This is a genomic window from Acidithiobacillus marinus (assembly GCF_002847505.1).
GTDB lineage: Bacteria > Pseudomonadota > Gammaproteobacteria > Acidithiobacillales > Acidithiobacillaceae > Acidithiobacillus > Acidithiobacillus marinus.
Map to the genome: position 1 here is coordinate 57,672 of NZ_MXAV01000013.1, position 55,675 is coordinate 113,346.

The 55,675-nt window shown below is 53.8% G+C and carries 59 protein-coding genes, 3 tRNA genes and 1 pseudogene (2 of these 63 only partly in view); 33 read left to right on the plus strand and 30 right to left on the minus strand.

Features of this window, described 5'->3' with window-relative positions; all coding sequences use genetic code 11:
* From gltB to pilM, 10 genes are all read right to left on the minus strand, one after another.
* Positions 1-768: the beginning of a glutamate synthase large subunit gene (gene gltB / locus B1757_RS04245; protein WP_101537138.1), read on the minus strand. It extends 3,660 nt beyond the left edge of the window; 768 of the gene's 4,428 nt are visible here — the first part of the coding sequence; it begins with the start codon at positions 766-768; the stop codon falls past the left edge of the window.
* Positions 769-884: 116 nt separating this feature from the next.
* A complete protein-coding gene (locus tag B1757_RS04250) occupies positions 885-2,051 on the minus strand; it encodes a deoxyguanosinetriphosphate triphosphohydrolase (protein ID WP_253253703.1) in 1,167 nt (388 codons plus the stop codon).
* Positions 2,041-2,883 (minus strand): FAD-dependent thymidylate synthase, encoded by an 843-nt coding sequence (gene thyX / locus B1757_RS04255; protein ID WP_101537139.1) that lies wholly within the window; start codon positions 2,881-2,883, stop codon positions 2,041-2,043. The genes B1757_RS04250 and thyX overlap by 11 nt, the downstream gene beginning before the upstream one ends.
* Positions 2,880-3,971: a 3-dehydroquinate synthase gene (gene aroB, locus B1757_RS04260; protein WP_101537140.1), complete on the minus strand. Its 1,092-nt coding sequence runs from the start codon at positions 3,969-3,971 to the stop codon at positions 2,880-2,882. Before aroB ends, thyX begins: the two co-directional genes overlap by 4 nt.
* A gap of 92 nt (positions 3,972-4,063) precedes the next feature.
* Entirely contained in the window at positions 4,064-4,585 is a 522-nt protein-coding gene (locus B1757_RS04265; protein ID WP_101537141.1) for a shikimate kinase, read from the minus strand.
* Positions 4,582-6,918 (minus strand): type IV pilus secretin PilQ, encoded by a 2,337-nt coding sequence (locus tag B1757_RS04270; RefSeq protein ID WP_101537142.1) that lies wholly within the window; start codon positions 6,916-6,918, stop codon positions 4,582-4,584. Before B1757_RS04270 ends, B1757_RS04265 begins: the two co-directional genes overlap by 4 nt.
* Before the next feature lie 44 nt (positions 6,919-6,962).
* Positions 6,963-7,574, minus strand: coding sequence for a pilus assembly protein PilP (locus B1757_RS04275; RefSeq protein WP_101537143.1), 612 nt, complete (start codon positions 7,572-7,574; stop codon positions 6,963-6,965).
* The gene (locus B1757_RS04280) at positions 7,571-8,221 is read right to left on the minus strand and encodes a type IV pilus inner membrane component PilO (protein WP_101537144.1); all 651 of its coding nucleotides are present in this window, start codon (positions 8,219-8,221) and stop codon (positions 7,571-7,573) included. The genes B1757_RS04275 and B1757_RS04280 overlap by 4 nt, the downstream gene beginning before the upstream one ends.
* A complete protein-coding gene (locus B1757_RS04285; protein WP_101537145.1) occupies positions 8,218-8,811 on the minus strand; it encodes a PilN domain-containing protein in 594 nt (197 codons plus the stop codon). Before B1757_RS04285 ends, B1757_RS04280 begins: the two co-directional genes overlap by 4 nt.
* Positions 8,808-9,872, minus strand: coding sequence for a type IV pilus assembly protein PilM (pilM, locus tag B1757_RS04290; protein ID WP_101537146.1), 1,065 nt, complete (start codon positions 9,870-9,872; stop codon positions 8,808-8,810). The genes B1757_RS04285 and pilM overlap by 4 nt, the downstream gene beginning before the upstream one ends.
* 205 nt (positions 9,873-10,077) lie before the next feature.
* On the opposite strand from pilM, the gene tadA reads away from it, so the two are divergent.
* From tadA to B1757_RS04340, 10 genes are all read left to right on the plus strand, one after another.
* Complete coding sequence (gene tadA, locus B1757_RS04295; protein WP_101537147.1) at positions 10,078-10,566, plus strand: tRNA adenosine(34) deaminase TadA; 489 nt, start codon at positions 10,078-10,080, stop codon at positions 10,564-10,566.
* A complete protein-coding gene (locus tag B1757_RS04300; RefSeq protein ID WP_101537148.1) occupies positions 10,563-10,991 on the plus strand; it encodes a secondary thiamine-phosphate synthase enzyme YjbQ in 429 nt (142 codons plus the stop codon). The genes tadA and B1757_RS04300 overlap by 4 nt, the downstream gene beginning before the upstream one ends.
* Positions 10,992-11,005: 14 nt before the next feature.
* Positions 11,006-11,431 (plus strand): protein kinase family protein, encoded by a 426-nt coding sequence (locus B1757_RS04305; protein WP_101537149.1) that lies wholly within the window; start codon positions 11,006-11,008, stop codon positions 11,429-11,431.
* A gap of 62 nt (positions 11,432-11,493) precedes the next feature.
* Entirely contained in the window at positions 11,494-13,035 is a 1,542-nt protein-coding gene (locus B1757_RS04310; protein WP_101537150.1) for an endonuclease MutS2, read from the plus strand.
* A 110-nt stretch (positions 13,036-13,145) separates the two neighbouring features.
* The gene (gene ilvB, locus B1757_RS04315; protein ID WP_101537151.1) at positions 13,146-14,891 is read left to right on the plus strand and encodes a biosynthetic-type acetolactate synthase large subunit; all 1,746 of its coding nucleotides are present in this window, start codon (positions 13,146-13,148) and stop codon (positions 14,889-14,891) included.
* Between the two features lie 2 nt (positions 14,892-14,893).
* The gene (gene ilvN, locus B1757_RS04320) at positions 14,894-15,379 is read left to right on the plus strand and encodes an acetolactate synthase small subunit (RefSeq protein WP_101537152.1); all 486 of its coding nucleotides are present in this window, start codon (positions 14,894-14,896) and stop codon (positions 15,377-15,379) included.
* Positions 15,380-15,423: 44 nt separating this feature from the next.
* The gene (gene ilvC, locus B1757_RS04325; protein WP_101537153.1) at positions 15,424-16,440 is read left to right on the plus strand and encodes a ketol-acid reductoisomerase; all 1,017 of its coding nucleotides are present in this window, start codon (positions 15,424-15,426) and stop codon (positions 16,438-16,440) included.
* Positions 16,441-16,549: 109 nt separating this feature from the next.
* The gene (locus B1757_RS04330) at positions 16,550-17,221 is read left to right on the plus strand and encodes a phosphatidylserine decarboxylase (protein WP_101537154.1); all 672 of its coding nucleotides are present in this window, start codon (positions 16,550-16,552) and stop codon (positions 17,219-17,221) included.
* Positions 17,218-17,970 (plus strand): CDP-diacylglycerol--serine O-phosphatidyltransferase, encoded by a 753-nt coding sequence (pssA, locus tag B1757_RS04335; RefSeq protein ID WP_101537155.1) that lies wholly within the window; start codon positions 17,218-17,220, stop codon positions 17,968-17,970. Before B1757_RS04330 ends, pssA begins: the two co-directional genes overlap by 4 nt.
* Before the next feature lie 23 nt (positions 17,971-17,993).
* Positions 17,994-19,214, plus strand: coding sequence for an O-antigen ligase family protein (locus B1757_RS04340; RefSeq protein ID WP_101537156.1), 1,221 nt, complete (start codon positions 17,994-17,996; stop codon positions 19,212-19,214).
* Here B1757_RS04340 and B1757_RS04345 read toward each other — a convergent pair.
* The 4 genes from B1757_RS04345 to B1757_RS04360 form a co-directional block, all read right to left on the minus strand.
* Positions 19,160-21,169: a hypothetical protein gene (locus B1757_RS04345; protein ID WP_101537157.1), complete on the minus strand. Its 2,010-nt coding sequence runs from the start codon at positions 21,167-21,169 to the stop codon at positions 19,160-19,162. The two genes, B1757_RS04340 and B1757_RS04345, sit on opposite strands and share 55 nt — an antisense overlap.
* A gap of 94 nt (positions 21,170-21,263) precedes the next feature.
* Positions 21,264-21,644 carry a DUF488 domain-containing protein gene (locus tag B1757_RS04350; protein WP_101537158.1) on the minus strand — a complete coding sequence of 127 codons (381 nt, stop codon included), beginning with the start codon at positions 21,642-21,644 and terminating at the stop codon, positions 21,264-21,266.
* An 81-nt stretch (positions 21,645-21,725) separates the two neighbouring features.
* Positions 21,726-22,319, minus strand: coding sequence for a uracil-DNA glycosylase family protein (locus tag B1757_RS04355; protein WP_101537159.1), 594 nt, complete (start codon positions 22,317-22,319; stop codon positions 21,726-21,728).
* Positions 22,320-22,487: 168 nt separating this feature from the next.
* Positions 22,488-22,564, minus strand: a tRNA-Arg gene (locus tag B1757_RS04360).
* Positions 22,565-22,689: 125 nt separating this feature from the next.
* On the opposite strand from B1757_RS04360, the gene uvrB reads away from it, so the two are divergent.
* Positions 22,690-24,717 (plus strand): excinuclease ABC subunit UvrB, encoded by a 2,028-nt coding sequence (uvrB, locus tag B1757_RS04365; protein WP_101537160.1) that lies wholly within the window; start codon positions 22,690-22,692, stop codon positions 24,715-24,717.
* Between the two features lie 25 nt (positions 24,718-24,742).
* Here the strand turns inward: uvrB and B1757_RS04370 are convergent, their stop codons facing one another.
* The 3 genes from B1757_RS04370 to B1757_RS04380 are packed head-to-tail and all read right to left on the minus strand — an operon-like array spanning position 24,743 to position 26,059.
* Entirely contained in the window at positions 24,743-25,228 is a 486-nt protein-coding gene (locus tag B1757_RS04370) for a VOC family protein (protein ID WP_253253704.1), read from the minus strand.
* A complete protein-coding gene (locus B1757_RS04375) occupies positions 25,225-25,719 on the minus strand; it encodes an arsenate reductase ArsC (RefSeq protein ID WP_101537161.1) in 495 nt (164 codons plus the stop codon). Before B1757_RS04375 ends, B1757_RS04370 begins: the two co-directional genes overlap by 4 nt.
* A gap of 22 nt (positions 25,720-25,741) precedes the next feature.
* Positions 25,742-26,059 carry an ArsR/SmtB family transcription factor gene (locus B1757_RS04380; RefSeq protein ID WP_101537162.1) on the minus strand — a complete coding sequence of 106 codons (318 nt, stop codon included), beginning with the start codon at positions 26,057-26,059 and terminating at the stop codon, positions 25,742-25,744.
* Positions 26,060-26,151: 92 nt separating this feature from the next.
* Between B1757_RS04380 and B1757_RS04385 the strand changes: the two genes are divergently transcribed.
* The 7 genes and pseudogenes from B1757_RS04385 to B1757_RS04415 all read left to right on the plus strand — a co-directional run bounded on the left by B1757_RS04385 (position 26,152) and on the right by B1757_RS04415 (position 33,348).
* Positions 26,152-27,459 carry an arsenic transporter gene (locus B1757_RS04385; RefSeq protein ID WP_101537163.1) on the plus strand — a complete coding sequence of 436 codons (1,308 nt, stop codon included), beginning with the start codon at positions 26,152-26,154 and terminating at the stop codon, positions 27,457-27,459.
* Positions 27,460-27,554: 95 nt separating this feature from the next.
* Positions 27,555-28,253, plus strand: a complete 699-nt coding sequence (locus B1757_RS04390; protein WP_101537164.1) for a cupin domain-containing protein — start codon at positions 27,555-27,557, stop codon at positions 28,251-28,253.
* Positions 28,250-29,293 (plus strand): NAD(P)-dependent alcohol dehydrogenase, encoded by a 1,044-nt coding sequence (locus B1757_RS04395; RefSeq protein ID WP_101537165.1) that lies wholly within the window; start codon positions 28,250-28,252, stop codon positions 29,291-29,293. The genes B1757_RS04390 and B1757_RS04395 overlap by 4 nt, the downstream gene beginning before the upstream one ends.
* A 153-nt stretch (positions 29,294-29,446) precedes the next feature.
* A complete protein-coding gene (gene pyrG, locus B1757_RS04400) occupies positions 29,447-31,078 on the plus strand; it encodes a CTP synthase (RefSeq protein WP_101537166.1) in 1,632 nt (543 codons plus the stop codon).
* On the plus strand, positions 31,075-31,920 hold the full coding sequence (gene kdsA / locus B1757_RS04405; protein WP_101537167.1) for a 3-deoxy-8-phosphooctulonate synthase: 846 nt from the start codon (positions 31,075-31,077) through the stop codon (positions 31,918-31,920). The genes pyrG and kdsA overlap by 4 nt, the downstream gene beginning before the upstream one ends.
* Positions 31,917-32,917 (plus strand): annotated as a pseudogene (gene eno / locus B1757_RS04410) (phosphopyruvate hydratase). Before kdsA ends, eno begins: the two are co-directional and overlap by 4 nt.
* Positions 32,918-32,979: 62 nt before the next feature.
* Positions 32,980-33,348 (plus strand): FtsB family cell division protein, encoded by a 369-nt coding sequence (locus B1757_RS04415; protein WP_101537168.1) that lies wholly within the window; start codon positions 32,980-32,982, stop codon positions 33,346-33,348.
* A 39-nt stretch (positions 33,349-33,387) separates the two neighbouring features.
* Here the strand turns inward: B1757_RS04415 and efp are convergent, their stop codons facing one another.
* On the minus strand, positions 33,388-33,948 hold the full coding sequence (gene efp, locus B1757_RS04420; RefSeq protein ID WP_101537169.1) for an elongation factor P: 561 nt from the start codon (positions 33,946-33,948) through the stop codon (positions 33,388-33,390).
* 90 nt (positions 33,949-34,038) lie between these two features.
* On the opposite strand from efp, the gene B1757_RS04425 reads away from it, so the two are divergent.
* The 7 genes from B1757_RS04425 (at position 34,039) to B1757_RS04455 (ending at position 39,589) form a co-directional block, all read left to right on the plus strand.
* Positions 34,039-34,356, plus strand: a complete 318-nt coding sequence (locus tag B1757_RS04425; RefSeq protein ID WP_101537170.1) for a gamma-butyrobetaine hydroxylase family protein — start codon at positions 34,039-34,041, stop codon at positions 34,354-34,356.
* A 14-nt stretch (positions 34,357-34,370) separates the two neighbouring features.
* Positions 34,371-36,233, plus strand: coding sequence for an excinuclease ABC subunit UvrC (gene uvrC, locus B1757_RS04430; protein WP_101537171.1), 1,863 nt, complete (start codon positions 34,371-34,373; stop codon positions 36,231-36,233).
* 15 nt (positions 36,234-36,248) lie between these two features.
* On the plus strand, positions 36,249-36,836 hold the full coding sequence (gene pgsA, locus B1757_RS04435) for a CDP-diacylglycerol--glycerol-3-phosphate 3-phosphatidyltransferase (protein WP_101537172.1): 588 nt from the start codon (positions 36,249-36,251) through the stop codon (positions 36,834-36,836).
* A gap of 21 nt (positions 36,837-36,857) precedes the next feature.
* Positions 36,858-36,932, plus strand: a tRNA-Gly gene (locus tag B1757_RS04440).
* A 39-nt stretch (positions 36,933-36,971) separates the two neighbouring features.
* Positions 36,972-37,045: transfer RNA gene (locus B1757_RS04445), tRNA-Cys, on the plus strand.
* Between the two features lie 241 nt (positions 37,046-37,286).
* Complete coding sequence (locus B1757_RS04450) at positions 37,287-38,903, plus strand: APC family permease (protein WP_101537173.1); 1,617 nt, start codon at positions 37,287-37,289, stop codon at positions 38,901-38,903.
* Positions 38,904-39,001: 98 nt separating this feature from the next.
* On the plus strand, positions 39,002-39,589 hold the full coding sequence (locus B1757_RS04455; protein WP_253253705.1) for a YidH family protein: 588 nt from the start codon (positions 39,002-39,004) through the stop codon (positions 39,587-39,589).
* Here B1757_RS04455 and B1757_RS04460 read toward each other — a convergent pair.
* Positions 39,566-39,928, minus strand: a complete 363-nt coding sequence (locus B1757_RS04460) for a hypothetical protein (RefSeq protein WP_216360817.1) — start codon at positions 39,926-39,928, stop codon at positions 39,566-39,568. The two genes, B1757_RS04455 and B1757_RS04460, sit on opposite strands and share 24 nt — an antisense overlap.
* Positions 39,929-40,116: 188 nt before the next feature.
* On the opposite strand from B1757_RS04460, the gene B1757_RS04465 reads away from it, so the two are divergent.
* From B1757_RS04465 to B1757_RS04490, 6 genes are all read left to right on the plus strand, one after another.
* Entirely contained in the window at positions 40,117-40,680 is a 564-nt protein-coding gene (locus tag B1757_RS04465) for a cytochrome b/b6 domain-containing protein (protein WP_253253706.1), read from the plus strand.
* Positions 40,681-40,840: 160 nt separating this feature from the next.
* Positions 40,841-41,377 (plus strand): carboxymuconolactone decarboxylase family protein, encoded by a 537-nt coding sequence (locus B1757_RS04470; protein WP_101537176.1) that lies wholly within the window; start codon positions 40,841-40,843, stop codon positions 41,375-41,377.
* 95 nt (positions 41,378-41,472) lie between these two features.
* A complete protein-coding gene (locus B1757_RS04475; protein ID WP_143484215.1) occupies positions 41,473-41,652 on the plus strand; it encodes a hypothetical protein in 180 nt (59 codons plus the stop codon).
* A complete protein-coding gene (locus tag B1757_RS04480; RefSeq protein ID WP_101537178.1) occupies positions 41,649-42,005 on the plus strand; it encodes an ArsR/SmtB family transcription factor in 357 nt (118 codons plus the stop codon). Before B1757_RS04475 ends, B1757_RS04480 begins: the two co-directional genes overlap by 4 nt.
* On the plus strand, positions 42,002-43,261 hold the full coding sequence (locus tag B1757_RS04485) for an MFS transporter (RefSeq protein WP_101537179.1): 1,260 nt from the start codon (positions 42,002-42,004) through the stop codon (positions 43,259-43,261). The genes B1757_RS04480 and B1757_RS04485 overlap by 4 nt, the downstream gene beginning before the upstream one ends.
* A gap of 268 nt (positions 43,262-43,529) precedes the next feature.
* Positions 43,530-44,219: a Crp/Fnr family transcriptional regulator gene (locus B1757_RS04490; RefSeq protein ID WP_101537225.1), complete on the plus strand. Its 690-nt coding sequence runs from the start codon at positions 43,530-43,532 to the stop codon at positions 44,217-44,219.
* A 5-nt stretch (positions 44,220-44,224) separates the two neighbouring features.
* Here B1757_RS04490 and B1757_RS04495 read toward each other — a convergent pair whose 3' ends face one another.
* From B1757_RS04495 to B1757_RS04530, 8 genes are all read right to left on the minus strand, one after another.
* Positions 44,225-44,671 (minus strand): biotin/lipoyl attachment domain-containing protein, encoded by a 447-nt coding sequence (locus B1757_RS04495; RefSeq protein ID WP_101537180.1) that lies wholly within the window; start codon positions 44,669-44,671, stop codon positions 44,225-44,227.
* Positions 44,668-45,129 (minus strand): hemerythrin domain-containing protein, encoded by a 462-nt coding sequence (locus B1757_RS04500; RefSeq protein ID WP_253253707.1) that lies wholly within the window; start codon positions 45,127-45,129, stop codon positions 44,668-44,670. The genes B1757_RS04495 and B1757_RS04500 overlap by 4 nt, the downstream gene beginning before the upstream one ends.
* A gap of 76 nt (positions 45,130-45,205) precedes the next feature.
* Positions 45,206-45,451 (minus strand): thioredoxin family protein, encoded by a 246-nt coding sequence (locus B1757_RS04505; RefSeq protein ID WP_101537182.1) that lies wholly within the window; start codon positions 45,449-45,451, stop codon positions 45,206-45,208.
* Positions 45,452-45,494: 43 nt separating this feature from the next.
* Entirely contained in the window at positions 45,495-46,478 is a 984-nt protein-coding gene (locus tag B1757_RS04510) for an FAD-binding oxidoreductase (RefSeq protein ID WP_101537183.1), read from the minus strand.
* Between the two features lie 87 nt (positions 46,479-46,565).
* Positions 46,566-47,027 (minus strand): globin domain-containing protein, encoded by a 462-nt coding sequence (locus B1757_RS04515; protein WP_101537184.1) that lies wholly within the window; start codon positions 47,025-47,027, stop codon positions 46,566-46,568.
* Between the two features lie 123 nt (positions 47,028-47,150).
* Positions 47,151-48,323, minus strand: coding sequence for an HlyD family secretion protein (locus B1757_RS04520; protein ID WP_101537185.1), 1,173 nt, complete (start codon positions 48,321-48,323; stop codon positions 47,151-47,153).
* The gene (locus B1757_RS04525) at positions 48,320-49,750 is read right to left on the minus strand and encodes an efflux transporter outer membrane subunit (protein WP_101537186.1); all 1,431 of its coding nucleotides are present in this window, start codon (positions 49,748-49,750) and stop codon (positions 48,320-48,322) included. The genes B1757_RS04520 and B1757_RS04525 overlap by 4 nt, the downstream gene beginning before the upstream one ends.
* Positions 49,750-51,291: a DHA2 family efflux MFS transporter permease subunit gene (locus B1757_RS04530; protein ID WP_253253708.1), complete on the minus strand. Its 1,542-nt coding sequence runs from the start codon at positions 51,289-51,291 to the stop codon at positions 49,750-49,752. The genes B1757_RS04525 and B1757_RS04530 overlap by 1 nt, the downstream gene beginning before the upstream one ends.
* Positions 51,292-51,400: 109 nt before the next feature.
* On the opposite strand from B1757_RS04530, the gene B1757_RS04535 reads away from it, so the two are divergent.
* Positions 51,401-52,312 carry a LysR substrate-binding domain-containing protein gene (locus B1757_RS04535; protein WP_101537187.1) on the plus strand — a complete coding sequence of 304 codons (912 nt, stop codon included), beginning with the start codon at positions 51,401-51,403 and terminating at the stop codon, positions 52,310-52,312.
* Positions 52,313-52,316: 4 nt separating this feature from the next.
* Positions 52,317-53,276 (plus strand): tRNA dihydrouridine(20/20a) synthase DusA, encoded by a 960-nt coding sequence (gene dusA / locus B1757_RS04540; protein ID WP_101537188.1) that lies wholly within the window; start codon positions 52,317-52,319, stop codon positions 53,274-53,276.
* A gap of 7 nt (positions 53,277-53,283) precedes the next feature.
* On the opposite strand, the gene B1757_RS04545 is transcribed toward dusA, so the two are convergent.
* The 3 genes from B1757_RS04545 to gnd all read right to left on the minus strand — a co-directional run.
* Entirely contained in the window at positions 53,284-53,586 is a 303-nt protein-coding gene (locus B1757_RS04545; protein ID WP_101537189.1) for an ArsR/SmtB family transcription factor, read from the minus strand.
* Between the two features lie 254 nt (positions 53,587-53,840).
* Positions 53,841-55,307, minus strand: coding sequence for a glucose-6-phosphate dehydrogenase (zwf, locus tag B1757_RS04550; protein ID WP_101537190.1), 1,467 nt, complete (start codon positions 55,305-55,307; stop codon positions 53,841-53,843).
* Positions 55,308-55,675: the 3' end of a phosphogluconate dehydrogenase (NAD(+)-dependent, decarboxylating) gene (gene gnd, locus B1757_RS04555; protein ID WP_101537191.1), read on the minus strand. Its footprint extends 553 nt past the window's final position; only the last 368 of its 921 coding nucleotides appear in the window; its start codon lies off the right edge, out of view — the gene reads right to left on this strand; its stop codon occupies positions 55,308-55,310. It lies immediately after the preceding gene.

Below are 55,675 nucleotides of genomic sequence, written 5' to 3' on the forward strand. Positions count from 1 at the left end.
GGCCTTGGCCCAGAGCCGGTTGCCCTGCACCGTATTGAGTTCGCCATTGTGGGCAAGCATCCGGAAAGGCTGGCAGAGGCGCCATTCCGGCCAGGTATTGGTGGAAAACCGCTGATGATAGGTAACCAGTGCCGAAGTAAAGCGGGTATCGCACAAGTCGGGATAAAACACCGGCAGATTTTCCGGCAGTACCAGGCCCTTGTAGCCGATGACCTGGGATGAGCAGGTGATGGCGAAAAAGTCCTTGTCGGCGACAAACTGCTTTTCCACCCGGCGGCGCAGGCGATAGAGCAGGCGTTCATGGGTGTCCACATCCTGCTCTGCGGGCAAGCCGATAAACACCTGCCAGACGGCGGGCAGACTGCTCAGGGCTTCTTCGCCGCAGGCGGAGGCATCAGTAGGAACCTCCCGCCAGCCGAGACTGCTCAGGCCGAGATCCCGGGCTTCATGGTCGAGAGTCGTGCGGATATTCCCGGCCAGCGTGGCATCCTGGGGCAGAAAAAACTGACCAACTCCGAAATGCGCCGACAGTTCAACGCCCATCTCCACTGCGATGCTCTGGAAGAAAGCCCGGGGCATTTGTACCAGCAAGCCGCAGCCGTCCCCGCTTTTGCCATCGGCTGCGACCGCACCGCGATGGGTCAGTCGTGCCAGAGAGGCAATGGCTGTGGCGACAATGGCATGGCTGGCCTGATTATCCATCTGGGCAATCAGCCCGAAGCCGCAGGAATCTCTTTCAAAGTCGGAGGAGTATAAGCTTTGCGTCATGTGGTCACCTGGTCTGTTCCGTCACCCTGTCGCCGAACTGCAAAGCAGGGCTAGATATTATAGCGGGCTTATGGACGAGGTCCAAGAGGGCGAGTTTTGAAATTTTGCGTCGGGCCTCAGGCTTCCCCGTGGGGGTCAAACAGGCGGTCATATTCGGCGATGGCGAAGCGGTCGGTCATGCCGGCAATATAATCCGCGACAATTCGCGCCCGGCTTTTTTCCTGCTGATCGCTGTTGTGAATGCGCGCCTGATATTTCAGGGGCAGCAGGCGGGGGTCTTCGCGCAGGGTATGGAAAAGGCGGCGCACCAGGCGCTTGGCTTTTTCCGCCTGACGATGCACCCGGGGATGCCGATACATGCGCTGAAACAGATAGCTTTTCAATGCTTTGATTTGCGCCGCGATTTCCGGGCTGTGGGCGGCCAGTGGCCGGGGACTGGCGCGCACTTCGGCAATGCTGGTGATTTTGCCGTTTTCAATGCGTCGGCGGGTTTCTGCCACCAGATCATTAATCAGTAAATTGATCAGGCGCCGCCCGGTTTCATGGCGCAGTATGGTTTTGCTGGCATCGGGATACCGGGACTGGACTTCGCCATAAATGTCCCCGTACAGCGGATTGCTGCAGAGTTCCTTCAAATCCAATAGTCCGGCGCGCAATCCATCGTCTATGTCATGATTATTGTAGGCAATTTCATCGGCAAGATTGGTGATTTGCGCTTCCAGGCTGGGCTGGGTACCGTTCAGGAAGCGTTCACCCACATCCCCGAGATCGGCGGCCTTGCTTCTGGCGCAATGTTTGAGGATGCCTTCCCGGGTCTCAAAGCTGAGATTCAGGCCGGGAAAATCGCCATAACGCACTTCGAGGCGATCCACAATGCGCAGAGACTGAATATTATGCTCGAAGCCACCGAGATCATGCATACATTCCTGCAGGGCATCCTGACCGGCATGACCGAAGGGGGTGTGACCCAGATCATGGGCCAGGGCGATGGCTTCCACTAGATCTTCATCCAGCCCCAGTTGCCGGGCAATGGCGCGGCCCACCTGGGCTACTTCCAGGGTGTGGGTGAGACGGGTGCGATACAGGTCGCCTTCATGATTGACGAATACCTGGGTTTTGTATTCGAGGCGGCGAAAGGCGCTGGAGTGAATGACCCGGTCACGGTCACGCTGGAATGGGCTGCGGCTTTCCGGCGGGTCTTCAGGGTACTTACGGCCGAGGCTGCTCTCGGCATGGGCTGCGTAAGACGCGAGTCTGTCTGGAAAGGAAAGTTTATCCGGCAAGACCAGGATGCTCCTGTGCAGCAGCTTCGTTCCCTGATTCGTCGATGACCCGCTGCATAGTCTCCGCCAGAAGCGGCAGGCGGGCGGCAAACAGGGCATAGGCCGCGTCCGCATATTCGCGAATTTCATACTGGGCGTCTTTTTTGCGCCGCAGCTTGAAAAAGTTCATGAGGCTGCGGAAGTTGACTGTCCAGTACACGTCGGAATAGGCGGCTACCGGCATGACATTGCGCAGGAGTTCCCGGGCCCGGCCCCGGTAGGGATCACGCCCCCCTTCCTTGGGGGCCAGTTCGCCGGACTCCCGGGCCTGATCAATGCGCGCACAGGCAGCACTGTACTGGTTTTCGTACCACTGGAACAGTTGCCCCATCAGGGCTTCATATTCCGCCAGCGCCGCCTCGTCGAGGACCGCATAACCGTCTACCGTCCGTGCTGCGGCATCGGGAATGTAGGCGACGGAGATGGGCTTGCGGTAACGCATGGAAAACTCATTCCAGCTGGAAACCCGATGTTTGACCCACTGCCGCAACACAAAAATGGGGGCGATAAAGCGAAAGCGGAAATAAATGGTTTCAAAGGGAGTGCCATGCTGATCGCGGAGTAATTGATAAAGGAGATTGCGATCACGTTCACTGAAATCATGGCCACTCTTGAGGCGCTGGTTGGTGGTGCTGATGCGGGCGGTGTTGATGATGGTGGCTTCATCACCCCAGCTTTCCTCCAGTTCGATAAAGCCAAAATTACCAATACGGCGGGTGCCTTCAGGGTTGAGGGCCATGCGCTGGGCCATTTCTGCCTGTATTTCTGCGGTAGCCTTGTTGATTTCATTCATGCGCTGCGCTCCATAAAAGCCTGCAGGGTCTGGGTGATGGCGGCGGGGGGAACATCTCCGGTAATCAGGGCGCTGCCGATACTGTTGAGCAGGATAAAACGGATTTGCCCGGCTTCGGCTTTTTTGTCCACTTTCATGAAGTCCAGATAGGTGGAAATCTCCAGTCGGGGAGCAAGGGTGGGGAGCCCTGCCGCCTTGATGAGTTTGTAGATCCGGTTTTGTTCGCTTTCCCGGAGCAGATCCAGACGGCGGGACAAATCGGCGGCCATGACCATGCCGATGGCGACAGCTTCACCGTGCAGATAGTGACCATAACCGCTGGCCGCTTCAATGGCATGACCAAAGGTGTGACCAAAATTGAGGATGGCGCGCAGACCGCCTTCCAGCTCGTCCCGGGCGACGACTTCCGCTTTGTCCTTGCAGGAGGTTTTGATGATTTTTTCCAGGGCTTCACTGTCCCGGGCGAGGACGGAATCAAGATGATCTTCCAGCCAGGAGAAAAAACTCAGGTCATTGATCAGGCCGTATTTGATGACTTCAGCCAGTCCCGAGCGGAATTCCCGTTCCGGCAGGCTGTCGAGGGTGTCCGTATCGGCGATGACGCAGCGCGGTTGATAAAAGGCGCCGATCATGTTTTTGCCGAGGGGGTGGTTGACCCCGGTTTTGCCGCCCACAGAAGAATCCACCATGGCCAGCAAAGTGGTGGGAATCTGGATGCAGGCCACTCCCCGTTGATAAACAGCGGCGGCAAAACCGGTAATGTCGCCGACCACACCGCCGCCCAGAGCGAAAAGGGTACAATCGCGGCCGTATCCGGCTTTGAGCAGTTCACCGGTGATGCTCTGAACATGGTCAAGAGTTTTGCTCTCTTCGCCAGCGGGCAGGGTGATGACCAGAGCATCCTTGTGCAGGGATTTCAGGGTGTTTTGCAGAGCCTTCAGGTAGAGCGGACCCACATTCGTATCGGTCACAATGGCCACTGGTCCCTTGCCAATCGCCGGTGCTAAGAGGCTGGGATCGCCGAGAATGCCGCTACCCATATGGATGGCGTAACTGCGTTGACCAAGTTTTACACGAAGACTTTGCATATGTTCCAGGCTCTTGAAGTCGAATTTATCTTACGCATTGTTGATTTTCTGGAGCGTGCAGGCAAGAGTGAAAATAAAGCGACAGTCTTTTCCTAGGCGGGGTGGGTCTGTAAATGTCTTAAAATCCGCCGCAGTACCTGATCGGACCGCAAGCCATCTCCACTGACCCGCCAGTGCGCTGTTTGCTGATAAATGTGATTTCTTTGTCGGGCGATCTGCTCCAGACGGGTTTCTAGGTCAGTATTTTGCAGCAGGGGACGATTACGGTCGTGACGGACCCTTTTCAATTGCTCCGCTACACTAATGTCGAGATAAATGACGCGACCCATCTGGCGCAGATGACCGCGATTGCGGGGGTCGAGCACTGCTCCGCCACCAGTGGCCAGTACCATGGGGTTTGCCTGTTCTTGCAGGTCGGCAATCACTTTGGCTTCGCGCTCGCGGAAGCCGGCCTCGCCTTCTATTTCAAAAATGGTGGGAATATCTACCCCGGTATGATTGACGATGAGCTGGTCACTATCCACATAGGGAATATGTAAACGGGCGGCCAGCAGCCGCCCGATAGTCGATTTGCCCGAGCCCATGGGCCCGATGAGGACTATCGTTCTGGTCATTGTCCGAGGTTGCTGTTACCACTCGCACCGGCCAGATCATCCTGAACATCACCACCGATGACTTTCGGCGTGATGAAAACCAGCAGTTCAGTCTTGGCGACGCTATCCACATTACTCTTGAACAGCCAGCCCAACAGCGGAATATCTTTCAACAGGGGAATCCCGGTCTGATTGTGGTTGGTGGTATCGGTATAAATACCGCCAATGACCACAGTCTGACCATCGTTGACCAAGAGTTTGGTTTTGACTTCCTGGGTCTGAATGGGAATACCCGAAGGCAAGGCATCCGCATAGTTGGGCTGATTGTTTTGCGCCGTTACATCCAGAGTGATTTTGCCATTGGGGGAAATATGCGGCGTGACATCCAGGCTCAACTCCGCTTTCTTGAAAGATACCGAGGTGGTGCCACTGCTGGTGGATTGTTGATAGGGAATTTCCTGACCCTGGGAGATGACCGCCTTTTCATTGTCTTCGGTTAGTACTTTCGGGCTGGATATGATCTTGGCCCGGTTGTCCACCTGCAGGGCCTGGAGTTGCAGGCTCAGAATCCGGTTACCGGCTGCCGTGCCCAGGGCAAAGCCCAACGAGGCGGGCGTAGCGCTGGCCAGTGCCGTTCCGGCATTGGAAGCGGCGAGGTTGGCCAGAGCGGGGACAGTGAAACCGGTACCCGTTGTAGAGCTGCCGCCGCTGCTGCCGGAAATGGGATAAGACCCACCCTGAGTTGCCGTAGTACCAGTCGCGCCGGTGCCGGAAAGGTTAACTACGCCGCCAGCACCATTGGAAGTATAGGTGCCCCCCCAATTGACACCCAGAGAATGGGCGGCGCTGGTGGTGATCTGGACAATGCGCGCCTCGATCAGCACCTGTGGTACCGGCTTGTCGATTTTGGCGATCAGTTTTTTGATGTTATCGATATCACGGGGAGTATCCCGGACCAGCAGGCTGTTGGTACGGTTCACGACGGCCACGCTGCCACGAGGTCCCAACAGGGAATTGCCAATGATGCTGGATTTGGGCAGTCCCAGAGCACTGGCCAGGGATTGTTGCTGATAGGCGCTCATCTGATCATCAGAAGAGCCGGAACTGTTATGGTCAAAACCTTGCAGCAGTGCCGCGATGCTGGAAGCTCTGGCGTATTTAATCTGTATCAGTTGGGTTTCCAGGGGCTCCAGCTTGCGCTTGCTGGCATCCGCCTTGAGTTCGGCCTCTTCCTGGCTGGTGATTTGACTGGCCGGGGCCACCCAGAGGATGTTGCCGATATGTTTGACCGCCAGTCCCTGGGATTCCAGAATGACCTTGAAAGCCTGCTCCCAGGGTTCGTTTTTGAGGCGAATGGACAGACTGCCCGTGACATTGTTGGAAACCACAATATTCTGGTGGGTAAAGTCGGCAATGACCTGCAGGGCATCACGCACGCTGATGTTCTGGAAATCCATGCTCAACCGTGCACCGGCATTGGGATTTTGCGCCGCAGTGGCCGTCTTGGGGTGGACATCAATCAGGGTATGCTGACCGAGCTGATAAGCCGAATATTCATAGGGACCGTGAATGGCGAATACCATACGGGTATTGCGTCCGATGGGGTAACTGTCCACATACTGCACGGGGGTGCCAAACTGAGTCACCCCGAAACGGTGAGTATAGCTGGCGGGCAGAGTGGTATTTTTGAGTTCCACGACCAGGCGGCCATCTTCCCGGGTGACATTCATTTCCGGCTGCGGGCCGGCAATGGATAAATCGAGAATGCCACCACCCTGTTTGCCACGTTTGAAATTCAAGCCGTTGACGGTGGTGCCATAGGTCATGACCGGAGTTGATGCAGCCGGCTTTGCGGGATTGGTTACGGCTGTCGAACTTGTCGTCGTTGGGCTGGCTGATGGGCGCGAAACCGCAGAAAGCTTGCTTTTGTTGTCGACCAGGGCCAGACGGTAACCGCCCATGGTGGGTTCCATCATGATTGCCTGGGGCGATTTGAGCAGCAAGTCGAGGCGGGCATTTTGTCCCTGGTTTTCAGTCAGCACATTTTCGACAGCCCCGTTGGGCATTACGGTGCCTACTGAGGAGAGGAAATGCGTATTGTTAAAAACAATTTGCACCCGATATCCGCCATTGAGCGTGTTGACATCATAGACGGGGCGGGAGTCACTATGGATGATGAAAGCCGTGCCGTGCTGGTCCGAACTGGGAGTGATGCTGCTGATCAGACTTTCCGCCCAGGCTGCACCTGAACTCAAGCACAACGCAGCAGCCAGAATGGCGCTGGTCGCTGGCCGCAGAGAGGGCATGAAGGGACGGCTACTGAGATGAAGGCGGGCATTCTTGGCTGTGCGCATCTTTTTACAATCCTCTGTATTCTTCGGGTTCAGGCTCGTCATGTTTAGTTACCGCTCTGCATGTGCAAGATGGTTTGCTCTTTCTTGTAGCCCCCAAATGCGTTGGGGAGATACTGCTCTATAGTGACAGATTGTTTGGTCTGAGAGTCATCAATGCCGGTAATGCGCCCGTCATGGGTACCGATGTAACTGCCGATGCTGGCGCGATAGACCTTGTTGTCAGGCGTCTGAATGATCGCCCATAACTGGCCGTTGGCCGAGCGCATGATACCGGTCACCTGCATACTGGAGAGTGCATATTTCTCCAACGGCTGAACTGGGCCATGAGATGCCGGACGCGGTCCGTGATTGCTTTCAGCCGCAGCCTCCTTACGCAACAGGATTTCGGAAAAACTGGTAAAGGGGTCACGATTGGCCAGATTGTTGTAAACCGTGGGCTGATACGCCGGAGTTTTGGGCAAGGGCGTAATATGGTCGTTGGTTTTGGGTCCATTGGCGACGAAAGCGCGCAGATGGCTCAAATCATCACTTTGGGAACAGCCTGCCAGGACCGCGAGGCTGGCACTGATGGCCAGAACATTGAGGACTTTACGCCAAATACTGATGCTGTTGCGGGCGGCAGTCGGTTTACCGAAACTCACTGCGTTCGTTCTCATGGCTTGCTCCCGTCCTGGGCTGAGCCGGTCTTGTCACCACTATCCAGATAGCGGTAGGTGGTGGCCGTACATTGCATGACCAGTTGCTGGGCAGCCAGGGCTTTGGCTGCCAGTGTGCTACCGGTTTCGGGAACCCGGGAGATATCGATGCCACTGATGGTGACAATGCGCGGCATCGCGGCCACAGCAGCTGCGAAACGGCCGATATCGTTGTAGGTGCCCACGACTTTGAGCTTGACGGGAATTTCGGCGTAAAAGTTTTTGTTGATTTCACCGGTAGGTTGAAACAATTCAAAATCCAGGCCGCGACTACGTCCCGCCAGGGTGACATCATCCAGCAGGGAAGGGATTTGGGTCCGGTTGGGAAGCTGTTCCAGAAACTTCTGAAAGCGGACATTCATTTCCTTGATTTGCGCCTGATAGGCCGGTAGAGATGCGGCCAGCAATTGTTTCTGCCGAATCTGGATTTTCAAACTTTCTTCCTGGGTTTGTAGGGCGTCGTACTTGTCATTTTCGGGAGAAATGAATTCAAACCAGACGACAATGCCGAGAATCACGATAATAATGGCAATGGCGATCAGCTTGGTTTTCAGGGGCCAGCGGAGGATGTCTTCCACCTGGAGATTACGTATTTCGTCGAAAGTCACGGCTGGACCTCCTGTTTGCCCGGGGTCTGGGCACTTTTATCGGCGGCGGTGGGTTTGCGGATGGTCATTTGCAAGGTGAATTGTCCGACGTCCTCACTGCCCAGCTTGGATTTGCTGATGATGTTCAACTGGGGATTGGTGAAGATTTTGGAGGCCTGAATATTGCGCATGAAGGCTGCCACCTGGTCGTTATCTTGACTATAGCCATTCACCGTCAGGGCATCACCGGATTGCTGGAGATGGGTCAGGAAAACGCCATCCGGTGTTTCTGCAGCCAGGGCGTTAAATACCTGAACGACCATATCCCGCTTGGCCTGAAGATCGGTAATGATGCCTTCCCGGGCCAGTAGTTCGTCGCGTTTTTTGCGCAGGTCGGCAATGGAGGCAATCTGGGTATTCAGTTGATTGGTAACGCCCTGCAGATAATCGACTTTCGCTTGCTCTGTGTCCACGCGGGCGCTGAAAATGCTGTAAATCCCGTAGTAGAAAGCAGCAGCAAGAAGCAGGATGCCTATGAGGGCGGCACCCAGCACCTGACTACGCTGGGCGCGGCGGGCTTCGCGATAGGGTAGTAAGTTGATGCGAATCATGCCAAAACCCTCCGCAGGGCCAAGCCGCAGGCAACCGCCAGGGACGAACGGTCAGCATCCATGAAACGCCGGCTGATTTGCGGGGATAATTCCATGCCGGTAAAGGGGTCGGGTACAAAAACCGGATAACTGACCAGTTGCCGCAATTGATCGGCCAGTTGTGGGATTTTCGCGCCGACGCCAAACAAATGCACGGTGGCTGTAGGTACATCGGGCATGCTGGCCTGAAAAAAATCCAGGGAACGGAACAGCTCCTGAGCCATGTTACGGGCAAAAGGCTGGAGCACATCTTTTTCATATTCCGGGGGCAGGCCGCCAAAGCGCTCCATGCGCTGGGCGTCATTACTATCGAGATTGTAGCGGCGTTGAATTTCTTCGAGGAGGCGTCCCAGGCCAAAATTATGCTCTCTGGAGTACACCGGATGTCCATCCTGAAACACATAAATGTTGGTGGTGATGCTGCCGATTTCGACCAGCACGATTCCCTTGCCACTCAGGCTCTTATCCGGAGCTTTGGTGCTGGCCAGATGTTCATGCAGGAGCCACAAGGCAAAGGGTTTGACGTCCACAATGTGGGGTTTGAGTCCGGCTTCTTCAATGACTGCCGCGCTGTCTTCGACGGCTTCTTTTTTGCTGACCACGAGCAGAACGTGATTATAACCTTTGCGGCTATCGTCCGGACCTAAAATGGAAAAATCAAAGTTCACGGCGTCGATACTATAAGGAATATATTGGCTCCCTTCGTAACGAATCTGGTCTTCAATGCCCACTTCATCAAGATCGGCGGGCAGCGAGATGACTTTGACGATGGCAGAGTTGGCAGGAAGCGCTGTAGCCACGGCTTTGCTGCGAATGCGCGAGCGTTCGAGAATGTTGCGTAGAGCCCGGGAAACCGATTCGCTATCCACAATATCCCGATCACTGACAGCGCCTGGAGGCAAGGTTTCGGAATCAGCATGCTCCACCCGGATTTTCCCGCGACTTTGGGCGAGGGAAACGAGTTTTACCGCATCTGTACTGATATCCAGGCCCAGCAAAGGAGAACTTGGTATGCGTAGCACGTCGATTTCCTTATTTTATGGTCTGACCAATGTTATAATATTTGCCTTGCAAACAGGATGATGAATTATCTGCAGGGCCAGTATCATTTTTGCAACTTGCGGGGGAAATTAGCAGCATTCCGCATTCTGTCAAGGCGCGCAGTGCTAAAAAGTGATAGCAGAGAACCGGAAACCTGTATATCTGAGGCCAATCATTGAGAACAGGATGAATGCAAAACAACCATTAGCCGATACCCGCTGGATGCGGCTGGCTCTGGATATGGCGGCACAAGCGGTGGCCGTGGGGGAGGTGCCGGTGGGCGCAGTGCTGGTGAGCGCTGCCGGAGAATATCTGGCAGGGGCGCATAATGCGCCGATTGCCACGCATGACCCCAGCGCTCATGCCGAAATGCGGGCGTTGCGCGCCGCTGGCTTGCAGGTAGAGAATTATCGTCTGACGGGGTCCACGCTTTATGTGACCCTAGAACCCTGCGTGATGTGTGCGGGAGCTATACTCCATGCCAGAGTGGCCAGAGTGGTGTATGGAGCGGCGGATCCCAAGGCAGGCGCGGTAGAAAGTCTTTACCAGCTGTTTGATGATCCGCGTTTCAATCATCGTATTCAAGTGGAGGCCGGGTTGCTGGCTGATGCGTCGGCAACTCTTCTAAAAGATTTTTTTCGGGCGCGGCGTGCCCGCCCAAGAGAGGAAGCATGAAGCATCTCAGTACCGAGTGGAAAATTACTGCGGGAGGCCGGAGATTGTATGAGCTGACCGGAGACCTGCAGTCCTGGTTACAGGTCATTGCAGCCCGGGAAGGACTGGTGAACCTCTTTGTACCACATACTTCAGCGAGCCTGATCCTTCAGGAAAATGCCGACCCGGATGTGCAGCATGATATTCTCGACTACTTTGCCCGTCTGGTGCCCGATGATGATCCGCATTTCCGCCATCGTAATGAAGGCCCGGATGATATGTCTGCGCATTTGCGCTGTGTCCTGACCCAGAATAGTCTGGTCATACCGGTCAGGGAAGGGCGTGCCGCCCTGGGTGTCTGGCAGGGGGTGTTTTTGTTTGAGCAGCGTACCCGCCCACTCAGCAGGCAAATTTTGCTCAGTTTTCAGGGCGTGACAAGAACGTGACAGGAGAAAAATGAATGTCCAGTTTTGCAGAGCGGTATCGGGGAATGCTTTGGGGAATCAAGGAATGGTCGCGTTGGGATGCTTTCGTCGAAACCCTTAGCGCTCATGCGGATGATGGCTGGTATGTGTATTTTGTGGGAGTGGATTACCCTAAAGCGCCCCTCAAAGCGACACTTTTCCGCCAGCGCCTGGAGGCCATCAGCGTCCTTCTGCATCAGGATCATCGCGAAAAATATCTGGGGATTGTCTATGTAGATGACTTTGACAATCCCCAATTGATCAAGATTTATGATCCCAATAATCTGGGTGCGTCTTGTGGCAGCAGTGGCAAGCTGGTGCCTCCCGGCTGGATTTTATCACGCATGGCGCCGGATAATCTGGGCGATTTCATCGTTCCCGAAGGACGCAAACGCTGGTGGCGAGAGTTGCCCCAGGGCTGAATGCATGGCCATGAAGATTCAGCCTTTTGTACGCTGTAAAAATTCCAAGCCGAGGAGAACCCATGGAAGCTGACCTGAAACCCCTGGAATTTGAGGGTATTCGTCGATTACTGGAAAAATTATGTGCGACGCCTTTTGGTGCCGATGCGGCCCGTAATTTGGGGCCAGCACCCACGGTGGGTGTGGCCCGCCAGTTGCAGGATGCCATTAGTGCTGCACGCCTGGGTCTGGAGTCTGGGGAGGGTCCGGTGCTCCCGGAATTGCCCGATGTACGCGCTGCCATCCGCCAGGTGGCCAGTCCGGGGGCGGCTTTGGCAGGCACGGCATTTCGTAATCTGGCCCTGGTCTTGCGCGTGGGCAAGGAGTTACGGCCTTTTGTTGAAAAGCGCCCCGGACTTTTGCCCACCGGGGCGGCGCGCCTGGATGCGGCTGCCGACCTCCTGCCCAAAATCGACGCGGTATTGATGCCCAATGGTGCTGTGCGTGAAGATGGCAACGCGCAGCTCCGGCAATTACATACAGAGCTGAAAGGCGAGCGTGAGCAGATTCAAAAGGCCATGCAGTCCCACCTGTCAGCACCGGGAGCCAAATTGCACTGGTCCGGTCAGCGCGCCTGCGTTCATCTGCCCGACGGTGCTACCGATCAGATTCGCGGCGTGCGCCGGGGAACCGGTCCCGGAGGCCACGGTTATCTGATTGAGCCCATGGAGCTGGTGGCAAGCAACAATCGCTTGGAGAAAACAGCGGGCAGTATCGAGCAGGAAAACCAGGCGATTTTGCGGGCGTTGAGTGATGAGGGGCGTGAGCGCCTAGTCGGCTTGCAACATCTGGTAGAGTCACTGACCTGGCTGGATCTGGCCATTGCCGGAGCGCAGTTGTCCATTCATCTAAACGCCAAGGCGGCTGAAATGGTGGATGCGCCCGTTTTGACGCTGGAAGAAGCTTATCATCCCCAGCTGATTCTCGCCTATGCCGAAAAGCGCGGTCCGCAGCCCAAGCCCTTGTCAGTCCACATTAATGCCGATTGTCCGATTCTGGTGGTGACGGGACCCAATACCGGCGGCAAGAGTGTTTCCCTGAAAACCGTTGGGCTGTTGACGGTGATGGCTCACTGCGGACTGCACATTCCGGTGGGCGGACGGGCGCAGGTCGGCAATTTCACCCGGGTTTTTGTAGATATGGGCGATCCTCAGAGTGTGGCCTTTGAGCTTTCCACCTATTCCGGACATGTGGAAGTGCTCAAGCGGCTTCTTGCTGATGCTGATGAGCATACCCTGATCCTCTTGGACGAATTGGGTACCGGGACTGATCCGGAAGAGGGCGCAGCTTTGGCGATGGCGGTACTCGATCATCTCGCCGAACGGGGAGTCAGGGGGATGGTGACCACCCATCTCACTCCGCTTAAATCCTTTGCGGATCAGCATGGATCCCTGCGCAATGCGTCCATGCGCTTTGATCATGAACGTCTGGAACCTACCTATGAGCTGGAAATTGGTATACCTGGACGTTCTTTGGGGCTGGTGATCGCTGCCAAGCGGGGTCTGCCGGAAAATTTGGTGAACAAGGCCCGCCATTATCTCGAAACCTTGCATCAGCATTCCTGATGACTGGCTATAGATGCCGGACCCAGTACGCCAAGGCTTTTTTATTTGACCTGCCTGGGAAAACTGTCTAATTTTTTGCGCTAGTACTTTATTCCCTGAGGAGTATGACGATGACTTCCCCGACCAGCATCACTGAGCGTTTAAACGTGCAAACCAAATCCGAAACCCTGACCGGCGCCGAGATTGTGGTGCGCGCTCTACGTGACGAAGGTGTGGAATTCGTATTTGGTTATCCCGGCGGCGCAGTGCTGTATATTTATGATGAACTGGATAAGCAAGAAGCGGTGCAGCACATCCTGGTCCGTCATGAGCAGGCGGCGGTGCATGCCGCCGATGCCTATTCCCGGGTGACCGGCAAGGTCGGTGTGGCTCTGGTGACCAGCGGCCCCGGGGCGACCAATGCGGTCACGGGTATTGCTACGGCCTATATGGATTCTGTACCCCTGGTGGTGATCAGTGGACAGGTGCCCGTTGCTCTGATTGGGAATGATGCCTTTCAGGAAGTGGATACGGTGGGCATTACCCGCCCCTGTACCAAGCACAATTTTCTGGTCAAGGATGTTAAGGATCTGGCCAGCACCCTGAAAGCCGCCTTTTACCTGGCGGCCACCGGCCGGCCCGGCCCGGTGCTGGTGGACATTCCCAAGGATGTAACGGCCCATCAGTGTGCCTATCATTATCCTGACAAGATTTCCCTGCGTTCCTACAAGCCGACGGTCAAAGGCCATCCCGGGCAGGTGCGCAAGGCCATGCAGCTGATTGCCAGTGCCCAGCGGCCCATGTTTTACACAGGTGGTGGGGTAGTCCTGGGTAACGCGTCAGAAGAACTGCGCAAGCTGGTCCGCGCCCTGAATGTGCCGATTACCCATACTCTTATGGGCTTGGGCGCCTATCCGGCGACGGATCCCCAGTTTGTGGGCATGTTGGGCATGCATGGGACCTATGAAGCCAATATGGCCGTGCAGCACTGCGATGTGCTGGTGGCTCTGGGCGCACGCTTTGATGACCGGGTTACCGGAAATCTCGCCAAGTTCGCTCCTCATGCCAAAATTGTCCATGTAGATGTGGATCCTGCTTCCATTTCCAAGAACGTCCGGGTGGATGTGCCCATTGTCGGTGATTTGCAGCAGGTGTTGACGGAAATGAATCAGGTTCTGGCTGAACTGGATGCGCTCAATGATCGTCATGCCATGCAAGCCTGGTGGGGGCAAATCACAGAATGGCGCCAGCGTGACTGCCTCCATTACCAGCAGGATGAGCTGATCATCAAGCCCCAGTTTGTCGTGCAGAAGCTCTATGAACTCACTGCCGGAGAGGCCATTGTCACCTCGGACGTGGGTCAGCATCAGATGTGGGCTGCGCAGTTTTATGGTTTTGATCATCCCCGCCGTTGGGTGAACAGTGGGGGACTGGGGACCATGGGTTTTGGTTTGCCTGCGGCCATGGGTGCCCAGGTGGCAGAGCCTGATGCGACGGTGGTCTGTATTACCGGCGATGGCAGTATCCAGATGAATATTCAGGAACTGTCCACCTGCCAGCAATACAAATTGCCCCTCAAGGTGGCTTGCCTGAATAACCACTACCTGGGCATGGTTCGCCAGTGGCAGGAGTTTTTCTATGAAGACCGTTACGCCATGAGCTATGTGGACGCCTTACCGGACTTCGTCAAATTGGCAGAAGCCTATGGCCATATCGGTTTGCGGGCAGACAAGCCTGCCGATGTAGAGCCGGTCATCCGCGAAGCCCTGCGTCTCAAGGATCGCATGGTCTTCATGGATTTCCGGGTGGATGCCAAGGAGAATGTCTATCCCATGGTGCCAGCTGGTGCTGCTCTCTCTGAAATGATCCTGGTGTAAGCATGCGCCATATCATCTCAATTTTATTGGAAAACGAAGCGGGAGCCTTGTCGCGGGTGGCGGGTCTGTTTTCGGCGCGCGGTTACAATATCGAGGCCATGACCGTCGCGCCCACCCACGATGCGAGTATCTCGCGCATGACCGTTGCCACCAGTGGTTCGGAAGAAATCATGGAGCAGGTGCTCAAACAGTTAAATAAACTGGTGGAGGTCATCCGGGTCCACGATCTTACCGAGGGGCCGCACATTGAGCGGGAACTGATGTTGATCAAGGTGCATGCGGTGGGGCCTGATCGGGAAGAAGTGAAGCGACTTTCGGATATTTTCCGGGGACGCATTATTGATGTAACCGACCGTTCCTACACCATTGAGCTTACCGGCCCCGGTGACAAGCTAGATGCCTTCATTCACGCCCTCGATCCGGGTATGGTCATTGAGGTGGTGCGCAGTGGTGCCAGCGCTATCAGCCGTGGTGCCAAAGCGATCTGATCTTCCGGATTATCATTCATTTTTGTACTTACACAGAGGTTTACATGAAAGTTTATTACGATAACGATGCGGATTTGGCCCTCATCCAGAAAAAGAAAGTAGCTATCATTGGTTATGGCTCCCAGGGTCACGCCCATGCCCTGAATCTCAAGGATTCCGGTGTTTCCGTGGTGGTGGGGCTGCGCAAGGATTCCACTTCCTGGGACAAGGCCGTCAAGGCTGGCCTGGAAGTGAAGGAAGTGGGCGATGCCGTGGCCAGCGCCGATGTGGTCATGATCCTGACCCCTGATGAAGGCCAGGCGGCTCTGTACCGTGATGAAATCGCTCCTAAAATTAAGCAGGGTGCAGCACTGGTTTTCGCCCATGGCTTCAATGTACATTTTGGTCAGATTCACCCCCGCGCCGATCTGGATTGCTTTCTGGTGGCTCCCAAGGGCCCCGGCCATCTGGTGCGCTCCACCTATACCCAGGGTGGCGGGGTTCCGAGTCTGATTGCGGTGCATCAGGATGCCAGCGGTAATGCGACGAATATTGCCCTGGCTTATGCCAAGGCCAATGGCGGTACCCGCGCCGGGGTCATCGAAACGAGCTTCCGCGAAGAAACCGAAACCGATTTGTTCGGTGAGCAGGCAGTACTCTGCGGTGGTGCCACGGCCCTGGTTCAGGCCGGTTTTGAAACGCTGGTGGAAGCCGGTTACGCGCCGGAAATGGCCTATTTTGAGTGTCTGCACGAACTGAAACTGATTGTCGATCTGATGTATGAGGGGGGTATTGCGAACATGCGCTACTCCATCTCCAATACCGCAGAATATGGGGATCTCACCCGGGGTCCTCGGGTCGTCAACGCCGACACCAAGGCCGAGATGAAGAAAATTCTCACGGAAATCCAGACCGGGCAGTTTGCCAAGGAATTCATCCTCGAAAACCAGGCCGGCAAGGCGACCATGCAGGCCATGCGCCGGATGGGTGCGGAGCATCCCATCGAAGTGGTGGGCGACAAGCTTCGTTCGATGATGACCTGGATTGGTCAGAACCGCATTGTGGATCGTTCCCGCAACTAGGATTGTTTGATTTTTTTGAAGAATATCCGGGCGAATCCCTCGGGACAAAGTTTTTGTCCCGAGGATGTTCGCCCTTTTCTCATGGCCCCGGTCCTGCTACGCTCCGCCCATGAAAACTGATTATCCTTATCCTATTCTGGCGCGTGAAGGCTGGCCCTTTTTACTGTTGTTTCTGGCCATCGCCATTGTCCTGCAGATTTTTCTGACGGGTTGGTGGCTGGTTTTCGCTGCCCTGTTTTATTTGTTGTTTTTGTTCAGTCTGCAGTTTTTTCGCGATCCCCGGCGGCCCCTGCCGGATTTGTCGTCACAGTCGGTGCTCTGTCCTGCCGACGGCCGGGTTATTGCCATTGAACAGGTCGAAGATCCTTATCTCTCCCGTCCAGCCCTCAAGGTCAGCATTTTCATGAATGTGTTTGACGTGCATGTGAATCGCATGCCGGTCAGTGGACTGGTACAGAATGTCTGGTATTTTCCGGGTCGGTTTTTCAATGCAGCCCTGGACAAGGCTTCGCTGGAAAATGAGCGCAATGCACTCTGGATCAAAACGCCTGACGGGCAGGATGTGACGGTGGTTCAGGTCGCGGGCCTGGTAGCGCGACGGATTGTGTGTCATGTCCGGAAGGGAAATGATGTCGGCATCGGGCAGCGATTTGGTTTCATACGCTTTGGCTCGCGGGTCGATACTTATCTGCCCCTGGATACCCAAGTTCAGGTGCGGATTGGTGAACGGGTGCGCTCCGGTGCCCAGTGTCTGGCAACCCTGCCTGTGACGGCTCCATGAATTCGCGCTACCCCCGGCGTGGGGTTTATGTACTTCCTAATCTGTTTACCACTGCCAGCCTTTTTGCCGGTTTTTATTCCATTGTCGCTTCCATTCATGGCCATTACCGGATAGCCGCTATTGTCATTTTCATCGCCATGATTCTCGATGGTCTGGATGGCCGGGTAGCGCGCATGACCCATACCGAAAGTGCTTTTGGCGCGGAATATGATTCTCTGGCGGATGTGATCGCATTTGGCATGGCGCCTGCTATCCTGGTCATGCTCTGGGGGCTTCAGGATTTTGGCAAATTCGGCTGGCTGGGTGCGTTTGTGTATATTGCCTGTGGTGCCCTGCGCCTGGCGCGATTCAATGCCCAGGTACATAGTGCTTCCAAGCGCTATTTTCAGGGTTTACCCATACCTACGGCCGCCGCAGTCCTGGCTAGTCTGGTTTGGGTGGCTGTCGGTGAGGGTTATCCCTGGCTGACCCAAGTCAGTGAATATATTGCCCTGGGCCTGGTGTATGTATTGGGTCTGCTGATGGTAAGCAATGTTCGTTTCCGCAGCTTCAAGGACTTTGACCTCCACGGGCGGGTGCCCTTTGCTCTGGCTATTATCGTGGTTCTGGTAGTAGCTCTGATTGCGGTACATCCCCCACTAGTGCTGTTTTTGGCCGGTATTTCATACGTGCTGGTGGGTTTGATCCTCACCCTGTGGCAGATTCGCAGTCGTCGTCAGAGAAGGCGGCGGGGAATGCATTCGAACTGATAGCAGAATCCGGGAATAGGCTGATGCGCGTCCATCATGAGCTGTTATCACGCGAACAATTACCGTTCTTGGCTTTGTGGCTGGTATTGCTGAGTATTCCTCTGGCTATTGCGTTGACCAAGTTTGCTGCCGTGATTTTTCTGCTGGCTTTTGTCTGGGCCGGATATATTCGCAATCTGCGTTCCCATGTGTTTTTGTTGTCAGTCGGCCTGATTTCGCTGATCAACATCTATGATTTGTTTCATTATCATTTGTTTGCTGATCATCTCGGTCCGGTAAGGCATATCTGGTACTTATGGTTCTTACCGCTGGTGGCTGCCATGCCCTGGAGTCGACAGCGTTTTGTTGATCTGCTCAGGGCTTTTATTCTGGCCCTGACTGTCAACGGCTTGATTGGTGTTGCCCAGGTACTGGGCTGGCATTTTCGCAATTTATTGGGTCAGGGACCCATTGGTCTGGCGCAGACCCATATTACCTTCAGCATGATGCTGGCTTCCGGTTTGTTGCTGCTGCTCTTTGCCATCAAGGATAAAAAACTGTTCTGGAGTCCAAGCGTCGCGGTGTTTATATTCCTGTTATTGCTCTGGCAGTTGATGTTCACCATTGGTAGAACGGGTCAGGCAGTGTTTTTTATACTGGCACTGCTCGTATTGCTGTGGATGTTTCCCCGATATCGAATCGCCGGAGCGCTGAGTGTTTTTGTTGTGGCAGGAATTGCTCTTTTGTCTCCCGTATTGCGGAGCCGCTGGGTGCAGGCGGTTTTTGATGTGTACCTGTTTTTCAATGGCTGGGTGATTACCAGTGTGGGATTGCGTCTGGTTTATGCGCATTCCGCACTGCAGATGTTTGCCGAACATCCGTTTTTCGGGGTGGGGGCCGGGCAATTTCGTGCCGCTTATTATGATCTGGCCCAGCGGGGTCTGGAGCCCAAATTACCGCCCGTTGTGGATAGCATGATCGGACCGAATAATTCTTTCCTGGCCTATTTGTCGGAATTGGGTTTGTTTGGATTTGTCCCGCTGATCGTTTTAATGGGATATTTATGGATCAGGGCATGGCGACAAAGTGAGCCCCTCCTCCGCTATGTGCAGGTGGTGACCTGGCTATGGTTTGTCCTGGGTAGCTTTGCCGACACCTTCATCTGGCTGGAAGGGCAGGCCATACCCTTTGCCATTCTGATGGCCGTGCACTATGTATCTTCCGAAGAAGAAACCCCGGTGACCGCTTGCGAAGGCGTCCATTGATACACCAGATTTTTACCCCGCGCATCTTCCTCAACTATAATGAGATATTGGCCGTTTTTACGGCGGAGTGCGTGAATAGCGTGGATCATGTCAATCCAGCCGCTGTGGCTGCCAACGGACTCATCTGGTGACAGGGTTCCCACTTTTTTACCATCTTCGAGTCGGAAGATAGTCACTACGGCATCCTTCCCGTGAGTTGGGAATACTGCGACGGTAAACAAACAATCTCCGGCAATATCAAAAGCTTTGGGTGGCAGGTCGTGCCCGTCCAAAGGCGTGTTGATGACCCAGCGCAGTTGCGGTTGGGTGCTGGTCCAGTGATCGTAGCGGGCAATGACGGCACCAATCAGCCCCCAGCTTTTTTTGGGCTTTTCATTGGTGTACCCACCCATATACAGGCTATCGCTGGCACTGTCGTAATGTGCCCGGGTCACCCGCGTAAACAGGGCAGGGATGGGATAGCGGACGGGTTCCTTGAATCGGGGTATTCCAGAATCTGACCACGATGCGAAAGCATAATGCCAGATAGTTTGATCGGGCGTCTGACCGCGCCAGATTCCCCCCTGGGCATCGACATTCCAGGCAAAGCCATCGCCTTTGACTGCGGCCACCGGATAAGCGATTTGACTGGGCGATGCTTCAAAAGCATACAGATCATATCCCCCGCCAGTTTGGCCCATAGTATAGAGGAGGCGCTTGCCCTGAATATGGCGTATTTCCGTTGAGCAGGCATTTTTCCCCATGATTCGTGGGTCATGAGGATAGCGAATAGCGTCCAGAGTAATGGCAGTAGCTTTCCAGCCCTTTCCCGGTGCCTTTTCGGGGTCATAGGAGAATATGGATTCGGGTCCATACACAACCGTCCCATTATGAAGGGGATCGAAACAAAATGCGGTAACCCAGGCATATTTGGAGAGCTCCCAGCGTGGTTTTGTTTGCCGGTCCAGAGAACGAATGACAACCGGTGAATTCGGGTTAGGTCCGAAACACATGCCCACGTACAGGTTTCCCAGAGTGTCCATGCCCGCCCCACGCAAGGCAAAGAACTTGTCGGGCGCCATTTTTCCGGGAGTCCCCGCGCGTAATCCCCCTTTGAGACCATAGCGGGCGACAATATGGGGTGTAGAGTCAATATTGTATTGCAAAACCTGTTGGCTGGGGCCGTTGTCGCATATCAGGAGCGTATTATCCGGGCCGATGGCCAAGGCAGTGGCCTGATCCATATGGGGAATAGTCCCCGGCAGGCGCTGCCCACTCATGCTGACGTGGTGGATACTGCCGCCTTGCAATATCCATAAGGTATTTTGCGCATCCATGGTTATTCCGCGCACGCTAGGGATAGGCAGAACCCGTTCAAGGTGCATATTCTGTGTTTGCCGAATCTGGATTTTCCCGTTTTTGCCGGCAATGGCCAAAAAATCGGATCTGGCTGCCATGGCTGTGACCAGGCCCGTTTTTTCATAGCCTTGGTAATGAATGGTTGACTGGATATTGCCAGGCTCAGTCCAGCGAAACTGCAGCAAGTTTCCAGCCGTGTTGCTGATAAAAATCCAGTCGTTCACTGCAGCAACACTGGTACCAGCGGTTCCCCATCCCCAGGCATTGGCTTTGCCTTCGCCTTCAGCCATGAGGCACTGCTGATTGGTGTCGCCATCCTTGTAAAGACCCGTGCAGCGCCCCGCCTCGTCCCACAAAGAGGCTGTCAAAACCGTACCATCCCCAGTGACCGTCATGGCCACGATTTCATCCTGTACCCAACGTCCCTGACCATTGCTTCCCTTGCCGGCAAAGCTGTTGCCAATCCATGAGGTGCGATAGTGACCGGGCGGTGTTACGAGGGCGGAACCTGCGTAGGCTCTGGATATCAGTTTGCCGGAATGCAGAGCCAGCTCTGCCACGGGTATGGAAATAGCCCCTAATCCGATAAGCTTCAGGAAAGTGCGGCGTTTGTGCATCTGTCCCTCGTCAATAATGGGTGTTGAAGTCGCCAGGCTGGTTCACGAAGTTTGCAAATGCGCTCTCTGAATGTCACGAATCATCCGGCAAAAGTCAACTTTCCTTTTGCCGCTGGCAGGCGTCGAGAAACGACTGAAGCACCAATGCGCCATTGTGCAGTTTGTTCTGAGCGGCATAGAGAAGAATCAGCGGCCTGCCTGCAGCGCTATCCAGCAAGTGTCCGGCCTCAGTAGTTTGCAGGGCTAACTCCTGCAGGTAGCGTTGGCGAAACTCCTCCCAGAGGGTGATATCATGATGAAACCACTGCCTTAACGCCGTACTGGGGGTCAGAATCTTGGGCCAGGCATCCAGAGGCAGGTCTTCCTTGCGGACTCCGCGTGGCCAGAGGCGTTCGGCCAATACCCGAAAGCCTCTGGGTAAGGGGCGTTCATACACGCGCCAGGGAATGATTTCGATGCGTTGTTGCTTCTCCATAAATTTATTCTAGTCAGTGCCTATAGCCTTGTCGAAAATGATTCGCTGGTGAATGATTGCCTATTGATTTGTAAATTAATTTTATGGTTCTAGAATTTTTGCAACGCTTTCTTGCAGCGCTGGCAGAACTTCCTCGACAAACCAGGGGTTGCGGCGCAGCCAGAGGGTATTGCGGGGACTGGGGTGGGGTAGAGGAATCAGGTCCGGCCAGTATTGGCGCCAGTTGCTGACCAGATCCTGCAGGGAGCCGCGCGTATCCGGCAGATGGTACTTCCGGGCGTACTGGCCGATGACCAGTGTCAGTTCGACTTGATTTAAATGACGGAGAAGCGGAGCGCGCCAGTGTGATGCGCACTCCGGCCGGGGCGGGAGGTCCCCCGCATGGCCTTTTCCGGGATAACAGAATCCCATCGGTACCAGCGCAAATAGATGCGGATCGTAAAACTGTGCCCGACTGACCCCCAGCCATTCGCGCAGGCGCTCGCCACTTTGATCATCAAAGGGAAGCCCGCTGGCATGAGCGCGCCGTCCCGGTGCCTGGGCAGCAATGAGAATGCGTGCCTGTGGGTGGATTTGCAGAACCGGACGCGGTGCCTGGGGCAGCGCTGCAGCACAGATTTCACAATGCTGGAGTTTCTGGAGTAGTTCCGTCAGTTCTGCTTTTGGTGTTGCCATAGCGGTTCGTTATCCCCCGAAAGTTCGAGAGGGATGCGTGGGTAAAATAGTAGCCATGAAAGAATCTCCGCGACAGCGCTTTTGATGGCTTGCTGTCGCGCCAGTATCGCGAAAAATCAACAGGCAAATAAAAAGGGCTTGGAATTGTTCATAACCATTTGTTTTATATGGTGCGCCTGAAGGGACTCGAACCCCTGACCTACGGCTTAGAAGGCCGTTGCTCTATCCAGTTGAGCTACAGGCGCATGAATGAGCGTATGCTTATATCAGCCCATCTATTGTAAAGTAGGCATCAACATCAGGGAAGGGTAGGTTTGGTGGAATGATGCCACGGTATCCAAAGTGATACATGATTCATGCGGAGGTATAAATGGATAAACGCTTCATTCTGGAAAGCGAGTTCGCGCCCCAGGGCGACCAACCAGAGGCGATTCGCCAGCTGGTTAAAGGGCTGACCGACGGAGAGTTTTTTCAGACCCTGCTGGGGGTGACGGGCTCGGGCAAAACCTTTTCGGTCGCCAATGTCATTGCCGCAACCCAGCGTCCGGCCATCATCATGGCGCCCAACAAGACCCTGGCGGCACAGCTCTATGCGGAGATGCGCGCCTTTTTCCCGCACAATGCTGTGGAGTATTTCGTCAGCTATTACGATTATTACCAGCCCGAAGCCTATGTGCCGTCTTCCGATACCTTTATTGAAAAAGACGCTTCCATTAACGACCACATCGAGCAGATGCGCCTTTCCGCAACCAAGGCTCTGCTGGAAAGACCCGATGTCATTATCGTAGCCACTGTCTCTGCCATTTATGGTTTGGGTGACCCCGCTTCTTACCATGGCATGATTTTGCATTTGCGGGAATCCGACACCATGGACCAGCGCGCCATTCTCCAGCGCCTCGCCGAAATGCAGTATTCGCGCAACCCTCTGGAATTGAAGCGCGGTACATTTCGCGTCAACGGTGACGTCATTGATATCTGGCCCGCCGAAAGTGAAGAAGAAGCGGTACGGGTGGAATTATTCGGGGATGAAATCGAGCGGGTGTCCCTTTTTGACCCGCTCACCGGAAAAACCATTGTGCGCCTGCCGCGTTATACCATTTATCCCAAAAGCCACTATGTGACGCCTCGCGAGACCATTCTGGAGGCCCTGGAAAGTATCAAGGAAGAACTGCGCGAAAGGCTTGAAGATTTACGCAAAGCCAATAAGCTCGTAGAAGCCCAGCGCCTGGAACAGCGTACCCGTTTTGACCTGGAAATGATGGCCGAGCTGGGTTATTGCTCCGGGATTGAAAATTATTCCCGTTACTTGTCGGGGCGGGCACCGGGGCAGCCACCACCGACTTTGATGGATTATCTACCGGTCAACGCGCTGCTGTTTATTGATGAATCCCATGTCACCGTTCCCCAGTTCGGGGGGATGTACAAGGGCGATCGCTCACGCAAGGAAACCCTGGTGGAATATGGTTTTCGCCTGCCTTCTGCGCTGGATAACCGGCCCTTGATGTTTCCTGAATTTGAGGCTTTGATGCCCCAGACCGTGATGATTTCCGCTACTCCAGGCCCCTATGAGATGGCGCATTCCGGGCAGATTGTCGAGCAGGTGGTACGTCCTACCGGGTTGGTGGATCCGGAGGTGGAGGTGCGTCCGGCCAAGGGTCAGGTCGATGATCTGATCAGTGAAATCCAGGTCGTGATCCAGAGTGGTTGGCGGATTCTGGTCACGACGCTGACCAAGCGCATGGCCGAAGACTTGACCGATTATTTACATGATCTGGGGATTAAATGCCGCTACTTGCACTCGGATATTGAAACCGTCGAACGGGTGGAAATCATTCGTGATTTGCGCGCCGGTGTTTTTGATGTACTCATCGGTATCAACCTCTTACGGGAGGGGTTGGATATGCCGGAAGTGGCACTGGTCGCCATTCTCGATGCCGACAAGGAGGGCTTTTTGCGCTCGGAGCGGTCGCTGATCCAAACCATTGGTCGGGCCGCACGGAACTTGCACGGGCGCGCGATCTTGTATGCGGATCAGGTGACCAAATCCATGGCCGCCGCCATGCGGGAAACCGAACGTCGTCGCGAAAAACAGGTGCAATTCAATCAGGCCCACCATATTATCCCCAAGGGAATTGTGAAGCCGGTGGCGGATATCATCGAGGGGGTTTATCGGCGCAATGCCCAGCCTGCTGCGAAAGTGGCCGAAAAAAACAGCAGTTATCAGCTGCTCAATGATCCGAAAGCGATGGCCAAAAAAATCAAGGAGCTGGAAGAAAACATGTACCGCCATGCGCGTAACCTGGAGTTTGAGCAGGCGGCAGCATTGCGGGACGAAATCAAAAAGCTGGAAAAGCGCCTCTTGGGTACCGACTTGGAGGTCTCTCTGGTAGAAGATTAACCCCCAGCAGGTGCTTCCGGGTTTTTCAAGGAGTGGGTGCAGCTCCGAGAACCAGAAAAATCGGTTCCTGATCGGCGGGCATTTCCGCCAACTCCGCATCATTCAGGCGGGCGTAAATCTCCAGATTATAACCGGTAGGATCGCGCAGCCAGAGTTCATGCAGCGGTGTGCCGCGCCAGGTGGTGCGGGGGGCCTTGACGATTTCAGCGCCGGCTGCCAAAGCACGATGATAACTTTCGATGACCGCCGCCCGGTCCTTAACCCCCAGACCCACATGGTACAAACTATAAGTGTCGAGAGGCTCATCCCGATCATTGACCAGAATGACCAGGTTCAAACATAAATGCGGCACAATGAAGGTGCTGAAGCGCGCCGTACTCTGCTTGGGAGCAACATCTAGAAACTGCGTATAGAATCGGGTGCTGATGGCCAGGTCGGCTACCCGGAAGCTGAGATGAAACTCCTGGGTAGCCGGAATCATGGCCGGATTGACTTCAGGCGTGGCCATCATTGGGCTTCCAGTTTCCCGATGCGGTCCAGCGCCTGCTTTAATTGCGCAGGATCTTTTTCGAGCAGTTCGGCCACGGGCAGTTTCAGCAAGGCTTCAATGCGGGTCCGGAGAATGTGGTAGGCCGTTTGAAAAGCCGCATTGATTTCCGCTTCAGAGCCGGTGGCTTTCGCCGGATCGTCCACGCCCCAATGGGCACGCAGGGCTGGTCCCAGATAGGCCGGGCAAGTTTCTCCGGCAGCACTGGCACATACGGTGATGACCACATCCGGGGTGTTCTGAAGGTCATCCCAGGACTTGCTGCGCAGGCCTTCCGTGGCAAAATCTTCCTGCTGCAGGAGTTGAATGGAGCGCGGGTGGACGTAACCGGCGGGATGACTGCCTGCACTCGTCGCGTGCAGGCGTGCAGCAGCCAGTCCATTGAGAGTGACTTCCGCGAGAATGGATCGACAGGAGTTTCCTGTACATAGAAACAGAATTTCAGGCGTCTTCATGAACGCATTCCTCTTCAAGAGGTTAGGGTAAGGCGCAATTCTGGGTGCCACGACAACAATTTTCGGTCAGATAGGCGACTAATTTCCGCACCACAGGCATGTCCGCACGGTATCGCTGATAGCGACCCTCCCGTTGCACCGTCACCAGGCCGGCATGTTGCAGGCTTTTCAAATGAAAAGAGATACCGTTGTGAGGTTGCTGCAGATGCTCGGCAATCTCTCCGGAAACCAGTCCCGTGGGCTCCTGCTCCACCAGCAGACGAAAAATTTCCAGGCGAACAGAAGAGGCCAGAGATTCCAGCTGGTGAACGACATTTTCGGTTTCTTTTGAGATTTCCATAATTCAATCCAAGAATATTTCTTGTAGTATTGACAAATATCCTTGCCTCGTCAAGACTGGCGCCAATTTCCACCGCTGCGGAGTGTGCCACCATGCTGGCCATGATCATTTTTCTCGTGACTCTGATTCTGGTCATCTGGCAACCCAAGGGGCTGAGTATTGGCTGGAGTGCCATGGGTGGTGCAGTGCTGGCCCTGGCTACAGGAGTCATCACCTGGGCCGATATTCCCATTGTCTGGCATATTGTCTGGGATGCGACTTTTACCTTTGTGGCCCTGATTATCATTTCCCTGATTCTTGATGAAGCCGGATTTTTCCACTGGGCGGCCCTGCATGTGGCCCGCTGGGGAGGCGGGCAGGGGCGACGGCTGTTTATGCTGATCGTGTTGTTGGGGGCCTGTATTGCTGCGGTATTTGCCAATGATGGCGCTGCTTTGCTACTGACACCAATTGTTATGGCGATTCTGCTGCGTCTGGATTTTTCAGCGAAGGCAACTTTTGCGTTTATCATTGCCACCGGATTTGTCGCGGATACCACCAGTTTACCCTTGATGATTTCCAATTTGGTAAATATCGTCAGCGCCAACTATTTTAATATCAGCTTTTCCCGCTATGCGGCGGTCATGGTCCCGGTAGATATGATGGCCTTACTGACCACGCTGATTGTGCTCTGGCTGTATTTCCGGCGCGGCGTACCGGGCAGTTATCCTACGGCGCATTTACCGGCTCCCGCCTCGGTCATCAAAGATCCAGTGGTATTTCGTGCCAGTTTTCCGGTGCTGATTTTGTTGCTGGTGGCCTATTTTGTGACGGCACATTGGAATGTGCCGGTCTCTGTGGTCACCGGTACCGGCGCGCTGATCATGCTGATTCTGGCGGGACGTTGGTGGCAGGGCGGACGAGGCGCGCAAATTCCGGTGCGTAAAGTACTGCGCGAGGCACCCTGGGCCATTGTGGTTTTCAGTCTGGGTATGTATCTGGTGGTCTATGGTTTGCGCAATGCGGGCCTGACCCATTATGTGAGCATGGCCCTGCATGATTTCGCGCAGCATGGCCCCGTGGTGGCCGCTTTGGGCACAGGTTTTATGGCGGCGCTGCTGTCTTCTATCATGAACAACATGCCTGCGGTGCTGGTGGGCGCGCTGGCAATCCATCACCTGCCCGCTACGGCAGACCCCATGCTGCGGGAAATCATGATTTACGCCAACATCATCGGTTGTGATCTGGGGCCGAAATTCACCCCAATAGGGAGTCTGGCGACATTGCTCTGGTTGCATGTACTCAGCCGTAAAGGCGTGACCGTTGGCTGGGGGCAGTATATGAAAACGGGTTTGCTCATCACCCCACCGGTATTGTTTCTGACCCTGCTGATGCTGGCCTGGTGGCTACCGCACATATAGCAAGGGATGCTCTGCCACGTCGACAGCTTGACGTGGGAGCCGTCATTCCCTAAAATTTATACCAACCAGACGGTATGTAATAACAGGAGATGATGATGCAGCTCAATACCGATTGGTCTCAGTCGGTCATTATTTATACGCCGGATTTGCCCTGGCAGGGTTCACCAGCGGGCGGCATTGAGCGGCGTCTGCTGGAGCGCGATGGCGCAGAGCAGGCCCGGGCGACTTCTGTGGTGCGTTATGCGGCGGGTGCCCATTTCCCTGAACACACTCATCCTCTCGGCGAAGAGATTTTTGTGCTGGTGGGAACATTTTCTGACAGTACCGGAAGCTATGGTCCTGGAACCTATATCCGCAACCCGCCAGGCTCCACCCACGCTCCCTATTCGGAGGAGGGCTGTATTCTTTTTGTGAAGTTACGTCATTTCAACCCTCGGGATTTGCAGCCGGTACGCATCAACATGGCGGAAGCGCGCTGGTCTCCCGGGCTGGTGGATGGGCTGACGGTGTTACCCCTGGCAGATTTTGAAGGCGAGCATACGGCTTTGGTACGCTGGCAGCCGGACACTTATTTTCAGCCCCATCGCCATTACGGCGGTGAAGAAATCCTGGTTTTGGAAGGGATATTTGCCGATGAGCATGGGCAGTATCCCGCTGGAACCTGGATGCGCAGCCCGCATGGCAGTCAACATCAACCTTTCAGCAAGGAGGGTTGTCTGATACTGGTCAAGACCGGGCATCTTCCTGTTCCGGAAGATGCTTCTCAAGTACGCAAGATGAAGGAGATAATATGACGAAAGCTTATGCAGCCCAATCTTCCACCAGCCCTTTGGCCCCCCACGACATTGAAAGACGTGAGCCGGGTCCGGAAGATATCAAAATTGAGATTCTGTACTGTGGAGTTTGTCATTCCGATTTACACACGGCCCGCAATGAATGGCATAACACCCTTTATCCATCGGTTCCCGGACACGAGATTGTCGGCAAGGTGGTGGCCGTTGGTGATCAGGTCAAAAACTTCAAGGTAGGAGACTATGCCGGAGTGGGATGTATGGTCGACAGCTGTGGTCATTGCAGTTCCTGCCACGATGGCGATGAACAATATTGCGAAAACGGTTTTACCGGTACCTACAACGGCCCCATGTTTGGTGGAGAAAACACCTATGGCGGCTATTCCCAAAGCATTGTCGTCAAGGAATCTTTTGTATTGAAAGTCCGGCACGACGCCAAGGATCTTGCCAGTGTGGCACCACTGCTCTGTGCCGGCATCACCACCTATTCCCCTCTGCGTCACTGGAAAGTCGGCCCGGGCAAGAAAGTCGGTATTGTCGGCCTGGGGGGCTTGGGTCACATGGGGGTCAAGTTAGCTCATGCCATGGGAGCGCATGTTGTATTATTTACCACGTCTCCCGGCAAGGTTGAGGATGGCAAGCGGCTGGGTGCGGATGAGGTGTGCATATCTACGGATCCAGAACAAATGGCAAAACATGCCAATAGTTTTGATTTTATTCTCAATACGGTTGCCGCCTCCCATGATCTCGATGCTTTTATGAGTCTTTTGCAGCGGGATGGCACCATGACTCTGGTGGGGGTGCCTGCTGAACCCCATCCCTCTCCGGCCGTGTTCAATCTGATTGGCAAGCGTCGGCAACTGGCGGGTTCGTTGATTGGTGGTATTCAGGAAACTCAGGAAATGCTGGACTTTTGTGCGGAACATGGCATTGGTTCAGACATTGAAATGATCCCCATGGACTACATCAATACGGCCTATGAACGGATGCTGAAAAGCGACGTGAAATACCGTTTTGTCATTGATATGGCTACCTTGAACTAGGCGATTTTCCTGGCCGTAAACCACCGGGGATGGATGGTTATCCTACCCCGGTCTCGCGCCGATCATTTCTCTGCCGCAGTCATTCTTCGCGTTGTGCCGTAGGCCCGAATTGGCTACCATGCACTGCAATCAAGCGCATGCACTTCGAGGCCTATGAGCAAATACATTTTCGTGACGGGTGGTGTGGTTTCTTCGTTGGGCAAAGGTGCTGCCGGTGCCGCTTTGGCGGCGTTACTGGAAGCGCGTGGCCTCAAGGTCACCATGCTGAAACTTGATCCCTATATCAATGTGGATCCGGGGACCATGAGCCCTTTCCAGCATGGCGAGGTTTTTGTGACCGCTGATGGTGCCGAAACTGATCTGGATTTAGGGCATTACGAGCGCTTCATCTCGACCCGCATGACCAAGCGGAACAATTTCACAACCGGTCTGGTGTATCAGACGGTTATCGAAAAAGAGCGTCGCGGGGATTATCTGGGGCGAACCGTGCAGGTCATCCCTCATGTTACCGATGAAATCAAGCGCCGTATCCGGATTGGTGCGGATGATGCGGATGTGGCTCTGGTGGAAATTGGTGGAACCGTGGGGGACATAGAGTCCCAACCCTTTCTCGAAGCGATCCGGCAGATGGCGGTAGAGGAGGGGCGCGGTAACACCCTCTTCATGCACCTGACTCTGGTGCCCTATCTGCCCTCTGCGGGTGAAATGAAAACCAAGCCGACCCAACACTCCGTGCGGGAGTTGCGGGCCATTGGTATCCAGCCCGATGTGTTGTTGTGCCGTGCGGATCGTCCCATTCCCGAAGATCATCGCGCCAAAATCGCCCTGTTTTCTAATCTCACCGAAAAGGCGGTGATTTCCGCCATTGATACGGACAGCATTTATCGTCTGCCTTTACTGTTCCATGCCCAGGGTCTGGATGACCTGGTTTTACAGGATCTGGGCTTGCAGGCGCCCGCACCCGATCTCGGTGTATGGCAGCAAATTATTCAGGCGCTGGAAAACCCTCAGGGAGAAGTGGTCATTGCCCTGGTGGGTAAATATGTCGGCCTGACCGAATCCTATAAATCCCTGGCGGAAGCCTTACTCCACGCCGGGTTGCGGGCGCGGCGCAAGGTCCGGTTTTTGTACGTGGATGCCGAAGACATTGAAACCCAGGGCACAGCCATGCTGCGCCAAGCGGATGCGGTGCTGGTACCAGGAGGTTTTGGCGGCCGAGGTACCGAGGGGAAAATCACGGCGATTCGCTATGCCCGTGAAAATCAGGTGCCTTATCTGGGCATTTGTCTGGGGATGCAGTTGGCCGTGGTAGAATTCGCCCGCCACTGCGCGGGTCTGAATAATGCCAACAGTTCAGAACTGGATCCGGAAACACCCGATCCGGTGATCACCCTGATGACCGAATGGTCGGACCCTGAAGGCCACACGGCATATCGGGAAGAGGGCGGTAATTTGGGTGGGACCATGCGTCTGGGCGAGCAGGAATGCACCCTCCAGCCCGATACCCTGGTAGCCAGGGCCTATGCGCAGACAGCTATTTATGAGCGTCATCGCCACCGCTTCGAGTTCAATAACCGTTATCGCGAGCCCTTGGCTGCGGCAGGTTTGCAATATACCGGCTTTTCAGCGGATGGGGCTTTGGTGGAGGTGGTGGAATTGGCTGGTCATCCCTGGTTTTTGGGTTGCCAGTTTCACCCGGAATTCACCAGTAATCCGCGCCAGGGGCATCCCTTGTTTGATGCCTTCATGAAGGCGGCTGTGGCTCAAAGGGAGCGTCAGGCATGAAACTCTGTAGTTTTGAGGTAGGACTGGATCGTCCTTTTTTTCTGATTGCCGGACCCTGTGCCATTGAAAACGAAACTCTGGCCTTGCAGACGGCAGAAAATCTCCGGGACATTTGTCGACGCCTGGAAATTCCCTTCATTTATAAAAGTTCTTATGACAAGGCCAATCGTTCTTCCGGCAAAAGCTTTCGCGGCCCCGGTATGGAAGAAGGCCTGCGTATTCTCGAAAAGGTGCGCCAGGAATTAGGGGTGCCGGTTATTACGGATGTCCATGAAAAAGAGCACGTTCAAGCGGTAGCCGAAGTGGTCGATGTCTTGCAGACCCCCGCTTTTTTGTGCCGGCAGACGGATTTTATTCAAGCGGTAGCAGCTGCGGGTAAGCCGGTCAATATTAAAAAAGGACAGTTTCTGGCGCCCTGGGATATGCTCCACGTCGCTGCCAAGGCCCGGGCGACAGGTAATACGCAGATCATGGTCTGCGAGCGCGGGGCCTCTTTCGGCTACAATAATCTGGTTTCGGATATGCGCTCCCTGGCGGTGATGCGCCAGACCGGGTGCCCGGTGGTTTTTGATGCCACCCATTCCGTGCAATTGCCGGGCGGGCAGGGGGATCGCTCGGGCGGGCAGCGCGAGTTTGTGCCGGTGCTGGCCAGAGCCGCTGTAGCCGCCGGTATTTCCGGACTGTTCATGGAAACCCATCCCCGTCCTGCTGAAGCGCTTTCCGATGGACCCAACGCCTGGCCGCTGGGACATATGGAAAATCTGCTACGAACCCTCAAACATATTGACCAGTTGGTCAAAGCCCAAGACTTCCCTGAAAATCATCCCGAGGAATTAATATGAGCGCCATCGTTCGCATTCAAGGTCGTGAAGTACTGGATTCACGTGGTAATCCCACGGTAGAGGCAGAGGTGCATCTGGAAAATGGCGCCATGGGTCGCGCCATCGTTCCCAGCGGGGCATCTACGGGCGAGCGTGAAGCCATGGAGTTGCGGGATGGTGGTTCCCGTTACGGCGGCAAAGGGGTGCGCAAAGCCGTAGAACATGTGAACGGTGAAATTCAGGATGCTCTGCTGGGCATGGAAGCCGAAGACCAGGAATATCTGGATGCGGCCATGTGCGCACTGGACGGCAGCGAAAACAAGTCACGCCTGGGTGCCAATGCCATTTTGAGTGTTTCCCTGGCTACGGCCCATGCGGCGGCCCATGCCGCCGGGCAGCCTCTTTATCGGTATATAGGCGGCTTGGGTCCGATACAATTGCCGGTGCCCATGATGAATGTCATCAACGGCGGCGCCCATGCCGACAATGATGTGGATATGCAGGAATTCATGCTGATTCCTGCGGGGGCTGAATCTTTTTCCGAAGCCTTGCAGATGGGCGTGGAAGTATTTCACAGCCTCAAGGCTGTACTCCAGAAAAAGGGTCTGGCTACTACTGTGGGTGATGAAGGCGGTTTCGCCCCCAACCTGCCTTCCAACGAGGCAGCTCTGGAGCTGTTGATGGATGCTATTGCCCAGGCCGGTTATCAGCCCGGCAAGGATATCTGGTTGGGCATGGATGTGGCCTCCAGTGAGTCGGTACCTTATCTGAAACGCTCGCGGCTATTGAAATGGCCAAGACCCATAGCTATACCGCAATTGTTTCCCACCGTTCTGGCGAAACCGAAGATACGACTCTGGCCGATGTAGCGGTAGCCACTGGTTGTGGACAAATTAAAACCGGCTCTTTGTCACGTACCGATCGGGTGGCCAAATATAATCGTCTTTTGCGTATTGAAGAAGAATTAGGCGAAGTGGCCCGTTATCCAGGACTTGCAACTTTTTATAATCTCGACTAAAAGGATAGTTAAAGTTAAGGCGCTGAATAGCGGCGCCTGCCATTTTTGGAGATTATTTCAGTATGTGGGATTGGGCGCAGTTCAAAGCCAAAGTGAGTATGGCAAAATCGGAAATGCGACTGATCGATTTCATGCTGCTCGCCGCTCTGTGCGCTCTGCAATATCCCCTCTGGTTCGGAACGGGCAGCTGGCTGAATGCCGGTGAATTACATCAAAAGCTGGATAGCCGGCTGGCTGTTTTACAAAAGCTGGAAACCCGCAATGACCATCTGGAAGCCAAGGTGGTCAGCTTGCAAAGTGGAGATCGTGCCGTGGAAGAACTGGCTCGGCGCCATCTAGGTATGGTCAGCAAAGGGGAAATTTTTGTCTGGGTTATTCCGGCAAAATCTCAGAATACCGACGATTCTTCTGTTCCTGCCGAAATTTCCTGAAAACACGTGTCTACATCCCGGTCAGGGGATGTAGCTCAGTCAGGCGCGATCTATATACGTGCCATCCGTGGTATTAACTCGGATTTTCTCACCGGAGTTGACAAATTGCGGCACCATCACCGTAATGCCGGTTTCCATGCGCGCAGATTTGTAGGAACCCGTGGCCGTCTGACCTTTGATGGCCGGATCTGCTTCGGCAACCTCCAGGACCACGATTGAAGGTAATTCCACGCCTATGGGGCGGTCATTATGCAAATTGACCTGGATTTCTGTGTTGGGCAAAAGGTAACCTGTTTGTCCTTCCAGTAGATCCTCGCTGAGAATGCTCTGTTCGAAGGTTTCATTATCCATGAATACATAGCCGGTAGCGTCGGCATACAAATATTGCATGGTTCGGGCTTCTACCACCGCTTTTTCCATAGTTTCGCCGGAGCGGAAGCGCGTATTGGATTTGGTGCCGGTCTCGATGTTTTTCATTTCGACCTGGACGAAAGCCCCACCCTTACCCGGCTTCACAAAATCGGTTTTGAGTACACGCCAAAGCCCCTTTTCGTGCTCCAGGATATTGCCTGGGCGAATATCAAAGGCGGAAATCTTCATACCATCATCCTTATGGGCATTCCCTTTAGAGGGCGTGAATTGTACCCTAGAGGTTTATTGATGACCAGACCGGTCCTTGCGAGGTTTTACATGTCTGATGCCCATACCCAGCCCTTGGAAATTCGTCCGCTGATGATCAGCCGCCTCATGGAAATCGACTGGGCCGATGGCCATACCAGTCAATTATCCTTTGAGCATTTGCGGGTGGAATGTCCCTGTGCAGAATGCAAGGGGCATACGCCCGATGAAGCGCAGGTCATTACCGGTAAGGAAGACGTCAGTATTGTGGACGTGCTGCCAATTGGCAATTATGCCATTCAGATTCACTTCAGTGATGGCCACAGTACCGGGATTTTTACCTGGGAATATTTGCGGCGACTGGATGCGCAGGCGGCGGGTGTACAGTAAATGCCGGTATGATAATGACCCAGAATCTGCCTGAAAAACCGGCGCACGCCCTAGCCGATTCAGAAGAACCTTTTGATCTGCCGGGTTTTTTGCGCACCCTGACCAGCCATCCTGGTATTTATCAGATGTATGGCAAGGGCCGGCGTCTACTTTATGTGGGCAAAGCCCGCAATCTGAAACGGCGGGTGAGTTCGTATTTCCAGAAGCAGCGTCATAGTCCCAAAACCCTGGCCATGCTGGCGCAGGTGCAGCGAGTAGAGGTGTTGGTTACCCATACGGAAACCGAGGCCCTGGTGCTGGAGGCCAACCTCATCAAGCGCCATCATCCCCCCTATAATATTTTGCTGCGCGATGATAAAAGTTATCCGTATTTGTTGATTGCGTCAGCGGAACCTTTCCCGCCCATGCGTCTGCATCGTGGCGCACAAAAGCAAAAAGGCCAATATTTTGGTCCCTATCCCGCCGTGACTGCCTTGCGTGAGAGTATGGTATTACTGCAAAAAGCCTTTCGGCTGCGCACTTGCGAAGAGCATACCTTTCGCAACCGCAGCAGAGCTTGCCTGCAATACCAGATCCAGCGCTGTAGTGGTCCCTGTGTCGGGCATATTCTTCCCGAAGATTACGCGCGGGATGTGAGCGATACCATTCGATTTCTGGAGGGGCGTAGCGATGAGGCTATCCGCAACCTCGGAGAACGGATGCAGAAAGCGGCAGAGCGGCTGGATTTTGAGGAAGCGGCCCTGCGAAGGGATCAAATTGCCGCTTTGTCGAAAATTCAGGAGCGTCAGTATGTGGCTCAGGCTGGTGGCGGTGATTTTGATGTGATCGCCTTGCTTCAGGAAAATGGGCAATGGGTGATTTTCATCAGTTTTATTCGTAATGGACGACAACTGGGTGGCAGATCGCTTTTCCCCCAGCATGCCGAAGACCTGCGTGGACCCGATGTCATGGCCGGTTTCCTCATGCAGTTCTATACTAACAAGGATATTCCAGGGAATTTGCTGGTGAATGTGCTACCTAGGAACCACGCGGCTGTCAGCGAGGCTTTAGTCGCCCAGTCTGGTCATAAAGTGGTGATGGATGCGCCACAGCGAGGGCCGCGTAAGCGCTGGATGGCCATGGCGCAGACCAATGCCCTGAGTACCCTGCGCCAGCGTGGTCAGCAAGCCAGCGCCGGACGGAGAAGGATGTTGCTGCTGCAGGAGTTTTTTGAACTCCCGGAATTACCGCAGCGAGTCGAATGTTTTGATATCAGCCACACTCGTGGTGAGGCTGCGGTGGCCTCCTGTGTGGTTTTCGGTGAAGATGGCGCCATGAAAGAGGCTTATCGCCGTTTCAATATCCGCGATGTCACGGGTGGAGATGATTATGCGGCCATCGAGCAAGCGGTTTATCGTCGCTACGGTCGTCTCAAAAAAGAGGGGTTGGCCCTGCCGGAAATCGTCCTGATAGACGGTGGACCGGGACAGTTGGCCCGTGCTCAGGCAGCGCTGGCCCTGTTGGAAATTGAGCAACAGATTCAGCTATGCGGGGTTTCCAAAGGCACAACGCGGCGCCCGGGGCTGGAGTTGTTGCATGTACCTGGTTGGGCAGAAGCGCGGCAATTGCCGCCGGATGATCCGGCCTTGTTGGTGATTCAGGAAATCAGGGATGAGGCCCATCGCTTTGCGATTACCGGGCATCGCGCCAGGCGCGCCAAAACCCGGCAGGAGTCAGAGCTGGATCATATTGACGGTATTGGTCCCAAGCGACGCACAGCCTTGCTGCGCGCTTTTGGTGGATTGAAGGGAATTCGCGCTGCGGGTCTGGAAGACCTGCAAAGAGTGGGGGGGATTCATCAGGAATTGGCCCAGCGCATTTACGAGCATTTTCATTAAGGAAGCCAGCGGACCGTGATAAAGCGTATACCCAATTATCTGACCATTCTCCGCATTCTGTTGGTGCCTATTTTTGTCGCTTTGTTTTATTGGGGCGGGGAAGCACGTACCTATGCAGCCACTGCAGTTTTTGCGGTTGCGGCTATCACTGACTGGGCAGACGGTTACCTGGCGCGGCGTTATCAGGGGGTGTCTCCTTTTGGGACTTTCCTTGATCCGGTAGCGGATAAGATCATGGTGGTGACGGCATTGATATTGATTGCCTCCTCGCGAGAGATGCCACCCTTGCTGGCGGGCATTCTGATTAGTGTGATTGTGGGCCGGGAGATTACGGTGTCGGCTCTGCGGGAATGGATGGCGGAGCTGGGTGAGCGCAAGAAGGTAGCGGTTTCCTGGCTGGGCAAGGCCAAGGCAACCACGCAAATGCTGGCTATTTTGTTGCTGGTCTATCGTGAGCCCCTGCTCGGGCTCTCGGCACGAACCCTGGGGATTGTCCTCCTGGTGATTGCTGCTTTCATGACCCTGTGGAGCATGCTGGGTTATCTGCGGGCTGCCTGGCCGAGTCTGATGGCCCATGGCGTTGACCTTGACAAGGAAAGTTGATCCCTTTATCTTTGCGCTCATGCGGGAATAGCTCAGTGGTAGAGCACAACCTTGCCAAGGTTGGGGTCGCGAGTTCGAGCCTCGTTTCCCGCTCCAATACCGAGGGAAAGTTTCATGCTTTCCCTTTTCTTTTAAGGCTGGGTGGCAGAGTGGTCATGCAGCGGCCTGCAAAGCCGCGTACCTCGGTTCGATTCCGGGCCCAGCCTCCAATATCCATATAAAAATTCCCCCTACCGATTTTACTGGTACTTTTCCTTCATCCAGGCATTGTATTTGCGCTAATTGCATTCTTTTATGCCGGGAAAATAGATTCATTGTTTATTTTTCCATGATTATTTTGTGCGGTTTTTATGTTAAGTAATTGACAAATTCACTTAACTATGAGATAACTAAAAGTAAGAATAATAAATTTCAGATATAATATCACTATTATTCAGGGAGATTGTGCATATGTCTATCAAGATTTCTGGCAAGAATAAATTGAAGCGTGAAGGAGGATTGGTCGGGCTAATATTGGCTTGCGTTGGTGCATCCATAGGTTCCGGCTGGCTTTTTGGCCCTTTGTTTACGGCAAAAATGGCTGGTCCTTTGGCTATCGGTTCCTGGATTTTAGGTGCTGCTGCTATTCTTTTGCTGGCCCTGGTATTCGCCGAGCTGGCCCCGATGATTCCGCGAGCTGGTGCAGTAGTGCATCTCGCGCACGTCGGTAATGGCCCGATTGTCGGACACATGTGGAGCTGGATATTGTTTCTGTCCTATGCCTCCATTGCCCCTCTGGAAGTGACTGCGGTGTTGACTTACGCCAATAACTATTGGCCGGGATTGTTACAACCGCACACGGATTTACTGAGTGGGTTTGGTTTTTTTATTGCAGTTATTATGCTCGGTTTGTTTGTGGTGACCAATTTCATGGTAATTGGTTGGGTGCTCAAGGTGAATAACGCGGCCACCTGGTGGAAAATAGGCATTCCATTACTGACGGCGCTCATGCTGATTATTGTGGCGTGGCATCCAGGCAATTTTCACATGCATGTGCACAATACCATGAGTGATGTGCATGGGATGTTTATTGCCATCGCCAGCGGCGGGGTGATTTTCAGCTTACTGGGCTTTCGCCACGCCATAGATCTGGCAGGAGAAAGTAAAAATCCCAAGAGAGATGTTCCCATTGCGGTGATCGGCTCGGTGTTGATTGCTTCGGCGGTATACATTGCTGTGCAGGTGGCTTTTTTGGGTGCTGTGAATCCTGCAGATCTCGCCAAGGACGGTTGGCAACATTTACATTTTCAAGGAGTAAACGGTCCTTTTGCGGCATTGGCGGCAGCGGTAGGTATTGGCTGGCTGGCTACCTTGCTTTATGTAGACGCATTTATTTCTCCCGCGGGTACGGGGCTGATTTATACCACCACGGCGGCGCGTGTAACGCTCGCTACTGCCGAGACTGGCGCCGCTCCTCTGTGGCTGAATAAAATCAATCGGCATGGGGTTCCCTGGGTGACGCTGATCGTATTATTTCTGGTGGGTATCATCTTTTTCCTACCGTTTCCTTCCTGGCAGAAAATGGTGGGTTATATCGCGTCCATGACCGTACTTTCTTATTCTATTGGCCCTATTGCCCTGATCCAGATTCGTAAAGCCATGCCTAATCTTGAGCGCCCATTCCGTTTGTGGGGTGCGCCCGTTCTTGCTCCTCTGGCTTTTGTGGTTTCTACCTGGATCGTTTACTGGTCTGGTTTGAGAACACTGAACTTCATTTTTATTACTTTGTTTGTTTTATTGGCTATTTATGCCTTTACCGGTATTTTTAGAAAAGAACGCTGGTTGGAAATGGGCTGGCAATATATGTGGTGGATATTTCCATACTTCATAGGCTTATGGGTGCTGAGCTGGATTGGTCCTAAAGATCTTGGTGGTGAGGGTTTATTGGCTTTTTTCCCAAGTATGGGAGCATTGGCAATACTGGCTCTTGGGGTTTTTTACTTGGCGATTCGGGATTCAGTGGCTGATAAAACTATGCGTGTTTACATGCGCCAGTTTGGCAATAAAGTGCCTCCATCTGCGCCATAATGATGCCATGACCAGAAACGAAGCAGCGCATCTCGTATTGTAGTATGCTGCTGCTAAAACATCTGCCGACCGTTCGTGAGCCCAGGCTCTATTTGAGCATGGAAAGGACGTATCTGGCTTACCTGAAGTTTCTGTTCATTGCTTTTGGTACGGGTATTATCTCTGAAAAAATGACTTTGCTGCTGGCGGCCTTGCATTTTTATGAGTTAGTACCCTTTTTTCAGGACTTATATCGATTGTTGACCTGGCCAGTGCTGGTTCTACTGTTCATGATTTTTTATTTTTTTGTGCGTGATTTGCGCTACATCAATCGTGGCTCTCCGGTGACCAGCAAAGAAATCCAGGATCCGCGCATCTATTTTTCGGCAGAACGTACTTTTCTCTCCTGGATCCGAACCGGTATCAGTATTGTGATTTTCGGATTTATCATGGAAAAGTTTGACTTTTTTCTCACCAAGCTGGCACTGATGATGCACCGGATTATTACGCTGAAGGCCAGCTTCTCCGGGATGGATGAGATTTTTCTGGCATTGGGGATCATCAGCATTGCGGTCGGTCTGGTGGGGTTCCTTCTCACGGTACATCAGGTAGATCAGGGCGCATATTATCCCCATCATAAACTCTATGGAATTTATGGCCTGATACTGCTGGTTTGCCTATCATTATTGAGCTATTTTCTGGTTTGATGCCTTTGTTTCTTGCGTGCTTCGCATTACGCGGTAGTTTTTTTCATCATCATCGCAGAGTAAAGCACAGGTGCCAACCATAAAGACATGAATCATGCATATGGAAAGCAGCAGCCCACCCATGACGGCAGTCGCAACAACCAGCAACACACCGAGAAAAGCCGTACTGTCGAAATCCAGACCACAAAGCCAGACCAAGAGGAAAAAAGCAGGTGCTGCCAGAACGATGGACACAAGTGCCGCCAAGGCAGCCCTTTGACTTGTTGAAAGAGCGGCAACTCCGGCGCTGTTAGCTGAGAAACTGCCGACGCGAAACACAGGAGCTATCAGTTTTTTCAATAAGGTGTTTTGCGTTATGCTCTTCGCTTGCTGGTCAAAAATAGATGAAGCATGTTGTGTCTGATCGTGTGGTAGACTTTTGCTGGCTATTTGTCGTTATAATCTACCAATTTTCGAGAAAATTACTTCTGAAAGTAGTCAATCTGATATTTTAAAAGAGGATTTTATTGATGCATGGAGCAGATAGCTTGCCTTGGCCTCGCAGTGTCAAGTGGCTACATATTTTTTTGGCGGTATTCATCACCTATCAGTTGATGAGTGAGCTGGACATGAAAGCCATCTGGAAACATGTGGGAATATCTGCCTTTCGGCACTTTCTGTTCATATCCCATATGTGGGTGGGAATCGCCAGCAGCATTGTGATTGTCCTGTTTTGGCTGGTAGTGTTTCGTAATGCCCAGTTGCGTGCCCATTTGTTTCCTTATCATGGTGTTTATTTTTCACGCATTGTGAAAGATATTCAGGGCGCCACGCGGGGTGTTTTGCCTCCGGGTGGGATGCGTGGCGGATTACCAGGCCTGATACATGGTCTGGGCCTTTTGGCGATTTCGGGCATGGGCGTTTCAGGTGTGGTGATGTTCGTCCTGATTTATGCGGCTGGCGGTGTAAAACCCGGGGATGCGTATGCTATTCCGCATGCGGTTCATTCGCTGATTGCCAATCTGGTATGGGCTTACTGGTGGGGCCATATTGCCATGGCTTTTCTGCATACACTCCGTACCCCACGGATATTGCGAATTTTTATTCCCTGAATGACGGGGCGGAGCATCCAGTATGGATTGTCCGCCCTGATAAGTGCCAATTTTTGCTGAACCGCTTGGAGAGACTGATGCGGAAAATAAAGTACAGCTTTGACAGCATACCGTCTAGTTGGTATCTTCAGGATTCCTTCAATCAGCGCAGGAGAAAATCATGACCACATTGACGTTGACTTCCCCTTCAGAAGCTACCGGCGAACTTGCAGAGCTCTATGCAGCCATTGAAAAATCATTTGGTGGGGTTCCAGAAGGTCTGCAGTTATTTGGGGTCAGTCCCAAATTGCTGGCCATACAAATGCAGCTCCTGGGATATTTTGGTCAGCATCCCCGCCTTTCAGCCAATTTCTTGGCCCTTTTGCGTTATGTGTTGTCAGAAGACGGTCATTGCCAGTTTTGCATCGGTTTTAATCAGTCGCTGCTGGTGAATGCGGGTATTGCCCCTGAAGCTATCCAGCAAGCACTGAAAAATCCGCGCAATGGCCCCCTTGAAGACCGTGAAAACCAGTTGCTGGATTATGTGCTGCGTGCCGTGCGCAATCCCCATTCAGTCGAGGATGCAGAGGTGGATCAACTGCGCAAACTGGGCTGGACCGATCAGGATATTTTTGATGCGGTAGCGCATGGGGCGCAGCATAGTGCTGTAGATATCCTCTTTGAAACTTTTCGGGTAGCCCCTTTTTCGGCGAGTTGATCAAGCTTCGGGTGAGCCAGCTTTGGGTTGACAACGGGGGAGTTCCTTTCTAGTCTAGGAGTTTCTAAATTTGTTAACTATTGATGAGCTGGCCCATGTTTTTCAAACAGCGGAGCGATGTCGCCGGAATTTCAACCTACAGCTGCGGCGTTAAAGATTTTGCTGCAGCGGTAGCTGGAGTCGCTGGTGACGAATTGTCGTTTCCGATCGTCATGTTAATCGATACCCATGTTCATGCTGACGATGTGACCACCAATCTAGGTGCGGCGGCATGAGCGTGGAAACGGAGCGTTTTGCTCTGTTTGCCGAGGTCTTTGCGGCCCTGGCTCATCCCAAGCGTCTGGAGATCATCCATTATCTGGGAGAAAAGCAACATACAGCCGGGGAGTTGACGGAATTGACCGGCCTGTCCAAGGCCAATGTCTCTCAACATTTGAGTATTCTCAAGGCTCGTGGCCTGGTGCACTGTGACAAGTGTGGCACTTTCTGTCATTACCGCCTCACCAGCCCCGAGCTGCTGCAGACCTGTGAAATTGTACGGCATCTGATCCTTGAACAAATGGACCTGACCGTTGCCAGTCGGCAAAAACTGGCCGAGCTTGTCCCTTTACGCAAGCAACCGTCATGAGTGCGGACCCGGCACTCGCCGTACACTATCAAAGGGGCATTGCCCAGAATCGTGCTCAGTTTCTGCTACAGACGGTGCAAGTGTTTTTTGTGGGGCTGATTATTGGTATGGAGCGCACCGTGCTCCCCGGACTTGCCCACAATTTTGGTGTAGATAAAGGTCAGTTTTTGTTTCTCGCCAGCTTCGTGATTTCTTTCGGCCTGGTCAAGGGTGCCTTGAATCTGGTGGCCGGTGCTCTCTCAGATGGTATGGGCCGCAAGCGAGTCTTGTTGCTGGGTTGGATGGCTGGCATCCCGATCCCCTTGCTGATCTTTTTTTCGCCCAACTGGTGGTGGATCATTGCGGCCAACGTCTTTCTCGGGATCAACCAGGGTTTCACCTGGACCATGACGGTGACCAGTCAGATTGACCTGGCCGGTAGCCGCCAACGCGGCCTCGCCGTGGGCATCAATGAAGCTGCCGGTTATGTGGGCATGGGTCTGGCCGGTCTGAGCACCGGCTATCTGGCGGTTGCCTATGGTCCGCGCTGGGCCCTGTTAGGTTTTGGCCTGGCAGTCATTGCTCTGGCTTTGTTTCTATGCTTGCGGGTGCAGGATACCATTGCCTGGGTACGGGCCGAGCATGCTGCCCATCCTGGTTCTGCCCCAGCCTCCAGCGCGCCCTGGTGGCAGAGCTTCATCGCTGTCTCCTTCCAAAATCCGCGTTATCGCGCCCTCTGTCAGGCCGGAGTCGCTAACAAGGTGGCAGATACTCTGGTCTGGGTACTATTCCCTCTCTACTTTCTGCAGCATGCCTTGGGGGTGGTGGCCATCGGCTGGATCACTGGAACCTATGGAGCCGTTTGGGGACTTTCGCAACTCTGGACGGGACACCTGGCAGATCGAATCGGACGTAAGCTCCCCATTGTCTGCGGCTTTTTTCTGCTTTCGGCAGGGTTGGTGTTGACCGCACTGGTGCAGAGTTTTGTTGATTGGCTTGGCGCTGCAGCCATCATGGGCCTCGGCATGGCGTTGCTCTATCCCAATCTGGTGACGGCCATGTCCGATACCGCTCCGCCCCTGGAACGTGGTCGCATTCTTGGAGTCTACCGCTATTGGCGGGATACGGGTTATGCCATCGGTGGACTGTTGCTGGGCCTGGTCGCCCAGTGGAATGACAAAATTCTGCCCGCCATTTGGGTGACTGCCGGTATTGTCGCCTTGTCCGGGGTATGGATTGTCTTTGCAGTCCAGGAAACCTATACCCGAAAAATATGATGAATCAGTTTTTTATCAAGACCGATGATGAGATGCCCATCTTTCATTTTTCCTCCAGTTTGAGGTGCTATTACAAAATACCTCGCGCAAAGCGTGAGTGCGCGAGGACTTCATTGTCCAGACTGCAGACTTAGCAACTCCCGAGCCAATTTGCCGTGGATCGGGCCCCGGTGTCAGGGTAGGTGTGTGCATAGCAGCCCCTCTTTGCGGCTTGCGGCTTAGCCAGATGATGACTATGCTGCTTTTTTCCAGATCAGAAAGCGCCCTTATGGAAGCCGTTGCCGACAATTTATTCCCCATCCTGCGCGAAACCTCACTGTTTTCTGCCTGGCCGGAAGACTTGCTGCATGCCTTGCTGCTACAAAGCAAAAAAGTCACCCTGGATTCCGGAGAGATTTTGTTTGTCGAGAAAGCCGCTGCGAGCGCTTTTTATCTGGTGCTTTCCGGTCGCATCCACCTGATTGCGGCGGCAAGCACCGGGCAGGAAAAAATTGTGGAAATCATTGAGCAGCATGACCTGTTTGCCGAAGCCGTCGCTTTTCTGGGTGGACGTTATCCGGTGACCGCTGCTGCGGACGGGAGTACAAGCGTTCTGGAAATTCCCCTCGCCCTGTTCCTGGAAATCCTGGAGCAAAAACCCCTGTTGATGCGTCAGATGTTGGCGCGTCTGAGTATGCGTCTGCATTTTCTGGTCAAGGAGCTGCGCCATCTCAGTGTTGAATCCGCCGAACAGCGCTTGGTCAGTTATTTGCTGGAATTGTGTCCACAGGCTAATGGTTCTGCAGTCATTGAATTTCCCACCAAAAAATCGGCGGTCGCCGCACGCTTGGGTCTGACCCCGGAAACTTTATCGCGGGTGCTGGCCCGCATGCGTAAAGCCGGAGTGATAGAAATGCAGGGACGAACCATCCATGTGCCTGATCTGCAGGCCCTGGAACGCTGGGTGGCCGGTCATTGATCCGGTTATTCTGAACAACGCATGCATTGCACACCGTATCTTTTGATCCACTCTTCCAGTGCCGCGATGGCTACATTACCGGTGCTGACATTGTCGAGAGCATGTGCTGGATCATCGGGTTTCACGCGAGCGATCCAGGCATCATTGTAGGGATCAATATTGATCAGGTGGGGATCTTCCAGCAGTTTTTCATTGCGGTCCATGACTTCACCCGCAAAAGGCACCGGAACACCGCCTGCCCATTTGCCGCTCTCCAGGGTGGCCACATGCCGTCCGGCCTCCAGGTGTGTGCCGACTTTTTTGATGCGGGCTTTTTGCAGGCGGCCTGACATGGTCTGGGCGGGATCTGTGATTCCGATCGTCAAGGTACCATCCTCTTCGGGGCGTACCCACACATAATCCAGATCATAAAAAAGATCCTCCAGCAATTCGCAGCCGTGATATTCACTCATGATTCTGCCTCCGCCTCAAAATCGAGAATACGCCTTCCTGCAGCTTCACCATGATCGGTCAAGGCAGTTGCCAAAATTGGATAAAGTTCATTTTCTTCCTTGGCATCATGTTGTTTGAGAATGGTTTGTACGGTACTTAGAAGATCGTCAAAGGTTTCTGCGTCCTGCTCCTGAATAGCTTCCGCCATTTCCTCAAAAAAAATACGTAAATCCTGATGACCCTTGCGGAGGAGGGCGGTCAGGGATTGGGCTTCATCCCCTTTCTGGCGCTCAAAGGCCGGAAATAATGTGCTTTCTTCCACGGCCATATGGCCATCCACGATGCCATGGCGGAAGGTCTCCAGTAAATGCGCCGCTTCCGGCCATGCGCCTTGGCTCACCGCTTCTGCGCCTTGTTCCAGAAGCTGGTCCAGGCGTTCATGGTCGTGTTGCATGATCTGATCAATGGGTTCCATCATAATCTCCGATGTTGGTGCGATCCTGTGCGGTATGCGCGTGACCGAAGTGCGTTTCTTGAGCATTTGGATGTCATTGTTATGACGCTCCGAGCATTTTCAACACGTCTCCCAAGGGTTGTGCGCCTACGGTTTTCAGGCTGCCATCCACGACAATGGCGGGGACGGTTTTAATGCGCAGGTTACTGACGATTTCCCGCCCCTCCCGTTCCGCGATATCCAGAACTTCCAGTTCCATGGGCACTTTTTCTGAAGCTTCCTTCCAGACCTTTTCAGCTTGCGGGCAAACGGGACACCATTTTGAAACAAGGACTTGTACTTTCATCTTGTGTACTCCTGAGTGGTTGTCATATAGCAACGCAGAATGACTAGCCATTGGGTGCAAAGGCATCAAAGTGGATGTGTGCATGGGAGACCCCATGGGAGAGCAGCAGATCAATAGCCGCTTCGATCATGCCGGGGCTTCCGCAAAGATAGACTTCATGGTTTTGCCAGTGGCCTCGGGCGGCTACGCTGGGCAACAGTCGGCGTGCTCCGGTCCAATGGGTGTCTTCCATGTCGGAAATGGTGGGTGTCACGGTAATCTGAGGATATTGTTGTGCCCATTGCTGCAATTGATCGAGATGATAAAAATCCGCCTGTTTTTTGGCTCCGTAAAACAGATGAACAGGACGATTCTGACCCTGAAGAATACTTTCCTGAATGATGGCTTCAATGGGAGCCAATCCGGTACCGGCGGCAATGCAGAGCATGGGCCTGTTCTGCTCCGGGTGGAGAGCGAAGTCTCCTTGTGGTGGCCCGAGCGTGATGCTGTCACCGCATTGGGCCTTTTTAAAAAGCCACTGACTGAACAGTCCTCCCGGAATTTCGCGGATATGAAAAACCAGCTCGCCATGATCCTGTGGTGGCGTAGCCATGGAATAAGAGCGCCACTGATCCTGATGCTCCGGGACAGCCATACGGGCATATTGGCCGGTACGATATGGATAGGCATTTTCCGGTTTCAAGGTTAATTCCAATACATTCCAGGCCAGCTTGTTCAAGCTGACTATGTGGCTATTCCAGATATTTCCGGAAATGACTTCAGCGCGCAGTCGCATAGGGCTACGTGGATAAAGCTTGCATAATATGCCCATGCCTGCAGCCCGTTCTGCGGGTGTCAAAAGCAGCGGCATAAATGGCCCCTGCTCACTCTCTCCAGACAAAATGGTTCCCTTGCAATCTCCACAGGAACCGCTGGCGCAGCCATGTTTAATGGCCACATCATGGGCTTTGGCCGCTTCGACAATATTCTGATTTTCATTGGCCATAAAACAGATGCCGGAGGGTTCCAGACAAATTTCATATTCCATCCATTGACCTCACTTCGTTTTCACCAAAAAAACGGCGCGGGCCAAAGTCGCAAAAAGGATCCCGGCCAAGCACCGTTTTGTGTTAAATCAAACAGCAGGAGGGACGTCGTCAATGGTTACCGGCACAAAGCGGGAAGGGGCCATTGCTTCATAGGCCGCCTCAATGCATACCGTAGAAGCCAGGTTGTAGGCCTCAATCCAGGATTCCGCCATTTCCCGGGTCCAGGCAGCACCCAGAAAATGCTTCAGGGTATTGAGCAGGCTTTTGCCGACGATGGGATAATGTTCCGGGCGAGTATCATACTTGATATGGGCAATCCCGAGATCTTTCAAATAGGGCACCAGTACTTCCAGATTGTCGATGCTGGTCGCAATCAGAATGACAGAGTTAAACAAACGGATACGCTGCTCGGTCATGTCTCCGGGAAACATTTTCCGGACTTCCGGAAAATGCGTGAACATATAATCATAAAAATGCTCAGCTACCTGTACACCGAGATCCTTTACAGCAGCGCCACTGGATTGAATCAATTGAATATTGATGGTCATGACAAATTACTCCTTGTGCTTGGGGTGTGGATGGACTGTGCTTGACGCGCTACGTGGTGAAAGATAAAGCAGGTTGTGCAGCTATTCCTTGATTTCGGTCAATTTTGAAAATGGCGGCCATGCTTACAGGTTCTTCTGGATAATGCGCCGGGCGCGATTTTGCGCGCGTTGTACTTCATCCTGGTATATGGATGTTTCATATCCCTGTTTCGGAGTGCTGGTCAGAGGTTGCAGAACCGAATGCGGATGCTCGGGCTGCCAGTGGACTTCGGCAATCATGGAGAGCCCGGGCCGGAGTGGGTGTTTGCGCAATTCTGCAGCAGGTATGGCAATACGTACCGGCACCCGTTCCACAATATGGATATAATTCCCGGTGGCATTTTGTGGCGGCAGAATACTGAAAGCGCTCCCCGCTCCGGGAAGCAGACCCAGGACGGTGCCATGAAAATGCACAGAACCTCCGTAATAATCACTGGTCAATTGTACCGATTGTCCGGGGTAGATATGACGCATGACGGTTTCCTTGAAATTGGCGACTACCCATAAATCGTTCAAGGGCACGACGGAGAACAGGCGCTGACCATTTTTAACTTTTAACCCTGGATAGGCAGAGCGCTGGGCGATAAAACCCGAAATGGGGGCGCGGATCAGGTGACGTTGCCAGGTGATGTCGGCCTGCTCATATGCCGCAACAGCCTGCTGCACCAGAGGATTGTCATAAAGCGTGGTGCCTGCTACCAGGGCTTCAGCGCCTTGCAGTTTGGCTTGCGCTTGTGCCACGGCTGCGCTTGCGGCAGTGATTTCTTGTCGGGTATTTTCAAGGCGGATCATAGAAACGGCGCCACTGGGCAGAGATTGCTGATAGCGTGTTAAGTCTATCTGCAGTTGGCGCAGCGTGGCTTTCTTGGCCTGGATATTTTGTTGCAGAGCATGGACCTCCGCGAAATCCTGGCGCACTTGTCGTACTGTCGCGGCCAGATGGGCTTCTGCTTTTTTCATCTGCAGCCGGGAATGACTGCTTTGCAAGATGGCCAGTACCTGACCGGCATGCACAAATTCCGTATTTTCTGCCAGCACCTGCTGGATAGTGCCCTCTGACAAACTGTCCACGGGGCTGATATTGCCGTTCACGTAGGCATCATTGGTTTCAATCCAGTACTGCCCCCGTAAAAACCACCAGAAGATACCGATGAGGCTAACTAGGAAAAGGAGGATGGCAACCCCGAGCAGCCCTCTTCGGCGCTTTTTTTCCAAAGGGTGTTTTTCAGAATCCGGGACAAGCTGCGCTGTACTCATTCTGCTTTGCCTTTAGTCGCATATCCGCCTCCCAGCGCCTCATGTAGTAATGTCCAGGATTGGGCATTTTGGATCTGCAAAAGGAGTTTATGGCTTTGCATGGTTGTTTCCTGAATACGGGTTTGATAAACGGCCATTTTATTGGCGGTTCCTGCACGAAAAGCCGCCTCAGCCAGGACTCGGCTCTGTCTGGCAGCCTGCATGATCTGCGCTTGTTCATGGAGCTGCTGATGAATTTTTTTCCAGCTCGCCAGGTAACGGGCAATTTCCCGCACGGCGCTGAGGATGTTCTGGCGATAATGATCCTGTGCGGCCATATACACGGCATTTTGTGCCTTGAGTCGGGCGCGGAGTTTTCCGCCTTCAAAAACCGGCAAGGTGATCACCGGACCCACCGCATGGGCCAGATTCCCCGGGCTGAATAAATCACCCAGATCAATGCTGTTCCAGCCCGAAAACAGGGCGATATTCACATCCGGATAAAAAGCCGCCCGCGCCGCCTTGATCTGTTGGGCGGCGATTGTCATTTCCCAACGGGCCGCGACAATGTCGGGGCGGTGAGTGATGAGGCGCAAGGGAAGATCCCGAGGAATGGGCATCCGCGACAGCTCCGGTAGCGGAGCGATGGGGATCTGCTCTCCCCAATCAGGTCCGTGTCCGGCCAGAGCCGCTAGAATATAGCGTTGCCGGGCAACAGCGTCCTGTAATTGAGCGCTATTTTGTCGCGCTTCGGCGTAGCGTTCTTCCTGAGCAAAAACCGGACGCGCATCGGCCAGACCATCATGCCAGCGTTGATTCTCCAGCAGAAGCAGGGACTTTTGCAGGTTTTCCAGATGCTGTGCCAGATGCAGACGTTGGGATGTGCCGATCAGCAGAAAATAATGCCAGGTCAGTTGTGATTCCAGTTGCAGTTTTGCTTCGGCATAATCGGCTTGGTGCACCCGCACTTTTCCTATGGTGGCACGGATCTGGTCGCTGTCCCGACCCCATAAATCCAGGTGATAACGCAGCTCCAGCGGGTTGATCTCGGCATAGTCAAAATGCTGGCCATTGGCTTGGAGATGGAGTCCCTGTTTAGAAAAATACTGCCGGGTGAAAGACGCACTGGCATTCCATTGTGGAAGAAGGGCGGCATGTTGTTCCGCAGCAAAGGCTTTTGCCTTGAGAATGCGGGCGCTGACCATCTGCAGCGAGGGGTTATTCCGCAACGCCGCATCAATCAGTTGATTGAGGGCAGGCAATTGCGCCTTTTCCCACCACCGGGATTCGGGCCATGGACCCGGATGAATGCCATCATGCCCCTCAGCTTGAGCCAATACTTGACGGATTTGCGGAGCATGGGCCAGGTGCTTGTTGGGCAGATGTTCTGGCAGGCGCGCGCAGGCGCTGAGTAACAGGCAGGATAGAAGCAGAAAAAATTTATGCATCAGAGGTCAACCAGTTCTTCTATGGCGCGGCGCAGACGAATATCCGGTTCTGCGTAAACCACAGCCTTGCTGAGTAGCAAGAGACCGGCCCCTATCAAAAATCCCCAGGCGGCGATGTAAAAAATCTCATTGAAAGCCAACATGGCCGCATGCTGCTTTATCAGCGCTGCTGTGCGTATATGGCCGATCAGCGTACCGGGTAAGTCCGCAATGCTGCTTTTCCCTTCGGCCAGAAAATGCGCATGGAAAATCATGCGCCGGTCAAATAAGGTGGCAATAAGAGGAATGCCCATAGCCTGTCCACTCAGGCGTAATACATTCAAGAGCACTGTTCCGCGTATTTCGGCCGGACCCGATAATCCCGACAAGGCAATGGCAATGATGGAGGGAAACAAACTGCCCAGGAAAATGCCTACAAATGCCTGGGGCCAGAGCAACTCGGTGAAGGACGCCGGATGATTATAGGAAGCCACCCAAAAACTTGCGGCTGAAAATCCTGTCAGAGAGAGGACAGCCAGGATGCGGGCATCCAGGCGATTCAACAAGCGCTGGGTCAGCATGAAGCTGATTTTTGAGAAAATGGCCATAGGTAATATCAACAGGCCCACCATCCAGGCGCTATAGCCCATCACTAACTGAAAGCCGACAATGTAAATGGCGATGCTGCCCTGAAAAAACAAAGCGGTGAAAAACAGCACCACACTGCCTATCAGAAAATTGCGCCGTTTCAGAAGGCGCAGATCCAGGAGGGGTTGGGGGGTGTACCATTCGGCGATAATCAACAGCAGCAGAGCGATGAGGCTGATAATGCCAAGGAAAATAATGGTCTGAGAGCGCCACCAACTGAGGGTTTCGCCGATGTTCAGGGCGGATTCTCCGGCAGCCAGAGCGATGACCAGGAAGATCAGGCCGCGCCAGTCCAGTGCTGGATGGCGATGTTCCATTTCACGCTCAAAAAGCAGAATCATGCTGACCAGGGCTACGGTAATGGCAATGGGTATGTTTACATAAAACAGCCAGCGCCAACCGATGGTATCCGTAATCCAGCCGCCGATGACCGGGCCGAGGGTGAACGGGGTAAGGGCAGCAATTCCCCACAGACCCAGTCCGATATTGCGGCGCTGAGGATGGTAGTGGCGCAGAATAATCTGCAAGGAAACGGGAATGGTCAGTCCTCCCACATAACCCTGAACAATCCGTGCGATCAGGAAGCTGTCATAGTGATTGGTGACGGCACATACGCCTGAAGCCAGGGCGAACATGACAAAAGCCGCCGTCAGAACACGCATTTCCCCCCAGCGATGTAATAACCAGGGCGATGTGGGAAAGGCCAGGGCCATGGCCAGAAAAAAATCAGCCTGTGTCCAGTCGGCAAAATCGGGGTTGACCCCTAAACTACCCGCAACATGGGGGATCATGGGCAGATAGGCGCCGGTATTGAAGAGCACCAGGAAATGTCCCAGACCAATGACCAGATTCAGCAGCACTACCATGCCGGTACTCAACGGAGAAACTGTCTGGGCGTTTTGAGGAAAGGTCATTATGGGGTATCCGCTTCTATGCTTATTTGCCAAACGGGCCGATAATGCAGGGGCTGCAAATATAGATCAAATTGGTTATATATATATAAACTATCGGGTATAGCGATATATGGATACGGAATTACTGCTGACTTTTCTTACGGTGGCCAAAAGTGGCGGCATCAGTGCAGCGGCGCGAAGCCTGCACCGGAGTCAGCCGGCCATCACCGAGCGCTTGCAGAAGCTCAGCCAGATGGTGGGAGAGCCCTTGACCATGCGTCACGGACGCGGCATTCAGTTGACGCCGGCCGGCGAAGCGCTGCTCTCGACAGCGCAGCGGATGCGCGATGTGATTGATGAGTTCGAGGACATCATGTTGCGCCGCCAGCGTTTGCAGAGTGGTGTTTTGCGGATTGTTGCCACCAACACCGTGGCCAATTATTTTTTGCCGGAAAGACTGGTGTCTTTTCAACGGCAATTTCCCGATATAGAACTTCAGCTGCGGGGAGGGGTGATCGACTGGTCCAGTATTGCCCTGTCCGATTGGGATTTGTATTTTCTGGAAGGTGGCCTGGATCTGGAAGGTTTGCCTTCCTACTATTCGGTGACACCTTGGCTGGATGATGAAATCATGACCATTTTTCCCGAAGGGCATAGCCTCCTCCAGCAAGCGGAATTGACACTGGAAAATCTGCTACCTTATCCCCTGATCTGGCGCGAACCCGGGTCGGGTATTCGCCGTTCTGTAGAAAAAGCCTTTCAGGAAGCCCGTTTGACACCCCGACAATCCATTGAGGTTACCGGTGTTGAAGCAGTGGGCGCTGCCGTGGATGCCGGGCTGGGAATTGGCTTTGTAACGGCCGCCGCCTTGCGTTGCCGGAAAGACTGGCGGGTCGTGGCGCGCCGCCTGCCCGCACCCTTGGGCATTCAGTGGACCTTGTATATGGCCAGACCCCAACCCGCCTATCAGTCCCACACTATCCGAGCCTTCCTGGAATTTCTGGATACCGGAACGGTACATCTGCAACAGGCCGGAGTGTGATTCCATGGCAATGAATGAGAAGATTTTATCCGTAGCGCCCATGCTCGACTGGACGGATCGTCATTGCCGGCATTTTTTGCGACTGATCTGTCCCTCTTGTGTGCTCTTCACAGAGATGCTGACCACCAACGCCCTTTTGCTGGGACGCGACCCGCAGCGTTTTCTGGAGTATTCAGCGGCGGAACATCCTCTGATTCTTCAAGTAGGGGGAGATGACCCCGAGGCGATGCGCCGGGTCTCCTGGCTGGCCAGGGAATATCAATACGATGGCATTAATCTCAATGTGGGTTGTCCTTCGCCACGGGTGCAAAAAGGCAGTTTTGGGGCTTGTCTCATGGCGACTCCCGAGCATGTGGCCGAGTTGATGGCTGCCCTGGCCGATAGCGGCCTGGCGATCAGTATCAAACATCGGCTAGGACTGGATCGGGAAGAAAATTATGCGGCCTTGCAGCAATTTGTAGACAGGGTGGCGCAGTCGGGGTGCAGGCATTTCATTGTCCATGCCCGCAATGCCTGGTTGAAGGGATTGAATCCGGCAGAAAATCGCGAAATCCCACCCTTGCGTTGGGATTGGGTACAACACCTGAAACAAGATTTCCCGCATCTGCAGATAGAAATCAATGGGGGTTTCAAAACTCCCGCCACTGTGCTCGAACAGTATCCCTATGTGGACGGGGTGATGATTGGCCGTGCTGCCTACCATAACCCCCTGCTGCTGGCCGAAGTGGAAATGGCCATGGGCAGGCGCGCGCAGTTACCTGAGCGCGGACAAATTCTGGAAGGTCTGATGACCTATGCCGAAAGCTGGGGAGAAGCACTACCGGCTCCAAGATTGAGCCGCCATTTGCATGGTCTTTACTACGGTGTTGCCGGCGCCGGGGAATGGCGTCGCTTTTTGGGTACTGCTGTCCTGAACGAAAGCGCCGCAGATTTTCTGCGGCGCGCATTGCAACAATTCGCGTAAAAGCCCATCAGGCCAGGACGTGATGACTGATTTCCAGCAGGCGCAGGGTGCGCTGATCACGAATCCGGTAGTACACCCGACTGGCGACTTTGCGGACCAGAATCAGCCCAGAATCCTGGAGCAGGGCCAGATGCTGGGAGGCATTGCTGTGACTGGTATTGATGGCCTTCACCAGATGCTGCATGCTCATTTCGCCGCGCCCCAGCAGGCAGATGATTTTATAGCGCAAAGGATGAGACATGGCCTTGATGACTTCGGAGAGTTGCGCAATCTCCCGTTCGGGGATGATGGTATTTTCCGTGGTTTTCATGGTAGCTCCTTGCTTGAGTATCGTTGGATAACCTACTCCAGCCATACAGCATGAACCGTGCCACGTTATTTATCGCTTTGATAAATAGTGAATAAAAATAAAACAGGGGGTTTTCGTGAAGGGTTTATCAGCGAATGCTGTAGACGCTTGGCTACGGTTTTTTTGATGAAAATCTTGTCTACTGATTAATATACGGTTTTTGCTGTTTTCTGAAGGCGACAACCACGGTTCGGAGGCTGTCGCCATGGCACTGCTTAGAGATGATTACGCCAGTACTGATCTTCCTTATCCATGATACGGATTGCCTCGTCGGGTCCCCAGGAGCCGGCGGGATAAGTCAGGATATAATCTGAGTCCCGTCCCCAGGCCTTGATGATCGGATCTACAACACGCCAGGCCCACTCCACTTCGTCAAAGCGAATAAACAGCGCCTTATCGCCTTCCATGACATCCAGCAACAAGGCCTCATAAGCATCCAGCTCCTGTTCTCCATCCTTGCGATAGGAGGCATTGAGCTGTACCGGGCGAACGCGCATTTCCAGTCCCGGTTCCTTGATCTGGATTTCGGTTTTCATACTTTCCGGCTCCAGGGAGAGCAGAATCCAGTTAGGTTCGATTTTTTCGATGCTGGTTTCCCGAAAAAGCTGTTGCGGGGTATGGCGAAAGCGAATGGCGACACTGGATGTTTTGTTTTCCAGGCGCTTGCCAGTACGCAGATAAAAAGGCACACCACGCCAGCGCCAGTTATCGATGTAAAATTTTGCCGCTACATAGGTTTCGGTGACGGAGTTGGTTTCTACCCCGGCTTCGTCCTGATAGCCGGGAACATGCTGATCGTCCACGACTCCCGGACCATATTGGGCACGCATGGCATAAGCCGTCACCGCCGATTTGGGGATGGGACGAATGGAGCGGAGCACCTTCACTTTTTCGTCGCGCAGGGTATCGGCTTCCAGAGAGGGCGGAGGTTCCATGGCCACCAGGGTCAGAATCTGCATCAGGTGATTCTGGAGCATGTCGCGCAACGCGCCAGCCTGATCATAATAACCGGCCCGGCTTTCGATACCGCCTTTTTCGGCCACGGTAATTTGTACGTGGTCAATATAATTACGGTTCCAGAGTGATTCTATTGCCAGATTGGCAAAACGGTACACCATCAGATTCTGAACGATTTCCTTGCCTAGATAATGGTCAATGCGATAAATCTGTTCCTCGCGGAAATGATGGTGCAGTTGCTCGTTTAGATGTATGGCACTTTCCAAGTCATCGCCGAAGGGTTTTTCGATGACAATACGATAATCCCCCTCCTGATTGAACCCGGCACCCGAGAGCTGCTGGACGACCGGAATGAAATCGGCGGGTCGGATAGCCAGATAAAATATGGTGGCAGCCGGTTTGTCCGCGCCTTCAGGAGTGAGAGCGCTGCGCAGTTGTTGATAGGATTCCTTGTCGTGAATTTCGCCCCGTACATAACTGAAATGTCGGCAAAAATCATCGAAGTGCTCGGGATGGTAATTTGTGGCATAGGTTTCCAGCTGTTCGCGGAGAAAGTCCTGCCAGCCATGATCGTCCCAGGGACGCCGACCAAAGGCGAGAATGCGCATTTCTTTAGGCATCATCCCGGCACATTCCAGATGATAGAGGGCGGGAAGCAATTTTTTGCTGGCCAGATCGCCGGTGGCGCCAAAAATGACAAACTGGCAAATGCACTGATTATCCACTCAGTCCTCCTTTTGTACGGCATGGCCGCCAAACTGATTACGCATCATGGCCAACAATTTGGCCGCATAGTCGTCCTTCCCCTGTGAGGCCCAGCGCATCTGCAGGGCCAGGGTAATGACCGGTGCCGGGATTTTCATGGCCAATGCCGCCTGTGCCGTCCAGAGGCCTTCGCCGGAATCTGCCACCACCGGAGCAATGTCGTCCAGAACCTGATCCTTATGTAAGGTGTCCGCTGTCAGATCCAGTAGCCAGGAGCGCACGACACTCCCGTAGCGCCACATCTCGGCCACATTGGCGAGGTCCAGGTGGAATTCCTCTTTGGCCTGCAAAATAGCAAAGCCTTCCGCCAGCGCCTGCATCATGCCGT

What these genes read in the sequence shown, in the direction of transcription:
- aroB (WP_101537140.1), bottom strand. Translation starts at nt 3,971, where the DNA reads ATGCAAAGTCTTCGTGTAAAACTTGGTCAACGCAGTTACGCCATCCAT.
- B1757_RS04455 (WP_253253705.1), top strand. Translation starts at nt 39,002, where the DNA reads ATGGAAAGGACGTATCTGGCTTACCTGAAGTTTCTGTTCATTGCTTTT.
- B1757_RS04450 (WP_101537173.1), top strand. Translation starts at nt 37,287, where the DNA reads ATGTCTATCAAGATTTCTGGCAAGAATAAATTGAAGCGTGAAGGAGGA.
- B1757_RS04305 (WP_101537149.1), top strand. Translation starts at nt 11,006, where the DNA reads ATGTCCAGTTTTGCAGAGCGGTATCGGGGAATGCTTTGGGGAATCAAG.
- B1757_RS04495 (WP_101537180.1), bottom strand. Translation starts at nt 44,671, where the DNA reads ATGAGTGAATATCACGGCTGCGAATTGCTGGAGGATCTTTTTTATGAT.
- B1757_RS04485 (WP_101537179.1), top strand. Translation starts at nt 42,002, where the DNA reads ATGAGTGCGGACCCGGCACTCGCCGTACACTATCAAAGGGGCATTGCC.
- B1757_RS04425 (WP_101537170.1), top strand. Translation starts at nt 34,039, where the DNA reads ATGTCTGATGCCCATACCCAGCCCTTGGAAATTCGTCCGCTGATGATC.
- B1757_RS04275 (WP_101537143.1), bottom strand. Translation starts at nt 7,574, where the DNA reads ATGAGAACGAACGCAGTGAGTTTCGGTAAACCGACTGCCGCCCGCAAC.
- B1757_RS04270 (WP_101537142.1), bottom strand. Translation starts at nt 6,918, where the DNA reads ATGCGCACAGCCAAGAATGCCCGCCTTCATCTCAGTAGCCGTCCCTTC.
- B1757_RS04345 (WP_101537157.1), bottom strand. Translation starts at nt 21,169, where the DNA reads ATGCACAAACGCCGCACTTTCCTGAAGCTTATCGGATTAGGGGCTATT.
- B1757_RS04415 (WP_101537168.1), top strand. Translation starts at nt 32,980, where the DNA reads ATGTGGGATTGGGCGCAGTTCAAAGCCAAAGTGAGTATGGCAAAATCG.
- ilvC (WP_101537153.1), top strand. Translation starts at nt 15,424, where the DNA reads ATGAAAGTTTATTACGATAACGATGCGGATTTGGCCCTCATCCAGAAA.
- efp (WP_101537169.1), bottom strand. Translation starts at nt 33,948, where the DNA reads ATGAAGATTTCCGCCTTTGATATTCGCCCAGGCAATATCCTGGAGCAC.
- B1757_RS04380 (WP_101537162.1), bottom strand. Translation starts at nt 26,059, where the DNA reads ATGGAAATCTCAAAAGAAACCGAAAATGTCGTTCACCAGCTGGAATCT.
- B1757_RS04500 (WP_253253707.1), bottom strand. Translation starts at nt 45,129, where the DNA reads ATGATGGAACCCATTGATCAGATCATGCAACACGACCATGAACGCCTG.
- B1757_RS04385 (WP_101537163.1), top strand. Translation starts at nt 26,152, where the DNA reads ATGCTGGCCATGATCATTTTTCTCGTGACTCTGATTCTGGTCATCTGG.
- B1757_RS04475 (WP_143484215.1), top strand. Translation starts at nt 41,473, where the DNA reads ATGTTTTTCAAACAGCGGAGCGATGTCGCCGGAATTTCAACCTACAGC.
- B1757_RS04515 (WP_101537184.1), bottom strand. Translation starts at nt 47,027, where the DNA reads ATGACCATCAATATTCAATTGATTCAATCCAGTGGCGCTGCTGTAAAG.
- B1757_RS04310 (WP_101537150.1), top strand. Translation starts at nt 11,494, where the DNA reads ATGGAAGCTGACCTGAAACCCCTGGAATTTGAGGGTATTCGTCGATTA.
- B1757_RS04285 (WP_101537145.1), bottom strand. Translation starts at nt 8,811, where the DNA reads ATGATTCGCATCAACTTACTACCCTATCGCGAAGCCCGCCGCGCCCAG.
- kdsA (WP_101537167.1), top strand. Translation starts at nt 31,075, where the DNA reads ATGAAACTCTGTAGTTTTGAGGTAGGACTGGATCGTCCTTTTTTTCTG.
- B1757_RS04395 (WP_101537165.1), top strand. Translation starts at nt 28,250, where the DNA reads ATGACGAAAGCTTATGCAGCCCAATCTTCCACCAGCCCTTTGGCCCCC.
- B1757_RS04350 (WP_101537158.1), bottom strand. Translation starts at nt 21,644, where the DNA reads ATGGAGAAGCAACAACGCATCGAAATCATTCCCTGGCGCGTGTATGAA.
- B1757_RS04355 (WP_101537159.1), bottom strand. Translation starts at nt 22,319, where the DNA reads ATGGCAACACCAAAAGCAGAACTGACGGAACTACTCCAGAAACTCCAG.
- B1757_RS04545 (WP_101537189.1), bottom strand. Translation starts at nt 53,586, where the DNA reads ATGAAAACCACGGAAAATACCATCATCCCCGAACGGGAGATTGCGCAA.
- B1757_RS04470 (WP_101537176.1), top strand. Translation starts at nt 40,841, where the DNA reads ATGACCACATTGACGTTGACTTCCCCTTCAGAAGCTACCGGCGAACTT.
- B1757_RS04520 (WP_101537185.1), bottom strand. Translation starts at nt 48,323, where the DNA reads ATGAGTACAGCGCAGCTTGTCCCGGATTCTGAAAAACACCCTTTGGAA.
- ilvB (WP_101537151.1), top strand. Translation starts at nt 13,146, where the DNA reads ATGACTTCCCCGACCAGCATCACTGAGCGTTTAAACGTGCAAACCAAA.
- B1757_RS04330 (WP_101537154.1), top strand. Translation starts at nt 16,550, where the DNA reads ATGAAAACTGATTATCCTTATCCTATTCTGGCGCGTGAAGGCTGGCCC.
- B1757_RS04480 (WP_101537178.1), top strand. Translation starts at nt 41,649, where the DNA reads ATGAGCGTGGAAACGGAGCGTTTTGCTCTGTTTGCCGAGGTCTTTGCG.
- thyX (WP_101537139.1), bottom strand. Translation starts at nt 2,883, where the DNA reads ATGAATGAAATCAACAAGGCTACCGCAGAAATACAGGCAGAAATGGCC.
- B1757_RS04490 (WP_101537225.1), top strand. Translation starts at nt 43,530, where the DNA reads ATGGAAGCCGTTGCCGACAATTTATTCCCCATCCTGCGCGAAACCTCA.
- B1757_RS04535 (WP_101537187.1), top strand. Translation starts at nt 51,401, where the DNA reads ATGGATACGGAATTACTGCTGACTTTTCTTACGGTGGCCAAAAGTGGC.
- B1757_RS04340 (WP_101537156.1), top strand. Translation starts at nt 17,994, where the DNA reads ATGCGCGTCCATCATGAGCTGTTATCACGCGAACAATTACCGTTCTTG.
- B1757_RS04370 (WP_253253704.1), bottom strand. Translation starts at nt 25,228, where the DNA reads ATGATGGCCACGCCTGAAGTCAATCCGGCCATGATTCCGGCTACCCAG.
- B1757_RS04510 (WP_101537183.1), bottom strand. Translation starts at nt 46,478, where the DNA reads ATGGAATATGAAATTTGTCTGGAACCCTCCGGCATCTGTTTTATGGCC.
- B1757_RS04390 (WP_101537164.1), top strand. Translation starts at nt 27,555, where the DNA reads ATGCAGCTCAATACCGATTGGTCTCAGTCGGTCATTATTTATACGCCG.
- B1757_RS04300 (WP_101537148.1), top strand. Translation starts at nt 10,563, where the DNA reads ATGAAGCATCTCAGTACCGAGTGGAAAATTACTGCGGGAGGCCGGAGA.
- pyrG (WP_101537166.1), top strand. Translation starts at nt 29,447, where the DNA reads ATGAGCAAATACATTTTCGTGACGGGTGGTGTGGTTTCTTCGTTGGGC.
- B1757_RS04505 (WP_101537182.1), bottom strand. Translation starts at nt 45,451, where the DNA reads ATGAAAGTACAAGTCCTTGTTTCAAAATGGTGTCCCGTTTGCCCGCAA.
- B1757_RS04525 (WP_101537186.1), bottom strand. Translation starts at nt 49,750, where the DNA reads ATGCATAAATTTTTTCTGCTTCTATCCTGCCTGTTACTCAGCGCCTGC.
- dusA (WP_101537188.1), top strand. Translation starts at nt 52,317, where the DNA reads ATGGCAATGAATGAGAAGATTTTATCCGTAGCGCCCATGCTCGACTGG.
- B1757_RS04265 (WP_101537141.1), bottom strand. Translation starts at nt 4,585, where the DNA reads ATGACCAGAACGATAGTCCTCATCGGGCCCATGGGCTCGGGCAAATCG.
- B1757_RS04530 (WP_253253708.1), bottom strand. Translation starts at nt 51,291, where the DNA reads ATGACCTTTCCTCAAAACGCCCAGACAGTTTCTCCGTTGAGTACCGGC.
- uvrB (WP_101537160.1), top strand. Translation starts at nt 22,690, where the DNA reads ATGGATAAACGCTTCATTCTGGAAAGCGAGTTCGCGCCCCAGGGCGAC.
- B1757_RS04375 (WP_101537161.1), bottom strand. Translation starts at nt 25,719, where the DNA reads ATGAAGACGCCTGAAATTCTGTTTCTATGTACAGGAAACTCCTGTCGA.
- tadA (WP_101537147.1), top strand. Translation starts at nt 10,078, where the DNA reads ATGAATGCAAAACAACCATTAGCCGATACCCGCTGGATGCGGCTGGCT.
- uvrC (WP_101537171.1), top strand. Translation starts at nt 34,371, where the DNA reads ATGACCCAGAATCTGCCTGAAAAACCGGCGCACGCCCTAGCCGATTCA.
- pssA (WP_101537155.1), top strand. Translation starts at nt 17,218, where the DNA reads ATGAATTCGCGCTACCCCCGGCGTGGGGTTTATGTACTTCCTAATCTG.
- ilvN (WP_101537152.1), top strand. Translation starts at nt 14,894, where the DNA reads ATGCGCCATATCATCTCAATTTTATTGGAAAACGAAGCGGGAGCCTTG.